The sequence below is a fragment of the Blautia acetigignens genome, assembly GCF_025566865.1.
In the GTDB taxonomy this organism is placed as follows: domain Bacteria; phylum Bacillota; class Clostridia; order Lachnospirales; family Lachnospiraceae; genus Blautia_A; species Blautia_A acetigignens.
The window spans coordinates 1157-58827 of record NZ_JAOQJM010000018.1; the positions used below are offsets into that span (position 1 = coordinate 1157).

Annotated in this window: 51 protein-coding genes, 1 tRNA gene and 2 pseudogenes; 41 read left to right on the forward strand and 13 right to left on the reverse strand. The window is 46.4% G+C overall.

What is annotated here, in order from left to right; all coding sequences use genetic code 11:
* The 6 genes and pseudogenes from OCV70_RS16145 to OCV70_RS16170 all read left to right on the forward strand — a co-directional run.
* Positions 1-492: IS200/IS605 family accessory protein TnpB-related protein (locus OCV70_RS16145; RefSeq protein WP_262579876.1), on the forward strand; the 492-nt coding region annotated here is incomplete at its 5' end.
* A 200-nt stretch (positions 493-692) separates the two neighbouring features.
* Positions 693-1064: a PD-(D/E)XK nuclease domain-containing protein gene (locus OCV70_RS16150; RefSeq protein ID WP_021925882.1), complete on the forward strand. Its 372-nt coding sequence runs from the start codon at positions 693-695 to the stop codon at positions 1062-1064.
* Between the two features lie 146 nt (positions 1065-1210).
* Positions 1211-1996, forward strand: a complete 786-nt coding sequence (locus OCV70_RS16155; protein ID WP_021925883.1) for an SDR family oxidoreductase — start codon at positions 1211-1213, stop codon at positions 1994-1996.
* A 118-nt stretch (positions 1997-2114) separates the two neighbouring features.
* A complete protein-coding gene (locus OCV70_RS16160) occupies positions 2115-2921 on the forward strand; it encodes a dCTP deaminase (RefSeq protein ID WP_021925884.1) in 807 nt (268 codons plus the stop codon).
* A 268-nt stretch (positions 2922-3189) separates the two neighbouring features.
* Positions 3190-3372: pseudogene (locus OCV70_RS16165) on the forward strand (transposase); the annotation flags it as partial.
* A gap of 210 nt (positions 3373-3582) precedes the next feature.
* Positions 3583-4020, forward strand: coding sequence for a hypothetical protein (locus tag OCV70_RS16170; RefSeq protein ID WP_117852053.1), 438 nt, complete (start codon positions 3583-3585; stop codon positions 4018-4020).
* A 182-nt stretch (positions 4021-4202) separates the two neighbouring features.
* Here OCV70_RS16170 and OCV70_RS16175 read toward each other — a convergent pair whose 3' ends face one another.
* Positions 4203-5288, reverse strand: coding sequence for a GDP-mannose 4,6-dehydratase (locus OCV70_RS16175; protein WP_021925998.1), 1086 nt, complete (start codon positions 5286-5288; stop codon positions 4203-4205).
* A 32-nt stretch (positions 5289-5320) separates the two neighbouring features.
* Between OCV70_RS16175 and OCV70_RS16180 the strand changes: the two genes are divergently transcribed.
* The 5 genes from OCV70_RS16180 (at position 5321) to selB (ending at position 12146) form a co-directional block, all read left to right on the forward strand.
* A complete protein-coding gene (locus OCV70_RS16180) occupies positions 5321-6088 on the forward strand; it encodes a hypothetical protein (protein ID WP_262579877.1) in 768 nt (255 codons plus the stop codon).
* 124 nt (positions 6089-6212) lie between these two features.
* Positions 6213-6947: a nucleotidyltransferase family protein gene (locus tag OCV70_RS16185; protein ID WP_262579878.1), complete on the forward strand. Its 735-nt coding sequence runs from the start codon at positions 6213-6215 to the stop codon at positions 6945-6947.
* 53 nt (positions 6948-7000) lie between these two features.
* Positions 7001-8386 carry an exopolysaccharide biosynthesis polyprenyl glycosylphosphotransferase gene (locus OCV70_RS16190; protein ID WP_117852044.1) on the forward strand — a complete coding sequence of 462 codons (1386 nt, stop codon included), beginning with the start codon at positions 7001-7003 and terminating at the stop codon, positions 8384-8386.
* Positions 8387-8477: 91 nt separating this feature from the next.
* Positions 8478-10316 carry a glutamine--fructose-6-phosphate transaminase (isomerizing) gene (gene glmS, locus OCV70_RS16195; protein ID WP_117852039.1) on the forward strand — a complete coding sequence of 613 codons (1839 nt, stop codon included), beginning with the start codon at positions 8478-8480 and terminating at the stop codon, positions 10314-10316.
* A gap of 171 nt (positions 10317-10487) precedes the next feature.
* Complete coding sequence (gene selB / locus OCV70_RS16200) at positions 10488-12146, forward strand: selenocysteine-specific translation elongation factor (RefSeq protein ID WP_262579879.1); 1659 nt, start codon at positions 10488-10490, stop codon at positions 12144-12146.
* 130 nt (positions 12147-12276) lie between these two features.
* On the opposite strand, the gene OCV70_RS16205 is transcribed toward selB, so the two are convergent.
* Positions 12277-12373 (reverse strand) — tRNA-Sec (locus OCV70_RS16205).
* A 239-nt stretch (positions 12374-12612) separates the two neighbouring features.
* Here OCV70_RS16205 and plsX point away from each other — a divergent pair.
* From plsX to queA, 13 genes are all read left to right on the forward strand, one after another.
* Positions 12613-13656 (forward strand): phosphate acyltransferase PlsX, encoded by a 1044-nt coding sequence (gene plsX / locus OCV70_RS16210; RefSeq protein WP_021925991.1) that lies wholly within the window; start codon positions 12613-12615, stop codon positions 13654-13656.
* Positions 13657-13869: 213 nt separating this feature from the next.
* Positions 13870-14553, forward strand: a complete 684-nt coding sequence (gene rnc / locus OCV70_RS16215; protein WP_021925990.1) for a ribonuclease III — start codon at positions 13870-13872, stop codon at positions 14551-14553.
* Positions 14554-14594: 41 nt separating this feature from the next.
* Positions 14595-18155, forward strand: coding sequence for a chromosome segregation protein SMC (gene smc / locus OCV70_RS16220; protein WP_262579880.1), 3561 nt, complete (start codon positions 14595-14597; stop codon positions 18153-18155).
* A gap of 14 nt (positions 18156-18169) precedes the next feature.
* Positions 18170-19111, forward strand: coding sequence for a signal recognition particle-docking protein FtsY (gene ftsY / locus OCV70_RS16225; protein WP_021925988.1), 942 nt, complete (start codon positions 18170-18172; stop codon positions 19109-19111).
* Between the two features lie 26 nt (positions 19112-19137).
* Positions 19138-20349, forward strand: a complete 1212-nt coding sequence (gene ilvA, locus OCV70_RS16230) for a threonine ammonia-lyase (RefSeq protein WP_117852029.1) — start codon at positions 19138-19140, stop codon at positions 20347-20349.
* Positions 20350-20369: 20 nt separating this feature from the next.
* The gene (gene trpS, locus OCV70_RS16235; protein WP_021925986.1) at positions 20370-21431 is read left to right on the forward strand and encodes a tryptophan--tRNA ligase; all 1062 of its coding nucleotides are present in this window, start codon (positions 20370-20372) and stop codon (positions 21429-21431) included.
* Between the two features lie 227 nt (positions 21432-21658).
* A complete protein-coding gene (gene ylxM, locus OCV70_RS16240) occupies positions 21659-21982 on the forward strand; it encodes a YlxM family DNA-binding protein (RefSeq protein WP_021925985.1) in 324 nt (107 codons plus the stop codon).
* A 3-nt stretch (positions 21983-21985) separates the two neighbouring features.
* The gene (gene ffh, locus OCV70_RS16245; RefSeq protein ID WP_117852018.1) at positions 21986-23335 is read left to right on the forward strand and encodes a signal recognition particle protein; all 1350 of its coding nucleotides are present in this window, start codon (positions 21986-21988) and stop codon (positions 23333-23335) included.
* A gap of 53 nt (positions 23336-23388) precedes the next feature.
* Positions 23389-23634 (forward strand): 30S ribosomal protein S16, encoded by a 246-nt coding sequence (rpsP, locus tag OCV70_RS16250; protein WP_117852013.1) that lies wholly within the window; start codon positions 23389-23391, stop codon positions 23632-23634.
* A gap of 82 nt (positions 23635-23716) precedes the next feature.
* On the forward strand, positions 23717-23947 hold the full coding sequence (locus OCV70_RS16255) for a KH domain-containing protein (protein WP_021926512.1): 231 nt from the start codon (positions 23717-23719) through the stop codon (positions 23945-23947).
* Positions 23948-24068: 121 nt separating this feature from the next.
* Positions 24069-24572, forward strand: coding sequence for a ribosome maturation factor RimM (gene rimM / locus OCV70_RS16260; protein ID WP_021926511.1), 504 nt, complete (start codon positions 24069-24071; stop codon positions 24570-24572).
* Positions 24573-25337, forward strand: coding sequence for a tRNA (guanosine(37)-N1)-methyltransferase TrmD (gene trmD / locus OCV70_RS16265; RefSeq protein ID WP_262579881.1), 765 nt, complete (start codon positions 24573-24575; stop codon positions 25335-25337). It abuts the gene before it with no gap.
* Complete coding sequence (gene queA / locus OCV70_RS16270) at positions 25324-26349, forward strand: tRNA preQ1(34) S-adenosylmethionine ribosyltransferase-isomerase QueA (RefSeq protein WP_262579882.1); 1026 nt, start codon at positions 25324-25326, stop codon at positions 26347-26349. The genes trmD and queA overlap by 14 nt, the downstream gene beginning before the upstream one ends.
* 117 nt (positions 26350-26466) lie before the next feature.
* Here queA and OCV70_RS16275 read toward each other — a convergent pair whose 3' ends face one another.
* Positions 26467-27705, reverse strand: a complete 1239-nt coding sequence (locus tag OCV70_RS16275; protein ID WP_262579883.1) for a CapA family protein — start codon at positions 27703-27705, stop codon at positions 26467-26469.
* Positions 27706-27849: 144 nt separating this feature from the next.
* Positions 27850-29223, reverse strand: a complete 1374-nt coding sequence (locus OCV70_RS16280; RefSeq protein WP_021926507.1) for a sodium-dependent transporter — start codon at positions 29221-29223, stop codon at positions 27850-27852.
* Between the two features lie 391 nt (positions 29224-29614).
* Between OCV70_RS16280 and OCV70_RS16285 the strand changes: the two genes are divergently transcribed.
* The 3 genes from OCV70_RS16285 (at position 29615) to OCV70_RS16295 (ending at position 31143) form a co-directional block, all read left to right on the forward strand.
* Complete coding sequence (locus tag OCV70_RS16285; RefSeq protein WP_186901125.1) at positions 29615-30448, forward strand: deoxyribonuclease IV; 834 nt, start codon at positions 29615-29617, stop codon at positions 30446-30448.
* A 110-nt stretch (positions 30449-30558) separates the two neighbouring features.
* Entirely contained in the window at positions 30559-30825 is a 267-nt protein-coding gene (locus tag OCV70_RS16290) for a type II toxin-antitoxin system Phd/YefM family antitoxin (RefSeq protein WP_021926505.1), read from the forward strand.
* A gap of 3 nt (positions 30826-30828) precedes the next feature.
* Positions 30829-31143 carry a type II toxin-antitoxin system RelE/ParE family toxin gene (locus tag OCV70_RS16295; protein WP_173767546.1) on the forward strand — a complete coding sequence of 105 codons (315 nt, stop codon included), beginning with the start codon at positions 30829-30831 and terminating at the stop codon, positions 31141-31143.
* Positions 31144-31277: 134 nt separating this feature from the next.
* Here the strand turns inward: OCV70_RS16295 and OCV70_RS16300 are convergent, their stop codons facing one another.
* The 3 genes from OCV70_RS16300 to OCV70_RS16310 all read right to left on the reverse strand — a co-directional run bounded on the left by OCV70_RS16300 (position 31278) and on the right by OCV70_RS16310 (position 35383).
* A complete protein-coding gene (locus tag OCV70_RS16300; RefSeq protein WP_186901126.1) occupies positions 31278-32267 on the reverse strand; it encodes a 2-hydroxyacid dehydrogenase in 990 nt (329 codons plus the stop codon).
* 563 nt (positions 32268-32830) lie between these two features.
* A complete protein-coding gene (gene aroA / locus OCV70_RS16305; RefSeq protein ID WP_262579884.1) occupies positions 32831-34105 on the reverse strand; it encodes a 3-phosphoshikimate 1-carboxyvinyltransferase in 1275 nt (424 codons plus the stop codon).
* A gap of 168 nt (positions 34106-34273) precedes the next feature.
* The gene (locus tag OCV70_RS16310) at positions 34274-35383 is read right to left on the reverse strand and encodes a prephenate dehydrogenase (protein WP_262579885.1); all 1110 of its coding nucleotides are present in this window, start codon (positions 35381-35383) and stop codon (positions 34274-34276) included.
* A gap of 356 nt (positions 35384-35739) precedes the next feature.
* Here OCV70_RS16310 and OCV70_RS16315 point away from each other — a divergent pair, with 356 nt between their 5' ends.
* Positions 35740-37830: an elongation factor G gene (locus OCV70_RS16315; protein ID WP_021926500.1), complete on the forward strand. Its 2091-nt coding sequence runs from the start codon at positions 35740-35742 to the stop codon at positions 37828-37830.
* A 377-nt stretch (positions 37831-38207) separates the two neighbouring features.
* Here OCV70_RS16315 and OCV70_RS16320 read toward each other — a convergent pair whose 3' ends face one another.
* Both OCV70_RS16320 and OCV70_RS16325 read right to left on the reverse strand, forming a co-directional pair.
* Positions 38208-39764, reverse strand: coding sequence for an ABC-F family ATP-binding cassette domain-containing protein (locus OCV70_RS16320; protein ID WP_186901130.1), 1557 nt, complete (start codon positions 39762-39764; stop codon positions 38208-38210).
* 83 nt (positions 39765-39847) lie between these two features.
* On the reverse strand, positions 39848-41596 hold the full coding sequence (locus OCV70_RS16325; RefSeq protein ID WP_262579886.1) for an Rqc2 family fibronectin-binding protein: 1749 nt from the start codon (positions 41594-41596) through the stop codon (positions 39848-39850).
* Between the two features lie 367 nt (positions 41597-41963).
* Between OCV70_RS16325 and OCV70_RS16330 the strand changes: the two genes are divergently transcribed.
* The 7 genes from OCV70_RS16330 (at position 41964) to OCV70_RS16360 (ending at position 47819) form a co-directional block, all read left to right on the forward strand.
* A complete protein-coding gene (locus OCV70_RS16330; protein WP_021924698.1) occupies positions 41964-42842 on the forward strand; it encodes a YicC/YloC family endoribonuclease in 879 nt (292 codons plus the stop codon).
* A gap of 111 nt (positions 42843-42953) precedes the next feature.
* Entirely contained in the window at positions 42954-43226 is a 273-nt protein-coding gene (locus OCV70_RS16335; protein WP_021924697.1) for an extracellular matrix/biofilm biosynthesis regulator RemA family protein, read from the forward strand.
* Positions 43219-43845 carry a guanylate kinase gene (gmk, locus tag OCV70_RS16340; protein ID WP_173767538.1) on the forward strand — a complete coding sequence of 209 codons (627 nt, stop codon included), beginning with the start codon at positions 43219-43221 and terminating at the stop codon, positions 43843-43845. Before OCV70_RS16335 ends, gmk begins: the two co-directional genes overlap by 8 nt.
* A 293-nt stretch (positions 43846-44138) precedes the next feature.
* Positions 44139-44486 carry a DNA-directed RNA polymerase subunit omega gene (gene rpoZ, locus OCV70_RS16345; protein ID WP_262579887.1) on the forward strand — a complete coding sequence of 116 codons (348 nt, stop codon included), beginning with the start codon at positions 44139-44141 and terminating at the stop codon, positions 44484-44486.
* Between the two features lies 1 nt (position 44487).
* A complete protein-coding gene (rimO, locus tag OCV70_RS16350) occupies positions 44488-45825 on the forward strand; it encodes a 30S ribosomal protein S12 methylthiotransferase RimO (protein ID WP_021924694.1) in 1338 nt (445 codons plus the stop codon).
* Positions 45809-46348 carry a CDP-diacylglycerol--glycerol-3-phosphate 3-phosphatidyltransferase gene (gene pgsA, locus OCV70_RS16355; protein WP_021924693.1) on the forward strand — a complete coding sequence of 180 codons (540 nt, stop codon included), beginning with the start codon at positions 45809-45811 and terminating at the stop codon, positions 46346-46348. The genes rimO and pgsA overlap by 17 nt, the downstream gene beginning before the upstream one ends.
* 202 nt (positions 46349-46550) lie before the next feature.
* Complete coding sequence (locus OCV70_RS16360) at positions 46551-47819, forward strand: competence/damage-inducible protein A (protein ID WP_021924692.1); 1269 nt, start codon at positions 46551-46553, stop codon at positions 47817-47819.
* Positions 47820-48001: 182 nt separating this feature from the next.
* On the opposite strand, the gene OCV70_RS16365 is transcribed toward OCV70_RS16360, so the two are convergent.
* From OCV70_RS16365 to OCV70_RS20255, 3 genes and pseudogenes are all read right to left on the reverse strand, one after another.
* On the reverse strand, positions 48002-48274 hold the full coding sequence (locus OCV70_RS16365) for a hypothetical protein (RefSeq protein ID WP_021924691.1): 273 nt from the start codon (positions 48272-48274) through the stop codon (positions 48002-48004).
* Positions 48275-48412: 138 nt separating this feature from the next.
* A complete protein-coding gene (locus OCV70_RS16370) occupies positions 48413-48775 on the reverse strand; it encodes a hypothetical protein (RefSeq protein WP_117851981.1) in 363 nt (120 codons plus the stop codon).
* 32 nt (positions 48776-48807) lie between these two features.
* A pseudogene (locus OCV70_RS20255) lies at positions 48808-48921 on the reverse strand (DUF6783 domain-containing protein); the annotation flags it as partial.
* Here OCV70_RS20255 and OCV70_RS20260 point away from each other — a divergent pair.
* Both OCV70_RS20260 and OCV70_RS16375 read left to right on the forward strand, forming a co-directional pair.
* Positions 48880-48990: a DUF6783 domain-containing protein gene (locus OCV70_RS20260; RefSeq protein ID WP_317259478.1), complete on the forward strand. Its 111-nt coding sequence runs from the start codon at positions 48880-48882 to the stop codon at positions 48988-48990. The pseudogene OCV70_RS20255 and the gene OCV70_RS20260 sit on opposite strands and share 42 nt — an antisense overlap.
* Positions 48974-49126, forward strand: coding sequence for a hypothetical protein (locus OCV70_RS16375; protein ID WP_173767532.1), 153 nt, complete (start codon positions 48974-48976; stop codon positions 49124-49126). Before OCV70_RS20260 ends, OCV70_RS16375 begins: the two co-directional genes overlap by 17 nt.
* Positions 49127-49261: 135 nt before the next feature.
* On the opposite strand, the gene OCV70_RS16380 is transcribed toward OCV70_RS16375, so the two are convergent.
* Complete coding sequence (locus tag OCV70_RS16380) at positions 49262-49552, reverse strand: hypothetical protein (protein WP_021924689.1); 291 nt, start codon at positions 49550-49552, stop codon at positions 49262-49264.
* Positions 49553-49840: 288 nt separating this feature from the next.
* On the opposite strand from OCV70_RS16380, the gene OCV70_RS16385 reads away from it, so the two are divergent.
* The 4 genes from OCV70_RS16385 (at position 49841) to alaS (ending at position 57513) form a co-directional block, all read left to right on the forward strand.
* Positions 49841-51202, forward strand: coding sequence for a cell wall hydrolase (locus OCV70_RS16385; protein WP_262579888.1), 1362 nt, complete (start codon positions 49841-49843; stop codon positions 51200-51202).
* Between the two features lie 13 nt (positions 51203-51215).
* On the forward strand, positions 51216-53021 hold the full coding sequence (locus OCV70_RS16390; RefSeq protein ID WP_262579889.1) for a MutS-related protein: 1806 nt from the start codon (positions 51216-51218) through the stop codon (positions 53019-53021).
* A 500-nt stretch (positions 53022-53521) separates the two neighbouring features.
* Positions 53522-54751: a tyrosine--tRNA ligase gene (gene tyrS, locus OCV70_RS16395; RefSeq protein ID WP_262579890.1), complete on the forward strand. Its 1230-nt coding sequence runs from the start codon at positions 53522-53524 to the stop codon at positions 54749-54751.
* A gap of 122 nt (positions 54752-54873) precedes the next feature.
* Complete coding sequence (gene alaS / locus OCV70_RS16400) at positions 54874-57513, forward strand: alanine--tRNA ligase (protein WP_021924685.1); 2640 nt, start codon at positions 54874-54876, stop codon at positions 57511-57513.
* Positions 57514-57671: the final 158 nt, after the last annotated feature.

Genomic DNA, 57671 nt, shown 5'->3' on the forward strand with positions numbered 1-57671 from the left:
GAGCTGGGAAAGAAGATCGCAGGTGCGATCGTAAGATATGCAGAGGAAAACCATGCAGATGTGATCGTATTCGAATATCTGGAAATGCAGGGGAAGATATCCGGAAAGAAAAAACAGAAACTGCATCTGTGGAGAAAACGGGATATCCAGAAACGCTGTGAACATCAGGCACATAGAAAAGGGATGCGGGTATCCAGAGTCTGCGCATGGAATACAAGCAGGCTTGCATACGATGGCTCCGGAAGAGTATCCCGTGACCCGGAAAACCACAGCCTCTGTATATTCCAGACAGGAAAAAGATATAACTGTGATCTGTCAGCATCGTATAATATCGGTGCAAGATATTTTATCAGAGAACTTTTAAAACCCCTTCCGGCAACGGAAAGGTCTTTACTGGAGGCAAAAGTCCCTTCAGTAAAGCGTAGGATCTCATGTGTATATGTGGACTTAGGAGAATTATTTTTAGAAATGGAACTTTTAAGAGCAGCATAAACACAGGCAGATATACAGCGGACTACCTGTGGTGTGGGAACCTGCCATATCTGGCATGGAAAAGCGCATGACTGCGCATATCCTAAGTTACAGGCGTATCCGCCGATATTTAGCCTTGTCGCTTAAAGCGACTGAGGAGCACGTGACTTTAGTCGTGTGAGATCCACGGAAAGACCGATGATATTCAGCGGGAACTGACAATGTTTCTTGGCGAGACGATCAGCGTTTTGGATACGAAAGCCAGAAACGAAGATAAGGAAAACTTCTACCATGGCATTTTAATCGGTATTCTGAAAAACTATTCCGGATGGGCAGTTAAATCAAACAAAGAGTCCGGTGATGGATTTGCGGATATTCTGCTTAAGCCCAAGAATCCTGATGTGGGAATCGTGATAGAATTAAAATATGCATATTCCATGAATGATCTTGATAAGGCCTGTGAAAGAGCAATGGAACAAATCAAGGATCGCAGATACGATACAGAACTGCGTGAGGACGGACGAAATAATATTCTTGCGTATGGAATTGCGTTCTGCAAAAAGCGTTGTAAAGTCATAGCTGAAAAACTATAAGCAAACACCCTCGCCCCCCCGCGCACTATGTAACTCTTACATGGTACGCTGGCGGGCTTTTTTCTGTTATATGATTGCGATGTGTTCAAGCCATAGGTATAATAGAAGAAAAGATACAAAAAAGAAGAAAATACGGAGGACAGAAAATGAAGACAGCCCTTGTAACAGGAGGCAGCTCCGGCATCGGACGCTGTACGGCGGCTGCATTAAGGAATGCCGGGTTTGCAGTCTATGAGTTCAGCCGCCGAGATGCGCCGCAGGACGGAATAAAACACATCAGCGTGGATGTGACAGATGAAGATGCTGTCCAGAAAGCGGTCGAGAAAATTATATCAGAAGCAGGTGGAATTGATGTCGTGGTCAACTGCGCAGGATTCGGAATCTCCGGTGCAGTGGAGTTTACGCCACTTGACCAGGCAAAGGCACAGTTTGATGTGAACTTCTTCGGAACAGTCAATGTGAACAAGGCGGTCTTGCCGTTCATGCGGGAAGCCAGAAAAGGGCATATTATCAATATTAGCTCTGTAGCGGCAGCTGCACACATTCCGTTCCAGGCATTCTACTCCGCCAGTAAGTCGGCGATTTCTTCCTATTCATGCGCCTTGGATAACGAAGTGAAGCCTTACGGCATTCAGGTGACGACGGTTGAACTGGGAGATATCCACACTGGTTTCACGCAGGCACGGCAGAAGGTGATCGTTGGCGATAAAGAGTACTGCGGTCGTATTTCCCGAAGCGTCAGCCAGATGGAAAAGGATGAGCAGAACGGTGCCAGCCCAGAAGTAATTGGTGCATACATTGCAAAAATCGCAGAGAAGAAGTGCAAGCCGATATGTGTGGCGGGAGCGCAGTACAAGTTCCTCAGTCTGCTGTGCAAACTGCTGCCCTGCGGTCTTCGTGGAAAAATCGTTGGAGCGATATACGCAAAATAATAACCTTAACTTCCTGAAAAAGTAACACTCAAAAAATAGCAGATTGTAAAAAAATCTGAATTGAATTTTGCACATTCTGTGCTATAATAATATCCATCTAGAAGAGAGGCGAAGAATTATGATATTAGTTGATAAAGACATTAAAAATCGTCAGTCTGAGATATTCTGTGATGGATGCTATGATGAATCCTGTGTAAATGCAGTGTCATACGATTTACATATATTAGGGATTGTTGCGCAGGATGAACTAGCTGATTCTTATGTTTTGCATCCGAATGAAGTGATTTTTGTCAAAATGGAAGAGAAAATCCACATGCCTAAGGATTTAATGGGAAGAATTGGAGAGAAGAATTCCAGAATAAGGCAGGGATTATGGGTGTCCGGACCACACTATTTCCCAGGACATGAAACTTATATTTATCTGCGTGTTCAGAATATTACTTCTGATACGATCAAAGTGAAGAAAGGTGATAAAATCGCCCAGATATTTTTTGAGCAATTAAGTGATGTACCTGAACATACATATGATCAGCAGCAGAACGCATCTTTTAATGATGAAGACCAGTATAGAGGTATGGCGGAATATAAGGATGAATATGAGAAACGTATGGAGAAGATAAAGGATGCGAATAATGATTTGGATGAAAAGATAAATCATATATATGCGAATATATTGACTCTTATGGGAATATTCGTATCCGTTTTTTCTCTGATTACGGTTAATTTTAGTAATCTGGGGAAATCATTTGCAAATACAAAGTATGTAGCAGTTATGAATTTGTCGCTAGGTATTGTTATTTGCTTATTCCTGGGATTAATTATGTTTTTTATTAACCATAAGACTTGCAGTAAAAAAATGATAGTTTTTTATGGAGTTATTATGGTAGTATTGATTGCTGTTTTATTGGGCGTATTATTGCTTTAGTACAAGGTAAAATCTGAATATTGAAAACGGTATAAAAACCGCCTATACTCAGTTCCAAACTAGCTGAGTATAGGCGGTTTTGCATATCTATGCAGCTTCATAATTGTCATATTATTCCAGTAATACGACAGGTTCTCAAGACATACTTTCACATCTTTTTCCCATCGTTGCCTTACATTCTAGAGCGTGTCTGAAAAATAAAAATTGCACAAAACGCATGTTTTATTTCCCTTTTTCATGATAAAATAAAGAAAAAGGGGGGTTCACTATGTTAAGACGATATGAGTTAACTGATGAAGAATGGCTTCGCATTGAGCCTTTATTGCCTCCTGAAAATACTGGAAAACAAGGGCGTCCAAGGAAAGACAATCGTATTATTATGAATGGAATTGTATGGCTTGCCCGTAGTGGGGCACCTTGGCGCGATCTTCCTGAACGTTATGGTTCATGGAACAATGGTATTTAGATAAATAAAGCATATTCCGGAGATTACTTGGCATTTAAAAAGAAATGCCTTGAAAAAGTGATATACTACCAGTTGATGATACTGTTTAGGAAACACGGTATATCAGATATTTGGGTTTTCTGAAATGACACAGAAATGCTGGATCGGTGTGTGGCTCGTACAAATGAAGCGTATTTGCGTATACAGGAATTGCAATTGAAGAAAGAGAAAAGAATTTCACTTGTAAAGTCTTTGATTGAAGAGAATAAAATTGATATAAGTAAAGATGACAAAACAGAGAATCAGATTAGGAATCTGTTATTATTGCAAAAAGCAAAGCAAAAATCTGAGCTTTATAAAATGGACGAAAAAGAAATAAACGTAACTAGAGTCTGGTGTGATTTGCTTATCTCATCTGTTTTTTCGGAGACGATTTCTTACGGATTGATGTTAAGGCTGGTCGAGAATGGGATAGTAACAGAATCTGAAATTTCTGAATTGCTGGAAGACAAATACAATATAAAGAAAGATTATGAATGGTATTCTGAAGATTTTATGGGATGTGAATTGGATGAATCTACAGATATTAGAATAGAGGATGTTTGGGAACTATGTGCAGAACGGGTGGAGAAAGTGGTTGGTGCCAAAATATAGTGATCGAAAGGTAGGAAGAGAAATAACTCAAAAACTTACCTTTTAACATTGCAAAGTTAAAATGAAATAAATCGAGTTAAAAAGAAAATGCTAAATGTGCTGTATCAATGTTATGGCTTGAACCATAATACATAATGTCGCCCCGGCAGGAAACCCTGCCGGGGCGTTCGTCATCTTCTGCATTAAATTTTATAAAATACCTTATACCACTCCGCAAACTTCCTCAATCCATCTCTTAAGCTGGTGCTTGGTTTGAAACCGAAGTCTCGCTCCAGAGCGGTGGTATCTGCGTAGGTGATGGGGACATCGCCGGGCTGCATGGGGACTAATTCTTTGTGGGACTCGAAGTCGTAGTCAGCGGGGAGGACTTCTGCGCGGATCAGTTCCTGCTGAAGGATGTCCACGAAGTCCAGAAGGTTTTCCGGGCTGTTGTTGCCGATGTTGTATACGGCGTATGGTGGGATGGGAAGGCCGTCCTCGCCGTTTTTCTTTTCTGGTGCGCCCTGCATAACTCTCTTGACGCCTTCTACGATATCGTCTACATAAGTGAAGTCGCGCTTGCAGTTTCCATAGTTGAAGATCTGGATGGTCTGGCCTTTCAGAAGCTTGTTGGTGAAGCCGAAGTATGCCATGTCCGGTCTTCCGGCAGGCCCGTAAACAGTAAAGAAACGAAGTCCTGTAGACGGAATGTTATAGAGCTTGGAGTAGGCGTGGGCCATCAGCTCGTTGGATTTTTTGGTTGCGGCATACAGAGATACCGGGTTGTCTACCTTATCATCTGTGGAATAAGGAACTTTTTTGTTGGTTCCGTATACGGAAGAGGAGGAGGCATATACCAGATGCTCCACACCGGTTTCGCCGTTGTCATAAGAATGACGGCAGGCTTCCAGGATATTGTAGAAACCGATCATGTTGGATTGGATATAGGCGTCCGGGTTTGTGATGGAATAGCGGACGCCAGCTTGAGCACCAAGGTTTACTACAACTGCAGGCTTGTGCTTTGCGAAAATCTGATCGATCATTGCTTTGTCAGCAAGGTCGCCTTTGTAAAACTGGTAAGTAGACTCCGGATGTTCTGCTGCGCATTTCTCAATTTCAGAAAGTCTCCACTCTTTGATGGAAACATCGTAATAGTGGTTCATGTTGTCCAGTCCCACAATGTTGATAGGGGACTGGGTTCTCAAAAGCTCCAGTACCAGGTTGCTGCCGATGAAGCCGGCGGATCCTGTTACAAAAACGGTCTTATTTTTTAAATCAATTTTCTGCATGGTTTCTCTCCTTTCTCAGTGTGCTTTGCAGAGTGAACCAGATTCAGTTGTCTGATCTGGATGTCATTTCCATTGCCAAGCGTGCGGAAAATGAATATGTGGGCGTCTCCTCCGGAAAACTGGATCAGTCCTGTGAGGTGTACTGCAGGAAAGATCACCTTCTTTATTTAGATACAGCAGATGACAGCTATGAGCGGATTTCCGCCAGCGGTGCTATGAAGCCCTACAAAATTGCCATTTTCTTTTCAGGTGTAGAGCGGACACTGGCTGGATCCGGATACAATTTGCGTGTGGATGAGTGTAAGTCTGCGGCTTATGATCTTATGGCTTTTTCGGGCATGGAGTATGGAAAGTATGCGGATGCTGTGCTGAGACAGGTGCCATCAGAGGTATTTGAGCAGTATAAGGACCGTCTGCCGGAGAATTTCAGAAAGCGTGCGGAGCATTTTTATGGGGAATCCGCCCGTGTGGAGGCCGGGGTAAAAGCGTGGAGAGAAGGCGATATTGAGACCTTTGGCCAGCTGATATCCCAGAGCGGTCATTCTTCCATCCATCTATATGAGAGCGGTTCCGATGAGCTGCGCACAATGTATGAGATTATGAATCGGACGAAGGGAATCTATGGCGGCAGATTCAGCGGTGCCGGATTTAAAGGCTGCTGTATGGCGCTGATCGACCCGGATTATGAGGAAGAAATCGTTCAACAGGTGACAAAGGAATATTTGTCCGCATTCCCGAAGCTGGAAGGAAAATATTCTGCTTATATCTGTGAAAGTGCAGATGGAGTTGTCATGAAATAGATATGAAAATTTTGAGTATGCCTGAAAAAGATTTTCTGTAAGATGTGTGTCACAATTTGTGGGACATTGCAGAAATGATTTTTTAAATATGCCCATAGTAAATAGGAAGAAAGCGAGAAGAAAAATGATTTGTATTGTATTAGCAGCAGGATATGCCACAAGGCTGTATCCTCTTACTGAAAATTTTCCGAAGCCATTGCTGCCGGTTGGAGAGAAGCCCCTTTTGAACTGGCTTCTGGAGGACATTGACCAGATTCCGGAGGTGACGGAGTTTGTGGTGATCAGCAATCACAAATTTATCAACCATTTTGAAAGCTGGGCAGCAGAGCAGAAATTTACCAGGCCGATCAGAGTGCTGGATGATGGCTCCACAGACAATGAGAACCGCCTTGGGGCTGTGAAGGATATTTTGTTTGCAGTAGAGACTTTGCAGATTCAGGATGATATTCTGGTGGTGGCAGGAGACAATCTGGTGAATTTCTCTTTCTCAGGTTTTCTGTCCTTCATGCGGGAAAAACAGGCGTCCTGCGTCATGTGCCATGAGGAAAACGACCTGAAGAAGCAGCAGAGGACTGCCATCATTGTGAAAGATGAAAATGACAAAATTCTTTCTTATGAAGAGAAGCCGCAGGTGCCAAAGGGAAATCTTGCAGTGCCTCCATTTTACTGCTATCTTGCAAAGGACGCGGCAAGACTTTCGGAAGCTCTTGATGCGGGCTGCAAGCCTGATGCGCCGGGAAGCTTTGCTGCCTGGCTTAGCAGGAACACCGATGTGTATGCGTGGAATATGCCGGGAAAACGCTATGATATTGGCGACAGAGCCAGCTATGAGGCTGTGAAAGAATTAAAAGTCAGATGATTTGGCTGGAGCATGTTTTTTCAGACAGGCTCTAATACTTACCGGAGGAAAAAATGGAAAATCGCGAACGATACAAGAGAATTATTATGTTTTTGTCATCGGTAGTGATTGTTGCTATCGAGACAGCGCTGTTTGCTTATATTTGGTATAATTTTTATTTGTCCAAAGAGGTGATCGGCAGGCTTTTTGTCAGAGGAAATCAGGTGGTGATCGGTTTGTATGTGCTGATGCTGTATTTCTTCTATAAAATCTATGGCGGCTTTAAGGTTGGATATCTGAGAGTATTTGAGGTGATTTATTCCCAGATCCTGTCTGTAGTATGCGTGAATTTTATTACGTATTTGCAGCTGTGCCTGATCGGACGCTGGAGACTGGGGGAGCATCTCACTCCAATGCTGGCTATGACGGGGATTGATCTTATAATCGTGGTGATCTGGGTCGTTGGCATGCGGTTTGTGTACACCCGGCTGTATCCGCCCAGACAAATGCTGATGGTTTACGGCGAGCATAATCCAGGTGACCTGCGAAGCAAACTGGAAACCAGAGAGGACAAATATGCAATTAAGGAAATGGTTCCCATTTCCCTGGGACTTGATGCGATTAAGGAGAAGATTTGCGGATATAAGGCTGTAGTAATAGGGGATATCCCGTCCCATGAGCGAAATGTGCTTTTGAAATATTGCTTTGAGAAGGATATCCGGTGTTATTCTATTCCCAAGCTTTCCGATATTATGCTTAGAAATGCAGATGATATCCACTTATTTGACACAACACTTCTTCTTTCCCGTAATTTGAGACTGACGGCAGAGCAGCTGTTTTGCAAGCGTCTTGTGGATATTGTATTTTCTTTGCTGATGCTGGTGATCGCATCTCCATTTATGCTGGTGATCGCGCTTGCGATTAAGCTTTATGATGGTGGCCCTGTGCTTTATAAGCAGCCTCGTCTTACCAGGGATAAACAGATTTTTATGATTCTGAAATTCCGCAGCATGAAGATGGATTCTGAGGTCAAAGGGGCACAGCTGGCGAAAAAAGAGGATGACAGAATTACCCCTGTGGGCAAAATCATTCGGCGCATTCATTTTGATGAACTGCCGCAGATCTTTAATATTCTCAAAGGGGATATGTCTCTGGTTGGCCCAAGACCGGAGCGGCCGGAGATCGCGGCTGTTTACTGTGAGAAAATTCCGGAGTTTGACTATCGTCTGAAGGTAAAAGCCGGACTTACCGGCTATGCCCAGGTTTATGGCAAATATAATACAACGCCATATGATAAATTGAAACTGGATCTTACTTATATCGAAACCTATTCTCTGAAACTGGATGTGAAGCTTCTTATGCTGACCTTTAAAATCCTTTTCCAGAAGGAAAATACAGAAGGGGTTGAAGCATGGCAGAAGACTGCGGGACAGGAGAAAGAAGAGGAAGACAGGAAGTAAGGAAAAAAATATTTTCTAATTTCTCCATTTTGTGTTATACTTACTCCGATTATAAGTTTTTAGAGGAGATTTTACTGGAGGGAAAAAATTTATGTGTGGAATTGTAGGTTATGTAGGAGATGAGCAGGCGGCACCGATTTTGCTGATGGGACTTTCCAAGCTGGAGTACAGAGGCTATGACTCAGCAGGTATTGCGGTGCGCAATGAAGTGACAGACAAGATCGCCATTGTGAAGGCCAAAGGACGCCTGAAAACTCTGGTGGAAAAGACGGACGGCGGTTCCGCTGTGCCGGGTACCTGCGGTATTGGACATACCCGCTGGGCAACTCACGGGGAGCCTTCTGAGACCAATGCCCATCCTCACTGCACAGATGACAGATCTGTGGTTCTTGTTCATAATGGAATTATTGAGAACTATCAGGAATTGAAGGCGAAGCTCCTTCGTTCCGGCTATACATTTTATTCACAGACCGATACAGAAGTGGCTGTGAAGCTGGTAGATTATTACTATAAGAAAACAGGAACGCCTCTGGAGGCAATTTCCAGAGCCATGCTGCGTATCCGCGGTTCCTATGCTTTTGGCGTGATGTTTAAGGATTATCCGGGCAAACTGTTTGCTGCCCGTAAGGATAGTCCGCTGATCATTGGCCAGAAGGATTCCGGATGCCTGATCGCATCGGATGTTCCGGCTATTCTGGATCAGACAAGAAGAGTTTATTATATTGGCAATCTTGAGATTGCAGAGCTTTCCCGTGATGAGATCCATTTCTATAATATCGACCGCGAGGAGATCCAGAAGGATGTTGTGGAGATCCAGTGGGATGCGGCAGCAGCAGAAAAAGGCGGATATGAGCACTTTATGCTCAAAGAGATCCATGAGCAGCCGAAGGCAGTTCAGGATACTATTGGTGCTTATGTGAAAGACGGACATGTGGATCTGTCTGAGACAGGCCTTACCGATGAGAAGCTGGCTTCTCTTAAGAGAATTTACATTGTTGCCTGCGGTTCCGCTTATCACGTTGGAATGGTTGGCAAATATGTGATCGAGTCCATGGCAGGAATTCCGGTTGAGGTGGATGTGGCTTCTGAGTTCCGTTACCGCAATCCAATCCTGGCAGAGGATTCCATGGTTGTGATCATTTCCCAGTCCGGTGAGACTGCAGACAGTCTGGCTGCTCTTCGCCTTGCCAAGGAGAGAAATGTGCCGGTACTTAGCGTTGTCAATGTGGTTGGCTCCAGCATTGCAAGAGAGAGCGATTATACGCTGTATACTTATGCAGGACCGGAGATTTCCGTTGCGACTACCAAGGCATATAGCACACAGCTGATCGCTATGTATCTGCTGTCTATCCAGAGTGCTTTTGTCCAGGGAAAACTGGAGGAGAGCTGTGTGTCTGAGCTTCTTGCTGAGATGGAGACACTGCCGGATAAGATCAGCAAGGTGCTGGATGACAAAGAGCGTATTCAGTGGTTTGCAAGTAAATATGCAAATGCCCATGATATTTTCTTTATTGGAAGAGGCATCGACTATGCGATCAGCATGGAGGGAAGCCTGAAAATGAAGGAGATCAGCTACATTCATTCTGAGGCGTATGCAGCTGGCGAGCTGAAGCATGGAACCATCAGCCTTGTGGAGGATGGTACTCTGGTAATCGGCGTCATGACCCAGAAGGATCTGTTTGAGAAAACTCTGAGCAACATGGTTGAGGTTAAGAGCCGTGGAGCTTATCTGATGGGACTGACCAGCTACGGCAACTACAGCATTGAGGATACTGCTGATTTCTCAGTCTATGTTCCGAAAACAGAGAAATACTTTACAACCAGCCTTGCGATTGTGCCGCTGCAGCTGATGGGATACTATGTCAGCGTTGCCAAAGGTCTGGATGTGGATAAGCCGAGAAACCTGGCGAAGTCGGTGACGGTAGAATAATATGATGTTAGGGGGCCAAGTTCAAACGCCTTATCATGCAAGCATGAACGGCTTTTTAATCTTTTGCCCCTGATATCATAATATAATATTTGAGCGAAATTTGGTTTCATGGTATCATTATTTGAGATAGTTGATACCATGGGACCATTTTTATTATGGAAGTTGAGCAGTATGAAAAGACATATTATAATCGGCACGGCGGGGCATATTGATCATGGGAAAACCTGGCTGGTGAAGGCCTTGACAGGGACAGATACGGATCGGCTTGCGGAGGAGAAAAAGCGGGGGATTACCATTGAGAATGGATTTGCCTTTTTGAAGCTTCCTGATGGGGAAGAGGCCGGGATCATTGATGTGCCGGGACATGAGAAATTTATAAAAAATATGCTGGCAGGAGCTGGCGGAATCCACATTGCCATGATGGTGATTGCGGCGGATGAAGGGGTGATGCCTCAGACACGGGAACATCTGGATATTCTTTCATTGCTGGGAATTCGAAGAGGCGTAGTGGTGATTACCAAGGGAGATCTGGAATGGAAGCCGGGACTGAGAGAAGAAATTCAGATGTTCGTGGTGGGAACTTTTCTGGAGAAAGCGGCAGTGGTAGTGACCAGTGCAGTGGACGGAAGAGGGATTGAGGACCTTCGGCGAATTCTGTGGCAGAAGTGTCTGGAAGAGACGCAAGGAGGAGATTATGCGCAGAGAAATGCTTCTGTGAACAGTTTTCGACTTCCAATTGACCGTGTGTTCTCCTTAAAGGGTTTTGGCACGATTGTGACGGGGACGTTATTGGATGGGGCACTGGATATGGATTCAAGCGCCATGTTGTATCCAAAGGCCCATCTGGTGAAAGTTCGAGGAATCCAGGTTCATGGGCAGAATGTAAGCCGTGCTTTTCCGGGACAGCGTGTGGCGGTGAATTTGGCAGGAATTGGGAAAGAGGAGATTTCCAGAGGAGAAATCCTGGCGGCCGCAGATAGCATGGAGAGCACGATGATGGCGGATGTCAAACTGAGATTGTTGAAAAGCGGACATCGGTCTTTAAAAAGCGGCGCGAGGGTACATTTGTACCACGGAGCGGCAGAATTGATCTGCAAGGTGATTTTGCTTGACAGAGAAGTGATGAAAACAGGGGAAGAAGCTGTGGTGCAGCTTCGCATGGAACAGCAGACTGCGATGAAAGCTGGTGATCATTTTGTGATTCGGTTTTATTCGCCGGTGGAAACTATCGGCGGAGGCGTGGTGGAAAATCCAAATGCGGTGAAACGGAAGAGAAGGCGAAAGCTGGAAGCAGAACGTCGTTTTCAAACAAGTTCTGACACCGATTTGAGTAAAGAGATGTCCGGGAATGGAGCAAAGCTTGTTCCGGCACAAATCAATAAAACAAACAGTATAGAAACTGCCGGGAAAAATTACGATCTAAATGATAACAATATTAACAAAAACAAAGAGAATGAATTGGAAAGTACGCCCATATTTATCAAAATTCAGAATCTATATTTAAATTCGGGTTTTATCCCGCCTTTGACAGATGAGGTGAAGTCCGATTTTTCCAGGGAGAAAGAATTTTCAGCTGTTTTTTTCAAAATGGTGCGAAGCGGCGTGCTGGTGCGATATGATGAGAAACATTATATGCATCGGGATATTCGAAAGAAAGCATTGGATATGGCGGCTACATTATATAAGGAAAAGGGCGTGATCAAAACCGGAGAATTTCGTGATCAGCTGGGGATATCCAGAAAATGTGCAATCACGCTGCTGGAAGGCTTTGACAGGGACAGAATTACCAGGATGACAAATGGGGAACGAATATTAATAACTCGTATATAATTTTCAGCTGTTGTCGTTAGTTTGGAATATATTTAATTTTATATTGTGAAAAGACAGCGCAGTTATAATAACAAAAATGTGTTGTGTGACATACAGAAGATCTTTGTGAATGCTTTTTTGCATTTTTATTTGGCGGGAACATATGGGAATCGAACCCATCCGGGACGGGATTAGCGCCCCACACTGGTTTTGAAGACCAGGAGGCACACCGGCACCTATCTGCTCCCGAAGTGAGTATAACCAAGTTAGCCCGCTCAGTCAAGTCACGAAGTGAAGAGTAATCCAAAGTTTGGCATTGACTTACCGGGGGCAGTACAGTAGAATAGTATTATTCGGGATAGTGTAAGATCCTGTGATTTTGCGTGTCCCGATTATAATGGATATTTTCACATTAATGAAGTACAGTGTTGAAGAGATGTTGCTGCCTGGAAAAGATGCAGTAACTGAAATCCAAGAGGAGAAGAATATGGCAGAGACAGTTAGAGTAGTAGTAGATGCCATGGGCGGGGATAACGCCCCGGCAGAGCCTGTGAAGGCAGCTGTAGAAGCTGTTACAGAGAGAGATGATATTGTAGTGATCCTCACTGGTAAGCAGGAAGTAATTGAGAGTGAGCTGAGTAAATTTCAGAATTACCCCAAAGAAAGAATTCAGGTGGTAAATGCCACAGAGGTGATCGAGACTGCAGAACCTCCGGTGGTTGCAATCCGTAAGAAGAAGGATTCTTCCATTGTGGTAGGCCTGAACCTTGTGAAGAAGCAGGAAGCAGATGCTTTTGTTTCCTCCGGAAGCTCAGGAGCGATTCTGGTAGGCGGCCAGGTGATCGTAGGCAGAAGCAAGGGCGTGCAGCGTCCGCCTTTGGCACCGCTGATTCCCACAGAGAAAGGCGTTTCTCTTCTGATCGACTGCGGCGCCAATGTAGATGCAAGACCAGACCATCTGGTGCAGTTTGCCAAGATGGGATCTATCTACATGGAAGACGTTGTGGGAATCAAGAATCCCCGGGTAGCCATTGTAAATAACGGCGCAGAGGAAGAGAAAGGCAACGCCCTTGTAAAGGAGACATTCCCTCTTCTGAAAGAGTGTCCGGGAATCAATTTCATCGGAAGCATTGAGGCAAGGGATATTCCAGCTGGTTATGCAGATGTAATTGTCTGCGAGGCCTTTGTGGGAAATGTGATCCTGAAGTTGTATGAGGGACTTGGAAGTACTTTCATGAAGATGATCAAGAGCGGTCTTATGAAGGATACCCGCAGCAAAGTAGGTGCACTTCTGGTGAAGCCGGCCATCAAGGAGACCATGAAGGCATTTGACGCAAGCGAGTACGGCGGAGCTCCGCTTCTGGGACTAAAGGGACTGGTTGTGAAGACACACGGCAGTGCCAAGGCTGTAGAAATCCGCCACGCCATTTTCCAGTGCGTACAGTTCAGACAGCAGAAGATCAACGAGAAGATCGCAGCGCACATGGTAGAAGAAACACAAAAAGCAGAGACACCAAAAGAAGAGGCATAAAAGCTTTATATGCTGCCAGTGCGCAGTGCATAAGGCAGAAAGTAAAGAGATACTGGCAGCCTGAATATGATACATGATTTTTTTCTGACATCAATTTTACAGCAAAGACCTGCTGTGAGATAGTAAGGAAGTGGCTGCTGGAAACTTTTTTGAGTTTTCCAGACAGCACTGCATCAGAACATATTCGGATTGCCAGAGGGAAGGAAGTTAATTATGGAAAAAAAGTTAAAAGCATTGGAAGCACGGATCGGTTATGAGTTTAAGAACAGGAATCTTCTGATTCTGGCGCTGACACACAGCTCCTATGCAAATGAGAAGAAGCTTGGCAAGGTAGGCTGCAACGAGCGTCTGGAGTTTCTTGGAGATGCAGTTCTTGAACTGATCAGCAGTGATTTCCTTTATAAGAAATACATCCAGATCCCGGAAGGAGAGCTGACCAAGAAGAGAGCCAGCCTGGTATGTGAGCCAAGTCTTGCTTACTGTGCAAGGGATTTTGGACTGCCCCAGTACCTGCTTCTTGGCAAAGGTGAGGATATGACTGGCGGAAGAAACCGTGACTCTATCGTTTCCGATGCAACAGAGGCTCTGCTTGGAGCTATTTATCTGGACGGTGGTTTTGCTAGCGCAAAGGAGTTCGTTCTGAAATTTATCCTGAACGATCTTGAGAACAAGCAGCTCTTTTATGATAGCAAGACCATCCTGCAGGAAATCGTACAGGAGAAGGGAACCCATCTTGTGGAGTACCGCCTTATGAAAGAGGAAGGACCGGATCACAACAAGAGCTTTACTGTGGATGTTCTGGTCAGCGGCCAGGTGATGGGGACAGGCGTTGGCCATACCAAGAAAGCTGCCGAGCAGGAAGCTGCTTATCAGGCAATCCGCAAAATGAAAGCATAAAAGCGGATTTCCTATAACAATAATGACAAGGATTCGAATACATGTATTTAAAAAACATTGAAGTGCAGGGGTTTAAGTCCTTTGCACAGAAAATCAATTTCGAATTTCATAACGGAATTACCGGAATCGTAGGACCTAACGGAAGCGGAAAAAGCAACGTAGGCGATGCGGTCCGCTGGGTTCTTGGCGAGCAGAGTGCCAAGCAGCTGCGAGGCGGGAACATGCAGGACGTTATTTTTTCCGGAACAGAGACCAGAAAGCCCTTAAGCTTTGCCTCTGTGGCCATCACCCTTGACAACAGCGATCACAAGCTTCCGGTTGATTTTAACGAAGTCACAGTTACCAGGCGGCTTTACCGTTCCGGGGAAAGCGAGTACCTGATCAACGGAAGTGCCTGTCGTCTGAAGGACATCAATGAGATGTTTTATGACACCGGTATTGGAAAAGAAGGCTATTCCATTATCGGTCAGGGGCAGATCGACAAGATCCTAAGCGGCAAGCCGGAGGAGCGCCGGGAGCTGTTTGATGAGGCTGCCGGAATCGTAAAGTTTAAGCGCCGCAAGAATACCACCATCAAGAAGCTGCAGGACGAGCAGGCCAACCTGGTGCGTGTAACCGATATTTTAAGCGAGCTGACCAGACAGTTAGGTCCATTGGAGCGCCAGTCTGAGACTGCCAGAATTTATCTTGCCAAACGAGATACCCTCCGGGAACTGGATGTAAACTGTTTCCTTGTGGAAAACGAGAAAACCAGCCAGGAACTGAAGGAACTGGACGGAAAGAACACCCGGGCGGCAGAAGAACTGGAAGAGAACCAGAAAGCCTACGACCAGACCAAGGTGGAGTACGACCGTCTGGAAGAAGAACTGGAGAAGCTTACCAGCCAGATGGACCAGCTTCGTGAGGATACCCAGAATAAGGCAATCCGCAGGCAGCAGCTGGATGGCGAGATTAAGGTTTTAAGAGAGCAGATCCTTGCAGGCGTGCAAAATGAAGAGCACTACAAGAATCGTCTGCAGACCATTGAAGCAGATTTAAAGGAGCGCCAGACTTCTTTAGAGAGCCAGGAGCAGGAGAAATCCCAGCTCCATGCAGCCCTTCTTCAGGCAAAGAAGCGCCAGGGAGATGAGGAGGAGCGCCTTTCCAATATTCAGGCGCAGATTGAAGAGTGCACCCAGGCAGTGGAGAACGGCAAGAATGAGATCATTGAACTTCTCAATTCCCGTGCCACCACAAGAGGAAAAGCCCAGCGTTTCGATACCATGATGGAGCAGATCGATATCCGAAGAGCCGGAATCAGCCAGAGACAGCTTCATTTGAAAACTGAAGAGGCAGAGCAGCACACCGAGATGGAGAAGGCCCGGGAGAAATTCCAGGGAATCACCTCTCTTATTGAAGAAATGAATGCAGAGTGCCAGCGCCTGGATGATGAAGTACATAAGCTGACCAGTGAATTAAAGCAGCAGAACAGCCAGATGGAGATCGGCCAGAGTGCCTATCACCGGGAAGCATCCAGACTGGAATCTTTAAAGAATATTACAGAGCGGTATGATGGATACGGAAACAGTATCCGCCGCGTCATGGAGCAGAAGGACCGTGCACCTGGAATCAAAGGTGTTGTGGCGGATCTGATTCAGGTAAATAAGGAATACGAGATTGCGATTGAGACAGCTCTTGGAGGAAGCATCCAGAACATTGTCACAGACAACGAGCAGACTGCCAAGCAGATGATCGAGTTTCTGAAAAAGAACCGTTTCGGACGCGCTACGTTCCTTCCTTTAAATAGTATTAATACCAAGAGCAGTTTTACCCAGAGAGAAGCGCTGAGAGAGCCGGGAGTGATTGGCCTTGCCAGTGAACTGGTGTCAACAGGGCCGGAATACACTGGTCTTGCAACCTATCTTCTGGGAAGAGTTCTGGTGGTGGATCATATTGACCACGCCATTGCCATTGCAAGAAAATACAGGCACAGCCTGCGCATGGTAACGGTAGAGGGAGAATCCTTCAATCCAGGCGGTTCCATGTCTGGTGGTTCTTTTAAGAACAACAGCAACCTTCTGGGACGCCGCCGTGAGATTGAGGAACTGGAATCCAGCGTCAAAGCATTGAAAAAAGACATGGATGACATGCAGAAATCCATCAATGACAACAGAAGCAAGCGCAATGTAATCCGTGATACCATCGCAGATCTGCAGGAAAAGCTGCGCCAGCAGTACGTTGCCCAGAACACTGCGAAAATGAATATGAACCAGGTGGAAGCCAAGACAAAGGAAATCCAGGCTGGCTATGGCGAGATCCAGAGAGAACAGATGGAGATCCGCCGCCAGATCGAGGAGGCCAAGGCAGACCACAATAAAATTGCAGAAGAATTGAAGGCTTCCGAGCAGGATGAAAAAGAGCTGGAAGCTTTTATCCAGACCAGGCAGAAAGAATTGGAAGAGTGGAAAACAGAGGAGCAGGAGGTTTCAAAGAAACTGGAATCCCTTCGTCTGGAAGCCAGCACCGCACAGCAGAAAGAAAGCTTTGCATCTGAGACTCTGGATCGTCTGAATCATGAGATGGAGGCTCTTCGTCAGGAGGAAGGGGATATTCATGAGACTCTTACCCTTGGCAGCGAGGAGAACCAGAAGAAGCGCCAGTCTGTGGAAGACCTGGAAGCTGTGATCAAAACTTTAGGGGAAGAGGAGACGAAGGCGAGAGCCCAGTTGGAGAGCTGGCAGGCTGTAAAGGATGAGAAGAACACCAGTCACAAAGCCTTTTTCGAAAAGCGTGATGAACTTTCCGGCAAGATTTCCCTTCTGGATAAGGAGTGCTACCGTCTGAAAAGCCAGATGGAGAAGCTGGAAGAGCACAGGGAAGCCCAGATTTCCTATATGTGGAACGAATATGAAATCACGCCAAACAATGCCCTTCAGTACAAAAAGGAAGAGCTTACAGACCTGAACGCCATGAAGCGGGACATTGCCCAGGTAAAGGACGAGATCCGGAAGCTTGGAAATGTAAATGTAAATGCCATTGAAGAATATAAGGAAATTTCCGAGCGTCACGCGTTCCTTTCCGGACAGTATGAGGATCTGAAAACAGCAGAAGCCCAGCTGGAAAACATTATCCAGGAGCTGGATGAGGGAATGCGCAGGCAGTTTACCGAGAAATTCCAGGATATCCAGAAGGAATTTGACAAGGCATTTAAGGAGCTGTTTGGCGGAGGAAAGGGTACTCTGGAGCTTGAGGAGGATGTGGACATTCTGGAAGCTGGAATCCGTATTATTTCCCAGCCTCCGGGCAAAAAGCTCCAGAATATGATGCAGCTTTCCGGTGGAGAGAAGGCGCTGACTGCCATTGCCCTTCTTTTTGCCATCCAGAACCTGAAGCCATCTCCCTTCTGTCTTCTGGACGAGATCGAGGCAGCTCTTGATGATTCCAACGTAGGTCGTTTTGCGGGTTATCTTCAGAAGTTGACGAAGAACACCCAATTTATTATAATAACACATAGGCGTGGTACTATGAATGCCGCAGACCGGCTTTATGGTATTACCATGCAGGAGAAAGGCGTATCTGCACTGGTTTCCGTAGATTTAGTAGAGAACCAGCTTACGCAGTAAAAGGAGGAGAGCAAATGGCAGAGGAAAAGAAAGGCTTTTTTAAAAGACTTGTCAGCGGCTTGACAAAAACAAGGGACAACATTGTGGCAGGATTTGATTCTCTTTTCACAGGCTATTCTACCATAGACGATGATTTTTATGAGGAACTGGAAGAGATCCTGATCATGGGAGACATTGGAATCAATGCCACCACAGCGATTCTGGAGCGGTTGAAGGAACAGGTGAAAATCCGCAATATCAAGGATCCAAGAGAGTGCAAGGAGCTTCTCATTGATACCATCAAGGACCAAATGACGGTGGACAGCACCGAGTATGAATTTGAGAACCGCAAATCCGTGATCCTTGTGATTGGAGTAAACGGCGTTGGTAAAACAACTTCCGTTGGAAAACTTGCAGGCATGCTGAAGGATCAGGGCAAGAAAGTCATTCTTGGCGCAGCGGATACCTTCCGTGCGGCAGCAGGGGAGCAGCTGACTCAGTGGGCAAACCGTGCAGGCGTGGAAATCATCGGCGGCCAGGACGGCGCAGATCCGGCATCTGTTGTTTATGATGCAGTGGCAGCAGCCAAGGCACGAAATGCGGATATTCTGATCTGTGATACTGCAGGAAGACTTCATAATAAGAAGAACCTGATGGAAGAGCTTCGCAAGATTTACCGTATTCTGGAAAAAGAGTACCCGGAGGCTTATCTGGAAACTCTGGTTGTTCTGGATGGAACTACCGGACAGAATGCGCTTGTGCAGGCAAGACAGTTTGCGGAAGTGGCAAATGTAACCGGAATCATTCTTACCAAGCTGGACGGTACAGCCAAGGGCGGTATTGCAGTTGCAATCCAGTCTGAGCTGGATATTCCGGTGAAGTATATCGGAGTGGGCGAGAGCATTGACGATCTGCAGAAGTTTGATGCGAATTCTTTTGTGGACGCGCTGTTTGATATCCACCCGGAGGAAAATTAAGAAATCATTGAGAGGAAAATAAAAAAATGCTTACATTAGAGAGTTTTGAAGAAGCGGCAGAAATTGTTAAGCAGGTAACCCAGGAGACCAAGCTGGTGAAAAGCAGCTATTTCTCTGAACTGACCGGAAACAAGGTATTTTTTAAACCGGAGAACATGCAGAGAACAGGCGCATACAAGGTGCGCGGAGCTTATTACAAGATCAGTACTCTTTCCGATGAGGAGAGAAGCAAAGGGCTGATTACAGCTTCCGCAGGAAACCATGCACAGGGTGTTGCCTATGCCGCACATAAATATGGTGTGAAAGCAGTGATCGTAATGCCGACCACCACACCGCTTATTAAAGTAGAGCGCACCAAAGGATACGGCGCAGAGGTAATCCTTCACGGTGATGTTTACGATGAAGCCTGTGCTTATGCACTGGACCTGGCAGAGGAAAAAGGCTATACCTTCATCCATCCTTTTGATGATCCGGCTGTTGCAACCGGTCAGGGAACCATCGCAATGGAGATCATTCAGGAGCTTCCTCTTGTAGACTATATCCTGGTACCAATCGGTGGAGGCGGACTTGCAACAGGTGTTTCCACACTTGCCAAGCTGCTCAATCCTCACATTAAAGTTATCGGTGTTGAGCCAGCCGGAGCAGCCTGCATGAAAGCTTCCCTGGAAAAGGGCGAGGTTGTAACCCTTCCTCACGTAAATACCATTGCAGACGGTACTGCAGTTCAGACTCCGGGATCCCATATTTTCCCATATATCCAGGAGAACCTGGATGGAATCATTACCATCGAGGATGATGAGCTGATCGTTGCCTTCCTTGATATGGTTGAGAATCACAAGATGATCGTGGAGAACTCCGGTCTTCTGACAGTTGCAGCTCTTCGTCATCTTGATTTCAAGAACAAGAAAGTCGTTTCCATCTTAAGCGGCGGAAATATGGATGTGATCACCATGTCTTCCGTTGTACAGCATGGTCTGATCCAGCGTGACAGAATCTTTACCGTATCTGTTCTGATCCCGGATAAGCCAGGTGAGCTGGTACGTGTGGCTTCCATTATCGCAGAGAATCAGGGAAATGTTATCAAGCTGGATCACAACCAGTTTGTAAGCACCAACCGTAATGCGGCTGTGGAGCTGAAGATCACTCTGGAGGCATTTGGTACAGACCATAAGAATCAGATCGTGAAGGCACTTGAGACTGCAGGCTGCAGACCGAAGGTGATCCGCGCAAGCTTATAAAAATAAGGAGTATACCCACTATGAAAAAAGTAATTTTGACAGGTGACCGTCCAACAGGACGTCTTCATGTCGGACATTATGTAGGCTCATTATCTGAGCGTGTAAAACTGCAGAATTCCGGCAATTATGATGAGATTTATATTATGATCGCAGATGCCCAGGCTCTTACAGACAATGCAGAGCATCCGGAGAAAGTACGCCAGAACATTATCCAGGTTGCACTGGATTACCTGGCTTGCGGCATTGACCCGGACAAATCCACTATTTTTATCCAGTCCATGGTTCCGGAACTTACAGAGCTTACCTTCTATTATATGAATCTGGTTACAGTGGCCCGTGTTCAGCGTAACCCAACTGTAAAATCTGAGATCCAGCAGCGTAATTTTGAAGCCAGCATTCCGGTAGGATTTTTCTGCTATCCGATCAGCCAGGCAGCAGATATTACCGCTTTCCGCGCAACGGCAGTTCCGGTTGGGGAGGATCAGCTTCCAATGCTGGAGCAGTGCAAGGAAATCGTGCACAAATTCAACACCGTATACGGTGAGACTCTTACAGAGCCTGAGATCGTGCTTCCTTCCAACAAGGCATGCCTGCGTCTGCCAGGTATTGACGGCAAAGCCAAAATGAGCAAATCCCTTGGAAACTGCATCTACCTTTCTGACGAGGCAGATGAGGTGAAGAAAAAAGTTATGTCCATGTTCACAGACCCGAACCATCTTCGTGTTCAGGATCCTGGAAATGTAGACGGCAACCCGGTATTCATTTATCTGGATGCGTTCTGCAAGCCAGAGTATTTCCCGGAATTCCTTCCGGATTATCAGAACCTGGATGAGCTGAAGGATCATTACAAGAGAGGCGGACTTGGAGATGTGAAGGTTAAGAAGTTCCTGAACAATGTTCTCCAGGCAGAACTTGGACCGATCCGCGAGCGCCGTAAAATGTGGGAGCAGCGAATCCCGGATGTTTACGACATCTTAAGAGAGGGCAGCAAGGTAGCAGAGGCGAAAGCCGCTGAGACTCTGAAGGATGTAAAGGCGTCCATGAGAATCAATTACTTTGATGACGACAATCTGATTCACTGATCATTCGATTACTATTTGGCTGGGAATTGTGCCGGGATGCTATTCCTGAAGAAATCTGGAATGCATTTTGGTTCACAACTGTAAGGTATGAAACAGTTACAATTCCCGGCTTTTTACATGCTGCAGAAAAATTATTTTTTGCATGGAAAGTAAAATAATTCAACTTGTAAAGAAAAAACACTTGACACACACCGCGAAATAAGGTATGATACCCAAGGTGATAACGAATGGAAAAGTTTGTAGAACGTACTTTGCTCTATGATTTTTACGGAGAGCTTCTTACGAAGAGACAGCAGCAGATCTACGAGAGTGTAGTTCTGGAGGATTATTCCTTAAGTGAGGTTGCAGAAGAACTGAATATCAGCCGTCAGGGCGTACATGATATGGTCAGACGCTGCGACAGGGCGCTGGAGGGATATGAAGAGAAGCTGCATCTGGTTGAGAAGTTTGTGAATATCCGGGGACAGGTACAGAGGATACATGAGCTTGCATCCGGGTATCATGCTGATGATATCGTGGCAATATCCAATGTGATTTTAGAGGAGTTATAATTCATGGCATTTGAAAGCTTGACAGATAAACTTCAGAATGTATTCAAGAAGCTTAGAAGCAAGGGCCGCCTGACCGAAGAGGATGTTAAGATCGCTCTTAAGGAGGTTAAGATGGCACTCCTTGAGGCGGACGTTAACTTCAGAGTGGTGAAGCAGTTCACCAAATCTGTACAGGAACGTGCGGTTGGACAGGACGTTATGAACGGACTGAATCCAGGCCAGATGGTCATCAAGATTGTAAATGAAGAGCTGGTTAATCTTATGGGAAGCGAGACTACAGAACTTCCGATCAAGCCTGGCAATGACCTTACCGTGCTTATGATGGCAGGTCTCCAGGGTGCTGGTAAGACCACCACCGCAGCCAAGCTTGCAGGTAAGATCAAGTCCAAGGGTAAGAGACCTCTTCTGGTAGCCTGTGATGTATATAGACCCGCAGCGATCACACAGCTGCAGGTGAATGGTGAGAAGCAGGGCGTAGAAGTCTTTACCATGGGTGATAAGCAGAGCCCAGTGGACATTGCCAAGGCAGCCATTGCACATGCCAAGGCCAATCAGCAGAATGTAGTGATCATTGATACAGCGGGCCGTCTTCATATTGATGAGGATATGATGCAGGAACTTGCTGATATTAAGTCTAATATTGAGGTGGATGCTACAATCCTTGTAGTTGATGCCATGACCGGACAGGACGCAGTCAATGTAGCCCAGACTTTCACAGAGAAGGTTGGAATCGACGGCGTGATCCTGACCAAGATGGATGGTGACACCCGAGGCGGTGCAGCCCTTTCCATCAAAGCCGTAACCGGCAAGCCGATCCTGTATGTAGGTATGGGAGAGAAGCTTTCCGATCTGGAGCAGTTTTATCCGGAACGAATGGCATCCCGTATCCTTGGTATGGGAGATGTAATGAGCCTGATCGAGAAGGCGGAGGCAGCTGTTGATCAGGAAGCAGCCCAGGAAATGTCCAAGAAGCTGAAGAAGATGGACTTTGATTTCAATGACTATCTTACCAGCCTTGAGCAGATGAATAAGATGGGCGGCATTTCCAGTATCCTGAACATGCTCCCTGGTATGGGAAGCAAGATGAAGGATGTGGAGAGTATGATCGATGAGAAAGCAATGGACAGAACCAAGTCCATTATCCTTTCCATGACTCCGCAGGAGCGCTCCAATCCGGGAATCCTCAATGTTTCCCGCAAGAACCGCATTGCAAGAGGCGCTGGTGTGGATGTTGCAGAAGTCAATCGCCTTGTGAAGCAGTTCGAGCAGAGCAAGAAGATGATGAAGCAGATGCCGGGCATGATGAACGGCAAAATGGGTGGTAAAAGAGGCGGCTTTAAGCTTCCCTTTTAGATAAACAAACTAAATTAAACTAATAAAGAGAAATCAACTGGAGGAAAATTAAAATGGCAGTAAAGATCAGATTAAGAAGAATGGGACAGAAGAAAGCACCTTACTATAGAATCGTTGTTGCAGATTCCCGCAGCAAACGTGACGGAAGATGTATCGAGGAGATCGGAACATACGATCCGAACCAGGAGCCAAGCGTATGCAAGGTTGACGAAGAAGCAGCTAAGAAATGGCTTGCAAACGGTGCTCAGCCTACAGAAGTTGTTGCTAAGATCCTCAAACAGGCCGGAATCGAGAAATAAGAAGTATCTCTCAGGGGGTATTTCTGTAACGTCCAGATTAGAGCCTTTTGATATGCTCTAGGACAGATCAGGGAGGTGTGTAATGAAGGAATTAGTAGAAGTAATTGCAAAATCTCTTGTTGAAAATCCGGACGAAGTAGTCGTTACCGAAACAGAAAAGGATGACGCAGTTGTCATTGAGCTGAAGGTAGGACCATCTGATATGGGTAAGGTGATCGGACGTCAGGGCAGAATCGCCAAGGCAATCCGTACCGTAGTAAAAGCGGCTTCTTCCAAAAGCAGCAAAAAAGTGATTGTAGATATTCTGCAATGATAAGCAAGATATAATGGTGCAGGAGCTGTGGAAACATGGCTCCTGTTTTTACATTGGAAGTCTGTTACAGCAATTAAGAAGAACTGGCTTTCCATTATTCAGTTATGCAGAGGAGTTTTGAATGGAAGATTTATTAAAGGTTGGAGTAATTACAACCACTCATGGCGTAAGAGGGGAAGTGAAGGTATTTCCTACCACTGATCCGGAGCGCTTCCTGGATCTTGAATATGTGCTTCTGGATGCCGGCAGAGAGATGAAGAAGCTGGAAATCCGGAATGTGAAGTTTTTTAAGAATCTTGTGATCCTGAAATTTAACGGGATCGATAACATAAATGATATTGAAATGTACAAAGGCAGAGACCTGTGGGTTCCCCGTGAGGAAGCGCAGGAATTGGATGAGGACGAATATTATATTGGCGATCTGATCGGCATGGAAGTGGTTCTGGAGGACAATACACATTTCGGAACCCTGAAGGATGTTATGGAGACTGGCGCCAATGATGTTTACGTAGTAGAGCTTCCGGACCATCAGGAAGTACTTCTTCCGGCGATCAAGGAGTGTATCCTTGACGTGGATCTGGAGAAAAATGTGATGACTGTACATTTGATGAAAGGACTTTTGTAAATGAATTTCCATGTTTTGACCCTTTTTCCGGAAATGATCCAGAATGGAATGAATACCAGCATTACAGGCCGTGCCATTAGCGCAGGGATTCTCTCTGTAGAAGCGGTGAACATTCGGGATTATGCTTTTAACAAGCATCAGAAGGTGGATGATTATACTTACGGCGGCGGAGCAGGAATGCTGATGCAGGCCGAGCCGGTTTACCTGGCCTATGAGGCTATTGCCCAAAAGGCAGGGAAACGCCCCAGAGTGGTTTATCTCACGCCCCAGGGACAGGTGTTTAACCAGCAGATGGCACGGGATATGGCGAAAGAGGAGGACCTTGTTTTCCTCTGCGGTCATTATGAGGGAATCGATGAGAGAGTTCTGGAGGAAATTGTGACGGATTATGTGTCCATTGGAGACTATGTGCTTACAGGCGGGGAGCTTCCGGCCATGGTTATGATGGATTCCATTTCCCGTATGGTTCCGGGGGTGCTCAGCAACCAGGAATCTGGCGAGACAGAGTCTTTCGCAGGAAATCTTCTGGAATATCCCCAGTACAGCCGGCCGGAAGAGTGGCATGGGAAAAAGGTTCCGGAGGTTCTCATGTCCGGTCATCATGCAAATATAGAGAAGTGGCGCAGAGAGCAGTCCATTATCCGTACTGCGAAAAGACGCCCGGATCTGCTGAAAAAGGCAGACCTTACCAACAAAGAATGGAATTTTGTGCGGCAGCTGAAAAAGCAGTGGAAAAAGGAGGAATCCAAAGATGAGAACATCTGATTTTTACTATGAGCTCCCCCAGGAGCTGATTGCCCAGGATCCGCTGGAGGATAGAAGTTCTTCCAGACTTATGCATCTTTCTATGGCAGATGGAAGCATTGAACATCGCCATTTCAGGGATATACTGGACTATTTGAATAAGGGAGATACTTTGGTGATTAACGATACCAAGGTAATTCCGGCAAGACTTTACGGACACAAGGAAGAGACTGGTGCCGTGATCGAGATCCTTCTTCTGAAAAGAAGGGAGAATGATATCTGGGAGTGCCTGGTGAAGCCTGGCAAAAAGGCTCGTCCAGGTGCGAAGATCACATTTGGTGACGGCATTTTGAAGGGCGAGATCATTGATGTGGTTGACGAGGGCAACCGCCTGATCCAGTTTCATTATGAAGGGATTTTTGAGGAGATTCTGGATCAGCTTGGCGAGATGCCGCTGCCTCCTTATATTACTCATAAATTAAAGGATAAGAACCGTTACCAGACCGTTTATGCTAAGCATGAGGGCTCTGCGGCAGCGCCTACAGCAGGACTGCATTTCACCAAAGAACTGCTGGAACAGGTGAAGGCAAAAGGGGTAAACATTGCCCATGTTACCCTTCACGTAGGACTTGGAACCTTCCGCCCGGTGAAGGTGGATGATGTGGAGCAGCATCACATGCATTCTGAGTTTTATATAGTGGAAGAGGACCAGGCGAAGCTGATCAACGACACCAAGAAAAACGGCGGCCGGGTGATCGCAGTTGGAACTACCAGCTGCCGTACACTGGAATCTGCCACAGGAGAGGATGGAATCCTGAAGGCTGGAAGTGGCTGGACCGAGATTTTCATCTATCCAGGCTACAAATTCAAGATGATCGGTGGCCTGATCACCAATTTCCACCTGCCGGAATCCACCTTGGTCATGCTGGTGTCCGCTCTGGCTGGGAAAGAGAATATTATGCATGCCTATGAAGTGGCAGTGCAGGAGAGGTATCGGTTCTTCTCCTTTGGAGATGCGATGTTGATACTTTAAAAAATAATTTTTTAACGGAATAAGACCCCAGAGCTGCAACTCTGGGGTCTTTTGCTGTTACATATGGCTTTTGGTCTTTGTTGTTTAGCTATATTATAGCATACGTAGTTTATATTTTCAATATGTATTTTCTGTATCAATCCAGGAGCTTCTTTCCTGGATTTTTTCCATGATTCGGGTTTTCTCGTCGCCTTCTGCGGGAGTGGGCTGATAGTTGTTGTAGTCAGAGGCAGAGGAGATGGAGCAGGGGATGATGTTGGTTACGTTATCATCCTGCACGCCATCATTTGTGATAGTGAAGGTCTGCTGGAAAATCATGGTGTCCATGTCGCTTGGGGAGGAATTGCCGCCGAAGCAGAAGTTTCCAAGGCTGTACACAATATTTTTGCCCTTGTACTCCTCAACGCCTTGAAGCACATGAGGATGATGACCGCATACCAGGTCGGCTCCAAGGTCGATGGCAAGTCTGCCCAGGGTGGTCTGGTTGGAATCCGGAACGGTTTCTTTTTCATTTCCCCAGTGGAAAATGACGATAACCAGTTCGGCGCCCTCATCTTTTACCTTATTAATATTGTCCTCCAGCTGCTGTTTACGCTCCAGGTGGTCGTTTAGCTCATAAATTCCTATAAGACCGACTTTCACCCCTTTTACGTCCATAACAGCAGTTTCATCATAGCCAAAGTGAACGATTCCTTCGGCGTCCAGTGCGTCCATAGTGTCCTGGAAGCTCTGCTCGCCGTAATCATGGCTGTGGTTGTTGGCTGTATTTACCGCTTCCACAGAGCTACAGGAGTAAATTCCGGCAAAGGAAGCAGGGGCTTTGAATGCAAAGGTTTTGTCCTCGCGGTCATAGCTTTCGGTGAAAGTTCCCTCATTATTGGCAATAGTCAGATCATCTGCCTCGAAAATGCTTTTTACATTCTGGAAAAAATATTCCTTTCCATAGCTTTCGAAATATGCGTTCAGGCTGGTATCGTAATCGAAATTTTCATCTGTGCCAAGGGTGCAGTCACCAACCACGCTGACGGTGAGGGTAACAGGGGTGTCGTGGGAGGCTTTGGCCGTTCCAGCTGCGGAATCTGAATTCTCGCTTTCTCCGTTCGCGGAAGCTTCACTATCAGCAGTACTCGAAGCGGCAGCTTGGGTATCGGAAGTAGTGTCAGCGTTTGCAGCGGATTCGTTTTTGACATTGGAAGAATCAGCGGTCTTAGCCTGTCTGGACATGCAGCCGCGTACGATCAGAACGATTACGACCAGCAGCAAAACGCCGCCAATGGCTGCATAAATTCTCCGCAGCAGCTGCTGACGCCGACGATAATATCTGGATTTTCTGTATAAATTCTTTTTCTTTTGCATACGTTTATCCTTATCTGGTATTTGGTGTGAACCGGAAACTGTGTAAAAAGGTCGCTGGATAGTCAGAAGGGCAAAAATCCAAAGGTTTCTGTAAAATAGTCCGGTGAATTTTTGCCCTGTTGGGTATGGTATTTTGCGGGTATTTTATCTGAAAAACTTATCGTAATAACCCATTACGAAAATCAACAGAACGATAAGCGGCAGTACATAGGTGAGATATGGACGTGCCCATTTTGGAAATTTAACACCGTTTCCAAGATCCGCCTCTTTGATGAAGTTGTCCCATCCCCATCCATAGCGGGTAACGCAGAACAGCAGGTAAACAAGGCTTCCAAGGGGAAGCAGGTTGTTGGAGATAATGAAGTCCTCCAGGTCCTGAATGGTGCTTCCTGCGCCAAGCGGCTGAAAACCGCTCCATACATTGAATCCAAGCACGCATGGCATGGACAGAATGAAAATGGCGATACCGTTTACAGCAACGGCTTTTTTACGGCTCCATCCCCACAGATCCATGGCAAAGCTTAAGATATTTTCAAATACGGCAATGATGGTGGAAAGAGCCGCAAATGTCATGAAAATAAAGAACAATGCGCCCCAGAAGCGTCCTCCCATCATCTGGTTGAACATGTTGGGCAGTGTTACGAACACAAGTCCAACACCCTGTGTAGGACTTACGTTGTAAGCGAAGCATGCCGGGAAAATAATAAGGCCGGCCATCAGCGCTACGAAGGTATCCAGAATTCCGATCTGGATGGATTCGCCCATAAGGCTGCGTTCTTTGTCGATGTAGCTTCCGAAGATCGCCATAGCACCGATTCCAAGGCTCAGGGTGAAGAATGCCTGTCCCATAGCAGCGTAGATACCGGAGAGCAGTCCGTTTTCTTTCAGACGGCCAAAGTCCGGAAGCAGGTAGAACTTAATGCCTTCGATTGCCCCTGGAAGGGTACAGCTCTTGATACAGAGGACTACCATAATGGTAAGAAGACAAACCATCATAACTTTGGTAATACGCTCAACGCCTTTCTGCAGTCCCATGCAGCAGGTGCCAAATCCAAAAGCGGTTACGACTACCATCCAGAAGGTCATTTCCCCTGGATTGGAAAGCAGGGTGTTAAAGACATTTCCGACACCGTCTGTGTCAAGACCTGTGAAGGTTCCGCTTGCTATTTTGAAAAAGTATGCAAGCATCCAGCCGCCTACTGTGGTGTAGAACATCATCAGCATGTAGTTGCCGAGCATGGCACCGTAGCTGTAAAGGTGCCATTTGGTGCCTTTGGGCTCAAGGAGATGGAAGCTTCTGGCAGCGGATTTGCGGCTTGCGCGGCCGACTGCAAATTCCATAACCATGATGGGCAGTCCCAGGATTACCAGGAACAGAAGATAGATCAGTACGAAGGCAGCACCGCCGTACTGGCCTGTGATGTAAGGGAAGCGCCATACATTACCGATGCCGATGGCGCAGCCGGCTGAGATCAGGATAAATCCCAGTCGGGATGAGAATTTTTCACGTTCTTTCATATCGATTTCCTTCCTCTTTTTGTATGAATGAACTCTGTAAAAATGTGGGACGAACGTGTTTTTACAGATGAACACATCTTTCAATAGTATAAGAAGAAAAAGGGATTTCGTCAATAAATTTCTTGAAAAAGAAGGGAGAAATGGTACAATAAGGTGACTGTTCACTGGTAATGTTCCGCGAGGTGTTTTTTGTGAACAAAGTTCACAGAAAACCCGAGAACTGCGGCGCGAAATCATGCTTTGCATGATTTCTGTGCATCGCGAAGCGTGTTACTGGGCACGGAGTGAACAGTAACCAATAAGGTGACTGTTCACTGGTAATGTTCCGCGGGGGTTTTGGCGCAAAGTGTACAGGAACAATGGAGGATATTTGCAGAAAGGGAAAAAGCATATGTTATATATAGGAAATCATACATCTTCTTCTAAAGGATACGCTGCCATGGGGCGGCAGATGGTGAAAAACGGCGGGAATACATTCGCGTTTTTTACAAGAAATCCAAGAGGGGGAAATGCCAAGGCTATTGATCCGGCGGATGTGGCAAAGTTTCTGGAGCTTGCCAGGGAGCATGAATTTGGGAAAATAGTGGCTCATGCCCCTTATACTTTGAATGCCTGTGCGGTGAAGGAGAATCTGAGAGAGTTTGCAAAGGAGACTTTTGCGGATGATCTGAAGCGCATGGAATTTACCCCTGGAAATTACTATAATTTCCACCCGGGAAGCCATGTGGGACAGGGAATCGAGGTTGGAATCCAGAAGATTGCGGAGGTACTGAATGCAGTTCTTACAAAGGAGCAGACCACAACCGTTCTTCTTGAAACCATGTCCGGGAAAGGATCTGAGGTGGGAAGCCGTTTTGAGGAGCTTCGGGCCATTATGGATCTGGTGGAGAAGAAAGACAAGCTGGGTGTCTGTTTGGATACCTGTCATGTATGGGATGGCGGCTATGATATTGTGAATGATCTGGATGGTGTGCTGAATGAGTTCGACCGTATCATCGGCCTCGAACATCTGAAAGCAATTCATCTGAACGATAGTATGAACGGCCTTGGCAGCCACAAAGACCGCCACGCCAAAATCGGCGAAGGCCAGATCGGTCTCGACGCCCTGGTCCGTGTCATCCGCCACCCCGCCCTGGAAGGCAGACCATTTATTCTGGAAACACCCAATGATGACGAGGGCTGGACAAGGGAGATTGCGCTATTACGGGCGAAATATGCGGAATAATGTAGAAAACTTGTAATTGCAAATTTTTTGAAAACATTGACTTCGTTGTATGAGATAAGTATAATATAGATAGAATATTACTATCTCAATGATTCCAAGGAGGTGTCAATATGAATATTCGTCCGTCTGCAGCGATTCGCCAAAATTACAACGAGATTGCTGATATGTGCCGCAAAACAGAAGAACCCATATTCCTGACCAAGAATGGTGAAGGTGACTTGGTGGTTATGGATATTGAAACTTACAACCGTTGGGAAAAGATGCTAAAACTAAGGGAGGAACTGCTTGCTGTTGAGGAAGACAGAATAGCAGGAAGAAGCGGATGTACTCTTGATGAACTGGATGCATACCTTGATGATGTGATTGACGAGGTATAGTGTATGGCAGATAAGAAATATAAGGTGATTGTTTCTGATAGAGCAAAGCAAATGTTGGGAGTGCACTTCCGTTTTATGACACAGGTCAATAAAGAAGCTGCTGCTGCCAAAAAGAAAGAACTGATCACAGCGATGCGCTCCTTAGAGCGTATGTCTCAGCGCTTTCCGTTCTTTGAAGAATCTTATATACCACCGAATAAATATCATAAGATGTTCGTGGAAAAGTGGTATCTAGTTCTTTATCAAATCAAAGATCATGCGGTGTATGTGGATTATATTCTTGATTGCCGTAAGGATTATAGCTGGCTTATTCGATAAAATGTATGGCTGATGTAAAAATCGTTGCTTCAACTGGTGGTGCTTTTTACTATAAAGAAACAAAAAAGGTATTTCAAACGCTTTCTGCCTTGAAATACCTTTCATTTATTTTATTGAAATAACAGAGGCGCTGCTTATGAAAGTACTTCGTTCTTAAGCTCTTCTCCGTTCATGTAAGCCCGTGCATTTTCCATGGTGGTCTCGGCGATGTTGGTGAGGGCTTCTTCGGTGAAGAATCCCTGGTGGGAGGTCATGGTGACGTTCGGGAAGGAGAGGAGACGCTGGATCAGGGAAGTCTGCATAATGCTCTCGGACAGATCCTCGAATACATAATCAGATTCCTCCTCGTAAACGTCCAGTCCAACTGCGAAGAACTTGTGATCGCGGATGCCGGAAATCAGATCCTCTGTCTTGATCAGGCCGCCGCGGGAAGTATTCACAAGAATCACGCCATCCTTCATCTGCGCAATTGTTTTCTCATTGATGATATGCTTGGTCTCATCGGTAAGCGGGCAGTGGAGACTGATCAGATCACTGGTAGCAAGCAGCTCGTCCAGCGAAACATACTCCAGGAAATCAAGGCTCTTATTCGGGAAAAGATCATAAGCGATGACGCGCATTCCAAATCCCTTGCAGATTCTTGCCATAGCCTGTCCGATCTTTCCGGTACCGATGATTCCAGCTGTTTTCTTATAAAGGTTCACGCCCATAAGACCATTTAAGGTAAAGTTGTTCTCACGGCATTTGATGTACGCCTTGTGCGTGTGACGGTTGGCAGTAAGGGCAAGTGCCATTGCGTGCTCTGCAACTGCTTCCGGAGAATAACCCGGTACACGCAGAACCTTGATACCGTATTTCTGTGCTGTTTTCAGATCGACGTTGTTGTAACCTGCGCAGCGCATAAGGATCAGTTTCACGCCCTGCTGGTGTAACTCTTCTATAACTTTCGTACTCAGATCCGCATTTACAAATGCACAGATGGCTTCATAGCCCTTTGCAAGAGAAGCGGTCTCTTCGTGGATATTCGCTTCGATAAATTTAATTTCAATACCTGGGAATTCAGGCAGAAGTTTGTCAAAAAACTGCTCGTCATAATTTTTGGTTCCGTAAAATAAAATTTTCATTATTTCTGGCTCCTTTCTTTGTACCAGCCGCTCTTTTGTCTGGGCTGATCTCGGTTCGTTTTGTTTGTCTTTTAGTGTTCCTCAACTTACAGTGAGATTATACGTTATTTTTTCCAGGAAAAAAAGGGGAAAACAGGAAGTTTTTCAACTTCGTCGAATGTGTTAAAAAAATATCAATATAAAAATCGGAATAAAACGAATTTTAAAATTGTGCACAAATAAATACATGATAAAATGTGAAAAATACATAATGAAATTAGGAAAACAGAAGAATTATATAGTGAAAAAGACGATTACATCAAACTAACATTGATTATTATTTAACAGAATGAGGCGGAAAAACAACCATCTCAAAGAGAAAATATTTGAAAAAAGAAAGGTCATTAACCGAACAAACAGCCAGATTTTACCCATTTTGAGAAAGGAGATTTGAAGAAAAAAGATATTGCATAAAAGAAAGCCGAAACTCCATACAGATGCTTTTCTGGAAAATTTCGGCTTTTATTATTTTTGCTTAATTCACTTGCCTCAGATCGCTATGGTAACCTAAGAGGAGGGAAGGGTTATTCGCCTAAACGATACAGATCTTCATAAAATTCCGGATAGGAAATCTTCACACAGTCGCCACCTTTAATGGAAAGCGGACCGTCGCAGAGGAGTCCGGCGATGGCAAATGACATGGCGACACGGTGATCCAGATAAGAATCAATCACGGCGCCGTGCAGCGGCTTGCCGCCATGAATGATCATGCCGTCATCTGTCGGGGTGATGTCAGCACCCATGCGGGAGAGATTCTCTGCCATAACCAGAATACGGTCGGATTCTTTTACCTTAAGCTCCTTGGCATCCTTGATGATGGTGGTTCCCTCTGCGAAAGCCGCCATAACCGCGATCATCGGGATCTCGTCGATCAAAGTAGGGATAATTTCGCCTCCTACAGTGGTACCGTGAAGCGAACTGGTGCGTACCAGAAGGTCCGCAGTTGGCTCGCCGTCCATATTCACATTCAGCATGGTAATGTCAGCGCCCATGTCTTTGCAGACGCGAAGAAGCCCGTCTCTGGTAGGGTTGATCCCCACGTTTTTCAGAAGGATCTCGCTTCCTGGAACCAGAAGGCCTGCTGCAATAAAGTAAGCGGCAGAAGAAATATCGCCTGGTACAGTGATTTCCCTTGCATGAAGAGAAGGTTCCGGAACAATGGAAGCGGTGGTTCCCTCAGAGGTTACCTGTGCGCCGAAATAATTCAGCATGATCTCCGTGTGGTTTCTGGAAAGGACGGGTTCTGTGACGCTGGTAACGCCGTCACTGTACATGCCTGCCAGAAGCACACAGGATTTCACCTGGGCAGAAGCAACCGGAGAATCGTAGTGAATGGCTTTCAGCGGGTGTCCGGCAATCCGAAGGGGAACGCAGTTGTTTCCTTTTATGCTGGTGATGTCGGCTCCCATGGAAAGAAGGGGAGTCATAATCCGTTTCATAGGGCGGCTCTGGATGGAGTTGTCTCCGGTCAGTTCGGATACAAAATTCTGTCCTGCAAGGATACCGGAAATCAGGCGGGTTGTGGTGCCGCTGTTTCCTACATCTAAGATGTCAGTTGGGGAAGAAAGTCCGCGAAGTCCTTTTCCGTGGACCAGGATTTCGCCGTTGTTGTTCTCGATGTCGATGCCCATTTTGCGGAAACAGGAGATGGTGGAAAGGCAGTCGGCTCCTTCCAGAAAATGGATGATGCGGGTGGTCCCTTTGGCAAGGGAACCGAACATGACAGCACGGTGGGAGATGGATTTGTCGCCTGGGACGGTAATCTCGCCGTGGAGATTGGTTAATTTTTTTATTTCCATAATAATCGTTCCTTAAATGAAAAGTCTAATACAGCAAAATGGAGTATCTGCCATAGAAGAATTAGACGAGTCAATATGGCGGTTACTTCATATTTACTGTACTGATACAGTGTTTGTTTGAAAAATTGATTGTAATGTATCCTTTATAAACAACCGCTGGGGCACAGATTATCGTTCATAAACGATATAATTGCGCTTCTTCAAAAGTGCAATTGCCCGCTCCATGGCGTCTTCCTCATAAAATTCGATTTTCAGAACGCCCTGTTCAAATTCACGGTTGTGGATGATGCCGATATTCTTGATACTGATCTTGTCCATAGCAAGAATGGTTGCGATGGTAGCAATTCCACCGGCCTCATCTGCAATATCCAGATAAAGCACATAAGCCTTGCGGATGGGCCCATTATCTACCACATCGATGGAGTCACGGTAATCCCTGGAGCTTGCAAACATCTGGTAAATGGCGTCTGCTTCCCTGCCGTCAGAAGCGCAGTTGTCAATGGAACAGCGGATCTGGATCAGCATGCGGATGTAGTCATCCAGAACATTGGAAATGTTCTCGTGATTTTCCATGCAGATCTGCTGCCACATTACAGGAGAAGAGGAAGCGATCCTTGTAATGTCCCGGAAGCCGCCGGCTGCGATGGTTTTCATATATTCCGCGTCATTGTCCAGTGTTTTCACAAGATTGACAAGCGCAGATGCGATAATGTGGGGCAGATGGCTCACACCTGCAGTGATGAAATCGTGCTCCTCTGCAGTGAGCACCATAGGAATGGCCCCAAGGGAGCGGATCAGCTCTGTGAAATCTCCAATATATTCCAGCCCAACTTCGCCGCCTGGAGTAAGAATATAGTAAGCGTTCTCCAGAATGCGCTCATTGGAATGGTCGAATCCGATTTTCTCAGAACCAGCCATTGGATGACCGCCGATGAAGCAGTCTGTCATTCCAAGTTCCTCAACCTTCTGGTGGATGATTCCCTTTACGCTTCCCACATCTGTAATGATGCATCCGTCCTGACGGATCTCCTTTAAGTATGCCAGGCATTCCAGATTGATTTCTACTGGTGCGCAAAGAAATACATAGTCACAGGTTCCAAACCTTGGATCCTTCATTTCCTCGCAGACACCATCTATAATGCCGCTGCTAAGTGCAGAGACAAGTGCTTCCTTGCTGCGGTTATAGGCCAGAATGTGGTAGTCCGGATGGTACTTCCGGATGGCTTTGGCGATGGAACCGCCGATCAGACCAAGACCGATAAAACCGATTGTCTTCATTATAATATCGTTTCCTTTCCTTCGTTAAAGTGAGAAACGTTACAGTTCACTTTGTTCACAGTAACGCGCTTCGCGATGCACAGAAATCATGCAGGCATGATTTCGCGCTGCTAGTCTCGGATTTTTCGTGAACTTTGTTCACAAAAAATACCTCGCGGAATATTACCCGCGTTTTAAATAAGAAATTACCTTCTGTCATTGTACGAGATTCCTCGCAAATTGTCAATTCCCACGAAAATGACAAAATAATCTAAACTTTTTTGAAAAAAGACCGTCAAAATCCCAGAAAATACTTGAAATTCTTCTGAATATTTAGTAATATATGAACATATCAGACAAACAGGGAGGTATTACATATGGACGTTTTTAGAACTGACCGAATCAGAAATGTAGTCCTATTAGGTCACGGTGGGGCTGGCAAGACAACTCTGGCAGAAGCAATGGCATATCTGGCAGGCTTGACCAACCGTTTAGGCAAAGTGGAAGATGGCAACACTGTCAGTGATTATGATAAAGAAGAGATCAAACGACACTTTTCCATTACTACATCTGTGATTCCGGTCCCGTGGCAGAAGAACAAGGTAAACATTCTGGACACTCCCGGATATTTTGATTTCGTAGGAGAGGTCGAGGAAGCTGTCAGCGCTGCAGACGCAGCAATCATCGTAGTATCTGGTAAAGCCGGCGTACAGGTTGGTACCCAGAAGGCATGGAATCTGTGCGAGAAGTACAAACTTCCGCGTATGATTTTCGTTACCGATATGGACGTGGACGATGTCAGCTATCGTAAGGTAGTAGATCAGCTTACTGAGCTTTACGGCAAGAAGATTGCTCCGCTTCATTTCCCAATTCGTGAGGACGGCAAGTTTGTGGGATATGTAAACGTTGTGAAGCAGGCCGGAAGAAAATATATTGACAAGGGACAGAAGGAAGAATGTGCGATTCCTTCTTACCTGGATGAGTACCTTGAGAAATATCATGATATCCTGATGGAATCTGTGGCAGAGACCAGCGAGGAATTCATGGATCGTTACTTTGAGGGAGATGAATTCTCTGTAACAGAGGTTTCCGCAGCACTTGCAGCCAATATTCAGGAAGCAAGCATTGTTCCGGTATGCATGGGATCCCCGATCAATCTTCGCGGCGTATCCAACTTGCTGGATGATATCTGCGGATATTTCCCAAGCCCGGACAAACGTTCCTGCAACGGTATTTCCCAGAAAACCAATGAAATTTTTGAAGCAAATTACGACTTCGCCAAAGCGAAATCTGCATATGTATGGAAATCCATCGTGGATCCATTCCTTGGCAAATATTCCCTGATCAAGGTTTGCTCCGGTGTTATCAAATCCGATGATACCCTTCTCAATGTGGAGAAAGGTACAGAGGAGCGCCTGAACAAATTATATGTTCTTCAGGGTTCCAAGCCGATCGAGGTTCCGGAACTCCATGCAGGTGATATCGGCGCCATTGCCAAGCTGGTAAGCGTTCAGACTGGCGACAGCCTTGCTGGCAAAGCCAATCCGGTGCTTTATCCGAAGGCAATCCTTTCCACACCTTATACCTATAAGAGATTTAAGGCTGTAAATAAAGGTGATGAGGATAAGATTTCCCAGGCTCTGTCCAAGATCATGAGCGAGGATAAGACTGTCCGCGTTGAGAATGACGGTGCGAACCGCCAGAGCCTTATTTATGGCATGGGCGACCAGCATCTTGACGTTGTTGTCAGCATGCTGAAGGATCGCTATAAAGTAGACGTAGAGCTTTCCAAACCGAAGGTTCCGTTCCGTGAGACTATTCGCAAGAATTCTGATGTAGAAGGAAAGCATAAGAAACAGTCCGGCGGACACGGACAGTATGGTCATGTTAAGATGCGCTTTGAGCCGTCCGGTGATATGGAGACTCCATATGTATTTGAGCAGGTTGTAGTTGGCGGTGCAGTTCCGAAGAACTACTTCCCGGCAGTTGAGAAGGGACTTCAGGAATGCGTTCAGAAGGGACCTCTGGCTGCATATCCGGTAGTAGGTGTGAAGGCTACTCTTTATGACGGATCCTATCATCCGGTAGATTCCTCTGAGATGGCATTTAAGATGGCAACTATTCTGGCATTTAAGAAAGGCTTTATGGACGCATCTCCTGTACTCCTTGAGCCAATCGTTTCCATGAAGGTTACTGTTCCGGACAAATATACCGGTGACGTTATGGGCGATCTGAATAAACGCCGTGGCCGTGTCCTTGGCATGAATCCGGATCACAATGGAAATACTATCATTGAAGCCGATGTGCCGCTTCTTGAGATTTACGGATATTCCACAGATCTTCGCTCCATGACAGGCGGAAGCGGAGACTTCTCCTATGAGTTTGCACGCTATGAGCAGGCACCTGGAGATATCCAGCAGAAGGAAATCGAGGCAAGAGCAAGCAAGGTTGCTGCTGATGCTGAATAAAAATGGAGGTTAGGGGCAAAATTTTTGCCCCTAATTCAAAACCTTATTGTGCAAGTACAAACGGCTTTTTGAGTTTTTAACCCTGGTATTTAAAAAACGCCGGAGAGTTTGGGTGAACCCTAGAAATCAAACTCTCTGGCGTTTTTTTATTATGAAAGTCCCAGACGGCAGCCAAGAATGAGCCATGCTTGCATGAGCGAATTTTTGGATATCGGATATTCTAGAGCCTTTTTCAAACAGGCTCTAGACCGTATGAGTAAGTAGGGCGATAGTCTGGATTACGAATGCGGTTGGCAGCTGTGGGAGCGCCCATAGGCGCCAAGCAGCTGACTTTCATATATGGTGATGTCGCTGTTAGGTGACATGTCCGTTTTAAATTAAAGTACTTTCGTGGTCCACTTACTGCAGTCCCACACCTGGGAAACCACATCCTGGTAAAACTCCGGTTCGTGGCAGATAAGAAGAACGCTTCCTCTGTATTCTTTCAGCGCTTCCTTCAACGCATCCTTTGCGTCCACATCCAGATGGTTGGTAGGCTCGTCCAGAAGGAGTACGTTGGTTTCTTTATTCACCAGCTTGCAAAGGCGAACCTTGGCCTGCTCCCCACCGCTAAGTACACGGACCTGACTTTCAATATGCTTGGTGGTAAGACCACATTTGGCCAGTGCAGAACGAACCTCATACTGGGTGTAGGATGGAAATTCGGCCCAGATCTCATCAATACAGGTGGTTTTATTGTCGCCCTTTACTTCTTGCTCAAAATAACCGATCTGAAGATTATCTCCTAATTCTCTGGTTCCCTTCAGTGCAGGGATTAGTCCGAGGATACTTTTCAGAAGAGTGGTTTTTCCGATTCCATTAGCACCTACCAGGGCAATTTTCTGACCTCTTTCCATGGAAAGCGTAAGAGGGCGGGAAAGGGGCTCATCGTATCCGATTACCAGATCCTTGGTCTCAAAAATATATTTGCCAGGGGTACGTCCCTGTTTAAAATGAAATTCCGGCTTCGGCTTCTCAGCTGCAAGCTCGATCACATCCATTTTGTCCAGCTTTTTCTGTCTGGACATTGCCATATTTCGGGTGGCAACACGAGCCTTGTTTCTGGCAACAAAATCCTTCAGCTCACTGATTTCCTGCTGCTGACGGCGGTAAGCTGCCTCCAGCTGGGATTTTTTTACCTCGTAAACCTCCTGGAAGTGGTCATAGTCGCCTACGTAGCGGTTCAGCTCCTGGTTTTCCATATGGTAAACAATGTTGATAACATCGTTCAAAAACGGAATATCATGGGAGATGAGAATAAAAGCATTCTCATATTCCTGAAGATAACGCTTCAGCCAGGCAATGTGCTCTTCGTCCAGATAGTTGGTGGGCTCGTCCAGAAGAAGGATGTCCGGTTTCTCCAGAAGAAGCTTGGCAAGAAGAACCTTGGTACGCTGACCACCGCTTAAATCTGTAACATCACGGTCAAGCCCCAGATCCAGAAGCCCAAGTGCGCGGGCAACCTCCTCAACCTTAGAGTCGATTATGTAAAAATCGTGCATGGTCATAGTATCCTGAATGGTTCCAAGCTCCTCCATAAGAGCTTCCATTTCCTCAGGGGAAGCTTCTCCAAGAGAATCGCAGATGGTATTCATTCGCTCTTCCAGCTCAAAAAGCCAGGAAAAAGCGGATTTCAGTACATCGCGGATGGTCATGCCCTGGGAAAGGACAGAGTGCTGATCCAGATAGCCTACCCGGACATTCTTTGCCCATTGGATTTTGCCCTCATCCGGCATTAATTTGTCAGTTACAATGTTGAAGAAGGTGGATTTGCCTTCTCCGTTGGCGCCTACCAGGCCGATGTGCTCTCCTTTGAGAAGGCGGAAGGACACATCCTGAAAAATAGCTCTGTCACCAAAGCCGTGGGTAAGGTGTTCAACGTTTAAAATACTCATAGGTTGCTCCTGTTCTTAGAATAATGTATGTTGTGCAGCAAACATTCCGGTTTGCCGCAAAATAAAATCTGCATTTGCCGCGGTTAGGATAATTGCTCGATTCCTGTAATATCCGGGGAAGCCATCAAAGAATAGTTGGTGTAATAAACCACAAATCCAGGCTTGGCTCCGGCTGGCTTTTTCACATTTTTTTTCTGAAGATAGTCAATTTCCACCTTGGGGGCAGTGCGTCCCTTGGAATAGTAGGCGGCAAGATTGCCTGCTTCCTCGAAGGTGCGATCCGGCAGGGTGCCGTCTTTGGTTTTTACTACGACGTGGGAACCGGGCATTTTTTTGGCGTGGAACCACCAGTCGTTTCCTGTGGCGAACTTGAAGGTAAGCTCGTCGTTCTGGTAGTTGTTTTTGCCTACATAAATATCGTAGCCATCGCTGGAAACATAGTGGAAGGGCTTGGACTTCACCTGCATTTTGGCGCCTTTTTTGTTTCCGTAATGGTGTTTCACGTAGCCGTACTCCATCAGCTCTTCCTTGATCTGGGAAAGGTCGCTTTCCTCAGTGGCAATATCAAGGGCATTGGAAATGGATTCCAGATGCTCGATCTCGCTGGCTGTGTCTGCAATCTGAACCTCCAGGGCTTCCTGGGTACGCTTCAGCTTGCCGTAGCGGTCGAAGTATTTCTTGGAATTCTCCTGGGGAGTGAGGGTAGGGTCAAGGGGAATGGTGATTTCCTCTCCATTATAATAGTTTACAGCTTTAAAGGATTTGCATCCTTCTTCCAGGCCGTAGCCGTAGGTGTTGATCAGCTCGCCGTAGATCTTGTACTTGTCCTTTTTCTCTGTGTCCTTCATCTGCTTCTGCTGAATACTTAACTTCTTGCGGTTGCGGTCAAGGGCGGTCTGGACGATCTTGCGAAGGTCCGCGGATTTCTGGCGGATGCGGGTGATCACGTCACGGGAAGCGTAGTAGGTTTCCAGCATCTCGGAAACGGATTCATACGTCTGGCTGGAGAAGCCTTCTCCATACTGAGCAAAAGGAAAAACGCCGTATTCTACAGGTTCATCTCCTTTGTATACAATAACAGGGGTAAATTCTTCCCTGCGGATCTGCTCCATCATACCGGAAAATTCCTGATATAATTTTTCACGGGCATTTTCCTCAAGGGCTGTGGCCTCATCATTTCCGTCAATGGAAGCGCGGTAGCAAAGCTCCTGTGCCATCACCGGGCTAAGACCGGTAAGAGTCTGGTAAAGAGCCTTGGAAATGGCGGTAGATTTTCCGCAGACTTTTTCCATAAAGTCTTCTTTGGAAATGGTGAGCGGGTCCAGCTTGTCCTGAGTGTGTGGAATAAAGTAGGGGCGTCCGGGAAGAACTTCGCGGACGGAGCTTACGTTGCAGGATACGTGCTTGATGCTGTCCAGGATCATATTCTGGTCATCGCAGAAAATAATGTTGCTGTGCTTGCCCATCAGCTCCATGATCAGAACCTTGTGGCACACGTCGCCCAGCTCGTTGAGATGCTCCAGCTCAAATTCCACTACACGTTCCAGTTCCGGCTGGCGGATGGCTGTGATCCTTGCACTGCCGATGTGCTTGCGAAGAAGCATGCAGAAGTTGGGGGCAGTGAGGGGACTGATCCGGTTCTTGCCTGTGAAATAGATCAGGGGAAGGGAAGCACTGGCTGAGAGCAGCAGACGCTTCTGGCCGTTTGCCCCTTTCCCGGTGATGAGAAGCTCATCGCTCTCTGGCTGGGCAATCTTGTTGATGCGTCCGCCGGAGAGATTTTTATTTAATTCAGAAACCATTGCTGCAATGGTAATTCCGTCAAAGGCCATAGGAATAACTCCTTTCTATACTATGATGTTCGGGTCAAAAAGTCTTTTGCCCCGAACTTGATATCCACGAATTGCTCCGCTGCGAAGCAGCTCCCGCAATTCTCGAACATTCGGAATCCGCTGATTTACTACGTAAATCGCTACTTCCTTATGTTCGGCGGGTCCCAAGTTCAAAAGCCTTATCATGCAAGCATGAACGGCTTTTTGACCTTTTGCCCCTGATATCAGAATATATTATAACAGCAAAAAAATGATTTGACTAGGGTTTTGGAATGAACTATAATAAATCTGTATGCGTAGAAGTGATGTAAGCTGTTTGGGGCTGACATCATTCGGAACAAAAATCAAAATACAGAAAGAGATTACTATGATAAAAAGCATGACCGGCTTTGGAAGAGCCGAGGTGATTACAAAAGATCGGAAAATCACCGTTGAATTAAAATCCGTCAATCACAGATATCTGGATCTGAGCATTAAGATGCCAAGGAAGCTTGGTTTTCTGGAGGGTGCTATCCGGAATCTTATGAAGACATATATGCAGCGAGGCAAGGTAGATGTATTTATTACCTATGAAGATTATACCTTAAGCTGTGGCGCATTGAAATATAATAAAGAGCTTGCATCTGAGTACATGGCCTATATCCGCCAGATGGCAGAGGAGTTTGGCATTGAGAATGACGTGAAGGCAGGGGCTCTTTCCCGTTATCCGGATGTTCTGACTATGGAGGAGCAGTCTGTAGACGAGGAAGAGCTTTGGGCAGTACTGGAAGGCCCCCTTCGCGAAGCCTGTGAGAAATTTGCCCAGGCCCGTGAAAGAGAAGGCGAGCATCTTAAGAATGACCTGATCACCAAGCTGGAGGCACTGGATGAGAAGGTGAACCAGGTGGAGGAGCGTTCTCCGCTGGTTGTGGATTCTTACAGAGAGAAGCTGGAAGCGAAGGTGCATGAGCTTCTTGAGGATTCCCAGATAGAGGATTCCCGCATTGCAGCAGAAGTGATCCTGTTCTCTGACAAAATCTGTAATGATGAGGAGACTGTGCGTCTTCACAGCCATATTCAGGGCATGAAGAGAATGCTGGAGGAGAAAGAGGGGATTGGCCGCAAGCTTGATTTCATGGCTCAGGAGATGAACCGTGAGGCAAATACGATCCTGTCGAAATCCAGTGACCTGGTGATTTCCAACATTGCCATTGATCTGAAAACCGAGATTGAGAAAATCCGTGAGCAGATCCAGAATATAGAGTAATGCCAGGGAATCAAGGCCAGCCGCATAGCGGCGGAGCAATCCGCAGGGTTACGGATTATGCAAAATACTTTTTGCGTAATCTTTCCTTTATATTGACAGAAGGGGGAAAACATGGCAAAATTAATCAATATCGGATTCGGCAATGTGGTGAATTCCCAGAAAATTGTAGCTGTGGTGAACCCGGATGCCGCACCGGTGAAACGAATGGTTCAGAGTGTGAAGGGAACCAATTCCCTTGTAGATGCCACCCAGGGCAGGAAGACCAAGTCCGTGATCGTGACATCTGACGACATTCTGATTTTATCTGCAATCCAGCCGGACACCATTGCCCGCAGATTTGCAGAGGTACACGATTTTGAAAGTAAGGGAGAGGGCCATGAGTAGAGGAGTTCTGGTAGTTGTTTCCGGTTTTTCCGGAGCAGGGAAAGGCACCATTATGAAAAGCCTGATGGCGAAATATGACAATTATGCGTTGTCTGTGTCTGCCACCACAAGAAACCCCAGGCCAGGGGAAGAGGACGGAAGAGAGTATTTTTTCCGCACCAGAGAAGAGTTTGAAGAGATGATCCGTCAGGATCAGCTGATTGAATATGCCCAGTATGTTGAGAATTATTACGGCACACCTAAGGCCTATGTGGAAGAGCAGCTTTCACAGGGACGCGATGTGATCCTTGAGATTGAGATCCAGGGCGCGCGCAAGATCAAGAAGAAATTCCCGGAGGCAGTGCTGGTATTTGTGACTGCACCTTCCATGGAAGTGTTAAGAGAGCGTCTTGTGGGAAGAGGCACGGAGACTGCAGAAGTGATCCACCAGCGTCTTGCCAGAGCAGCACAGGAAGCGGAGGGCGTGGACGAGTATGATTACGTTCTGGTAAATGACCAGCTTGATGAGGCAGTGGACAGACTTCACGGCATCATCCAGAGCGAGCATTTTTCCATGAAGAGAAATCTGGATTTCATCCATGAGATCCAGGCGCAGGCAGCTAAATTTACAGAAAATTGAGATAGATTTGCAAACTGGTGCGTTTGACGTATATGTCCGACTGAGAGAGCAGGATGTAACTGTTCCTGTTAATTTATCTGATTTTTACAGTGGTGCTGCCAGCAGATATCAATTTGTTAATTTAGGTTAGGAACATGTTTTAAATAGAAACCGGTTCCCGGCCTTTATGATAAAATGTTACTATCAAGTAACGAGAAATTACGGCCGAAGCATGTCAGGAAAGGCTTTCTGGTATTTACAGAAACTGGTTCCTGCACGCTGCAAAGGCCCTCAAATTTGAAAGGAGTATATATATGATCCATCCATCTTATTCTGAATTAATTGAAGCAATCAATACAAACAACGAGGACGACGATGAGAGCATGGTGCTCAACAGCCGTTATTCACTGATCCTTGCAACCAGCAAGCGTGCACGCCAGCTGATCGGCGGAGCAAAGCCTCTTGCAGATAATGTAAAAGGCAAGAAACCGCTTTCCATCGCAATCGACGAGTTATATCACGGAAAGGTTAAGATCCTTCCGGGACAGCACGAGGAAGAGGATTTAAGAGAGATCGCAGGTCTTGCACCGGAGCAGCCGACAGAGGAAGCAGCTGCAGAAGAAGCAACAGCAGAGACTGTTTCCCAGGAGAGTGCAGAATAATATGAAATTATTGTTCATTTCCCTTGGATGTGATAAGAACCTGGTAGATTCTGAGGAAATGCTTGGAATGCTGGCAGCAGACGGACATCAGATTGTGGACGATGAAGATGAGGCAGAGGTGATTATTGTAAATACCTGCTGCTTCATTGGAGATGCCAAGGAAGAGAGTGTCAATACCATTCTTGAGATGGCAGAGAAGAAAAAGGCAGGAACCTGCAAGGTCCTGATCGTCACCGGATGCATGGCACAGCGCTACAAGAAAGAGATTTCAGAGGAAATACCGGAGGTGGATGCAATCCTTGGAACTACTTCCTACGGCGATATTATCAAAGCTGTTAAGGAAGCTGAGGCAGGCAGGCACTTCGAAGAATACAAGAGCATTGATTTTCTTCCCAATATTTCCGGCAAGCGTATGCTGACCACTGGCGGCCATTTTGCATATCTGAAGATTGCAGAGGGCTGTGACAAGCACTGTACGTACTGTATTATCCCCAAGCTCAGGGGAAGCTACCGAAGCGTTCCTATGGAACAGCTGGTGAAGGAAGCACAGTCACTTGCCGAACAGGGCGTAAAGGAGCTGATCCTGGTTGCACAGGAGACTACTCTTTACGGCAAGGATCTTTACGGAAAGAAATCCCTGCATGTGCTTTTGAAAGAGCTTTGCAAGATTAAAGGAATCCGCTGGATCCGTATTTTATACTGTTATCCGGAGGAGATTTATGATGAACTGATTCAGACCATGAAGGAAGAGAAGAAGATCTGCCATTATCTGGATCTTCCTATTCAGCATGCCAGCGACCGCGTGCTGAAACGTATGGGACGCCGCACCACCAAGCAGGAGCTTGTGGACATTATTGGCAAGCTGCGCCGTGAGATTCCGGATATTTTCCTTCGTACCAGTCTGATCAGCGGTTTCCCTGGAGAGACCCAGGAAGACCACGAAGAACTGATGGAGTTTGTGGACGAAATCGAGTTCGACCGCCTTGGTGTTTTCCCATATTCCGCAGAGGAGGATACCCCGGCAGCGACTATGGAGGATCAGATTCCCGAAGAAGTCAAGGAAGCCAGACGAGATGAGATCATGGAACTTCAGCAGGAGATTTCTCTGGAGAAGGGTGAGAATCGCGTAGGTCAGGTACTGACTGTTATGATCGAGGGCAAGGTATCCGGTGAAAGTGCGTATATTGGACGTACTTACGGAGATGCGCCTAAGGTTGACGGCTATATTTTTGTACAGACAGGCGAACTTCTTATGACCGGAGATTTTGCAAGAGTACGGGTTACAGGTGCTCTGGAGTATGATTTGATAGGAGAGCTGGAGAATGAATACACCGAATAAGCTGACTGTTGCCAGAATGATTATGGTACCGTTTTTTGTATTATTTATTCTGACTGGATGGGGCGGGGAAGCCAACCGTTATATCTGTCTTGTTATTTTTGCTGCGGCAAGCATTACAGACTGGTTTGACGGCAAACTGGCACGTAAGTATAATCTGGTCACCAACTTTGGTAAATTTATGGATCCCCTTGCGGACAAGCTGCTTGTTTGTTCGGCTTTGATCTGCATGATCGAGCTGGACCGCCTGCCTGCATGGATGGTGATTGTTGTGATCGCAAGAGAATTTATTATCAGCGGATTCAGACTGATCGCAGCTGAGAACGGAGTGGTAATTGCCGCAAACTACTGGGGCAAATTTAAGACTGCTTCCCAGATGGTGATGATCATTCTGCTGATTCTGAATTTTGGCGGAATTTTTGAGATTCTGACCAATATTTTTATCTGGCTGTCACTGGCACTGACTGTGATTTCCCTGATCACCTATATTGTGCAGAATAAAAATGTGATTTCCATGCAGGAGTAATCCTGTGCAGGAAAGCTTAGAGCGTGTTTCAAACAGGCTCTAGAGCCTTTCTCAAACAGGCTGTAAGCCTAATATATTGTTGTTTTAATCTATATGACAGAATTTTGAAACCCAAGATTCATAAGATGATATGAAAAAGCCGCAGTTTACCCAGTAAATCAGCGGCTTTTGAAATAATCACAATCAGAAAAGAGGGATACAGATGATTGCAGAACTTGTAGCAGTAGGAACCGAAATATTGCTTGGCAACATTGTAAATACCAACAGTGCCTATCTGTCCGAGCAGATGGCGCAGCTTGGGCTGTCTGTTTATTATGAGACAGTGGTGGGAGACAATCATGACAGAATGAAAGCCGTGATTGCATCCGCTCTGGATCGCTCAGATGTGGTAATTCTTTCCGGCGGCCTTGGACCTACTGAGGATGACCTGACCAAAGAGGTCTGCGCAGAGGTGATGGGTTTGCCCCTTGAGGAGGATCCGCATTCCCGCAAGCGTATTGAGCGCTACATGAAAGAATATGAGAAAAATCACCCGGACAGACGGATCACAACCAACAATTACAAGCAGGCACAGGTACCAAAGGGTGCTCTTGTAATTGATAACCACAACGGTACAGCACCGGGACTGATCCTTGAAAAAGATGGCAAAACCGCTATCCTTCTTCCTGGACCGCCCAATGAGCTGATCCCTATGTTTGAGGAGTCTGTTTTCCCTTATCTTCGCAAGAAACAGCCGGAGATCATCTGCTCCCAGGTTGTGAAGATCTGCGGAATCGGCGAGAGTCAGGTCGCTGCGGATATTCAGGATATGATCGAGGCACAGACCAATCCTACCCTTGCTCCATATGCCAAAACCGGAGAGGTTCATCTTCGGATCACAGCCAAGGGTGAGGATGAGAAGGAATGTAAAAAGCTGATCAAGCCGGTGGTAAGAGAACTGAAAAGACGTTTTGGCAAAAATATTTTTGCCCTTGAAGCTGAGAAGACCCTGGAGGAATCTGTTGTGGATATGCTGCGGGATCAGGGACTGACCCTGGCTCTTGCGGAGTCCTGCACAGGCGGTGCCATTGCGGCGCGTATTGTCAATGTTCCAGGAGCGTCTCAGGTATTTACTCACGGTTTTGTTACTTACAGCAACCGTGCCAAGAGAAAATGTCTGGGCGTGAAGAAGTCCACTTTGAAGACAGAAGGTGCAGTTTCCGCGAAGTGTGCCAAGGAGATGGCAAAAGGCGGCTGCGCAAACTCAGATGCAGATATCTGCCTTTCCATTACAGGGCTTGCAGGCCCTGACGGCGGAACCAAGGAGACTCCGGTTGGCACTGTGTTTATGGGCTGCTGCTACAATGGACAGACCATTACCAGAGAATACCATTTCACCGGAAACCGGACCAAGATCCGCCAGCAGGCAGTGGCAAGTGCGCTGGTGCTTCTTCGGGAATGTATCATGGAAGGCATCGAGAAAAATGACTAAAGGGATATGCCGACGATAAACGGAAGCTTCGTAGAGGAACAACACAGTCAGAAGAGACCGCAAAGGATAGAGCCTGGCTGACGATAGGCGGCAGTTTCACAGAGGAATAATGGGCTGTGGAAACATGGCTTATGAAAAAGGAGGACCAGGGGTTCACAAAGAATCCAGGGCCCTCTTTTTCCTTATCGCATCATTTTCATCAGATTTACCACCTGATCCAATTTTGCCCGCTCCTGGGGGCTTTTTCCCATTTTCAGCACTTCGATGATGGTATTGATCTCGTTGGGGTTGAAGCGAAGTCCTGCGCTTTTTCCTTTGGCAGCAGCGTTCATAATGAAGGGAAGCAGGTCGGAGGGGGATTTTCCTGCGCCCTGCTGTGCCATCTGCTGAAGCATGTCAAGCTTGCTTCTGTCCATTCCCGCAAGCTTTGGATTGTCCTGCCAGTTTTCTTCCAAAAAAATCACACCTTTCTGTCTGAGATAAAAATCCTGGACGGCAGTTGATTAGGCCTGCTTAATCCAATTTCTCCTGACGGCAGCCATGAAACATATTTGGGCAGGCGAATTCATGGATATGACCTATAATGACAGCAATTACTGCCGCTCCTCTTCACAGCTGTCCTCTGGCACAGTACTGTTCATCACCTTGATCATTTCTACCATAGCCATCATATTTGTAATCTGATCCAGAGTTCTTCTGGTATTTCCGAAGCAGTATCTGCGCAGGTCGTTGAGAATGTCTACAGGCTGTGAGGCGGAAACCGCCTGCATGCGCATAGGCTGCGCCTGGCTTCCGAAAAGATTTACAGCATTGGAAAATTCCTTTGCCTTGGCGTACAGGGAAAAAAGCTGCTGCTCCCTGGGCGGAAGATAAGGAATCAGTGCTTTTAAAAGCTGACCCTGGTCTGTTCCGACCATCTGATCCAATGCAGTCTGGGCAATAAATTCTGACTCCATAAAAATCCCTTTTCTAATCTATGTTTTTATTATTAAAATATGTCGGGAAACTGCCTTTTGACATATGTTATATTAGAGCGTGTTTGAAAAATCATTCCCGCAATCTGCACGCCCCACTTTGCGGTATATTTCACCCGAATTCGGTTGTCGTAGCCCGCGTGTTTGAAAATCATTCGTGGCATACCAGGAGGGATGATCATGAGAAGAGAAAATGAAAAGCTGATCATAGATGGAAACGCGATTTACGAACTGGATCTGGAATGCGTCCGCAGAAAGAACCAGCAGAAAGACAAAGAGAATGAAGAAAACCAGAGAAAGAAAAATGGCCGGATGTCAGGTCGGCACCAGTAAAAACCTGGAAGGAAAAATGAAATAAAAGAGAAAACGATTGCTGAAATTGCTTCGGCGGAGAACAGGAAAAAATCCGAAGCGCTTATGAAAAAGGGACAGAGGCCCCGCGCCTCTGTCCCGATTTGCAATGTCACATCAGCATCCGCATCCGTTTCCTAAGCCGCCGCAAAGGAGCAGAAGGATAATGATGATCCAGCAGCAGTCACCATTTCCGTTGCCGCATCCGTTGTTGCATCCGAAACCGTTTCCGCCGCATGCGCAAAGAAGAATAATGATCCACAGAATGTTGCATCCGCAGGAGCCATTTCCCCAGTTGGAAAGTCCGCATCCGCAGCCATTGTCATTGCCGCATCCACATCCGTTGTTGCATCCGCATCCGGATCTTTCCTCACCACAGCCACAGTTTGTTGCAGCTAAATCACTCATGCCTGAAACCTCCAGAAAATGTTTACAGTTCATCATATGGAAGGGACAGCTCCTGTGTGACAAAGCAGTTGACAGAAAAACAAAAATTAGCTATAATAATTATGAATTTAATATTTTTGTAATCTTTGCAACAAAATTGACATATTCATTTGTCAGAAAGTAACAATCACAGTGAATGTGAAGGTATTGAACAGTTACCAATCACACATTGGGGGTAGAGTGTGCGGCTCCGGGGGGAAATTGGAGGCACGCTCATGGGGAGTGATTGAAATGGAGAGGACATCTGTTATGAAAAGAGAGAGTAAAAAAGGAAACTGGTTTTCTGTACTGGCGCTTTTTGTTCTGCTGGTTCTTCTTGCCATGCCAATGACATCAAAGGATGTACAGGCTGCTACAGCTGGATTTAAGACCATAAACGGCAAGACCTATTACATAACATCAAGCGGTGCCAAGCACAAGGGCTGGCTGACCCTGAAAGGAAGGAAATATTATTTTGATGCCAAGACGGGCGTTCAGCTAAAGGGCTGGCAGAAAGATACGAAAGGAAGAAACGTCCGCTATTTTACCAGAGGCTCCGGTGCAATGGTCACTGGATTTTTGAAAAGTTCCACCGTTACCAGGTATTTTAATCCTTCCAACGGAAGAATGGTTCGCGGCTGGCTGACCCTGAACAAAAAGAAGTATTATTTCACCAGTGGTTCTGGCGCAATGATAAAAGGTCGCTGGCTTACAGATTCCAAAGGCCAGAAACGTTATTTTAACAGCAATGGTACCATGAAAACAGGCTGGTATAAAGATTCCAAAACCAAATACAGCTATTATTTTAATACAAGCAACGGAATTGCCTACACCGGACTGAAGAAAATAAGCGGAAGCTACTATTATTTTTCCAAGAAAAGCGGCGTGCGCTATGAGAAGGGCTTTGGACATGTAGGTTCCAGACATTATTACTTTAACCCAAGCAACGGTAAGGCTCAGACCGGCTGGCTGACCCTGAACGGAAAGAAATATTATTTCAATACTTCTTCCGCTGTTATGTACATGAATACCACTGCTGCCATCAGCGGCAAGACCTACGTCTTTGACAGTAATGGAGTGGCAACAGAGAAACAGAGCAGTACGACCACAGGCAGCACTTTCACATGGTATGACCAGAAGCACAAACGCAATTATACCATTCTGAGTCAGTTTAATACACATACCGGAATTGCAAATGGAGCAAAATCCAATCTTGACATTCTGGCAGCTGTGTGTGAGACAGAAGCAGGAGATCAGGGACTTGCAGGCATGAAGGCAGTTGCCCTTACCGTTCTGAACAGAACCCTGGATGCAGGTTTCCCGTCTGACGTTCGCTATGTGGTTTATCAGAAAGGACAGTACTCCGTAGTCACAAACGGTTCCCTTCAGAAACGTCTCAACGGACAGTTTGAGGACCGCGCAAGTGCCTACAAGGCAGCACAAGAGGCTCTTGACAGCTTCAATGCTTACGTGCTCAAAGGAACCGCCCGCAAGGTAAGCGGCATGAAGGCCAAGGATTTCAACTACAAGTATTTCATGATGAATTCTGCTTTCGCGAAACAGCCCTTAAATTTCGATAAGGTTGTATATGAAGTTTACAAGGATCACACATTCTTTGTAGACTGGGTATAAGAGAGGAGAAAGGATGAATCCCTATTTATCCGCGATCCTGACAATAGCAGGCTTAGTCCTGCTATTTGTTTTATGGATCTTTTATGAGAATCGGAAGATCAAAAACAACACCCTGGAGCGGATCCGCAGAAACTGGGGAAAGCCCTCCAAAAGACAGTATGAAGCAGGAGACCTGGAGCAGATTTCCCATTATTTTCGCAGAAAAGAAAAAGAGGATTTTGTTATAGACGACATTACCTGGAATGATCTGGATATGGACCGCCTGTATAAAATGGTGAACCAGACTGTTTCCTCACCGGGAGAGGATGTGCTTTATGATATGATGCGGCGTCCTGTATTTTCCAGGGAAGAACTGGAGGAACGGGAAAAGCTGGTGGAGTTTTTTTCCTCTCATACAAAGGAACGGGAGGAAATGCAGCTGCATCTTTCCAAGGTGGGAAAAACAAGGCTGGGTTCCCTGTCCGATACGGTGCTGGCCTTAAACAGTTCTCCTAAGGTGAAAACAGGGATCCATGTATTCATGCTGACATTGATCCTGCTGGATCTGGCTGTGCTTCTCCCTTTGAATCCGCTGGTGGGATTTTTCATATTTCTGGTGCTTATGGTGGCGAACATTACCATTTATTATACGGGAAATGACAGAAGCCTGATTGAAGCCTATCTGGACTGTTTTACCCATCTGCTTCGCATGCTTTCCGTGGCGGAAGAGATGAAGAATGTAAAATGGCCAGAGGTAAAAGAGCAGATGGAAGCCATCGCGGAGGCGAAAGCAGCCTTTGCAGGACTTAGCCGCAAGTCCTTTTTCCTGACCAGCAAAAATACGGACGGAGGGGATCCCTCCCAGATCGTGATGGAGTATGTCCGGCTTCTGACGCATGTGGATATTCTGGTGTACAACAGTCTGCTGAAAGAAGTACAGGGAAAAACGGAAGCGATTATGAAGCTGATTGACAATATTGGGGAACTGGACGCCTGTATTTCCATTGCCTCTTTCCGGGAAATGCTTTCTCTGTGGTGCCGGCCGGAGTTTGTGGATGGACATCAGAAAAAGGAAAGTTCCAGGCTCCAAGAGAAAGCACATGATACCTGGAAAGCTACCGGGATTTCGGAGAATAGGGCGGGTGAACATACCTGGACTGCTTCCCGGATCCAGATGCAGGTGGAGGACCTTTACCATCCTTTACTTACAGAGGCAGTTGCCAACAGCTTCCAGGTATCCGGCGGAACCCTTGTGACTGGCTCCAACGCATCCGGCAAGTCCACCTTCCTGAAAAATGTGGCAATGAACAGCATTCTGGCCCAGACTCTTGGAACCTGCACCTGCTCTTCTTACCGGGCACCTTTTTTGAAGGTGATGACATCCATGGCTCTTCGGGATGATATGGAAAGCGGAGAGAGCTATTTCATTGTGGAGATCAAATCCCTGAAAAGAATCTTGGATGAGAGCAAAAAGCCAGAGCCGCTTCTTTGCATCGTTGACGAGGTACTTCGGGGAACCAATACCATCGAGCGCATTGCGGCGTCCTCCCAGATTCTGGCATCTCTTCATCAGAACTGGGTGCTTCCTTTTGCGGCAACTCATGATATTGAGCTGTCGTACATTTTAGAGGACTTGTATGACAACTATCATTTCGAGGAAGAAGTAAAGGAAAAAGAAGTGGTATTTTCCTATATCCTGAAAAAAGGACGGGCGACCTCGAGAAATGCCATCCGGCTTCTGGATATGCTGGAGTATGATCCGAAAATCGTGGAGGGTGCTGCGAAGGCTGCCAGAGATTTCGAAGAAAAAGGCGTGTGGGAGTCCTTGAAGCCTGTTTGAAAAAGTATCTTTATAATTACTGTAATACGTTAAGTTGTGAAAGCATCCCGGTAAATTCCTTGACAAAAACAGACAGCCTTTGTATACTTGCAAGTATTAAAAGACAAAGGCTTTGAAGGGAACAAGTAGCCCTGGGAAGAGCTTACAGAGAGCTGCCGGATGGTGAGAGGCGCATGCAGAACCCCAGAGAAGAATACAGGCGAATACATCCCGGAGCTTTGCACCGAACGGTTTTCCTGTGATAAAGGAATGCAGGAGCGTACCAAGTAGGCTGCAACGGAGTGGCATACGTTATCATGCCGGGGTGATCGTTCTGAAGAGGCGGGAAGCATCGGTACAGACAGCACGTTTGAATGGATGCGGACATTATGTTCAGTACAGTCACTTATCGAGGCAGGAAGTGCGAGCTTTCTGTGAATTTAGGTGGTAACGCGGGACCCGGTTCTCGTCCTAAAGGGACAAAAGGAACCGGGTATTTTTTTATTCAGGAGGAAAATAACATGACAGTTTGGGAAGAACTGAAAGCCAGAGGGCTGATCGCCCAGGTAACAGACGAAGATGAGATCAAGGAAATGGTAAACAACGGTAAGGCCACCTTCTATATTGGATTTGACCCTACCGCAGACAGCCTTCATGTAGGACATTTCATGGCACTTTGCCTGATGAAGCGTCTTCAGATGGCAGGAAACAGACCAATCGCCCTTCTTGGAGGCGGAACCGGTATGATCGGTGACCCATCCGGAAGAACCGATATGCGTCAGATGCTGACCAAGGAAACCATCCAGCACAATATCGACTGCTTCAAGAAACAGATGGAGCGTTTTATTGATTTTTCCGATGGCAAGGCACTCATGGTAAACAATGCAGAGTGGCTGATGAATTTGAACTATGTAGAGCTTCTTCGCGAGGTTGGCGCCCACTTTTCCGTCAACCGTATGCTGACTGCTGAGTGCTACAAGCAGCGTATGGAAAGAGGCTTAAGCTTCCTGGAATTCAATTACATGATCATGCAGAGCTACGATTTCTACATGCTGTACCAGAAATACGGCTGCAACATGCAGTTTGGAGGCGATGACCAGTGGAGCAACATGCTCGGCGGTACAGAGCTGATCCGCCGTAAGCTTGGCAAAGATGCATACGCTATGACCATCACCCTTCTTCTGAACTCTGAGGGCAAGAAGATGGGCAAAACACAGTCCGGCGCTGTATGGCTTGATCCGAATAAGACCTCTCCATTTGATTTCTATCAGTACTGGAGAAATGTAGATGACGCAGACGTGATCAAATGCATGAAGCTTCTTACTTTCCTTCCGTTAGAAGAAATCCAGGAGATGGAGAAATGGGAAGGCAGCCAGCTGAATAAGGCAAAAGAGATCCTTGCATTCCAGCTGACCGAGCTTGTTCACGGAACTGAGGAAGCAAAGAAAGCAGAAGCAGGGGCAAAGGCCCTTTTCGCAGGCAGAGCAGACACAGAGCATATGCCAACTACTGAGCTTGCAGCAGAGGATTTTGATGAGGAAGGAAACATCGACCTGATCAGCCTTCTTGTAAAATCCGCACTGGTAACCACCCGTTCCGAGGGAAGAAGAGCCATCGAGCAGGGCGGCGTTTCTGTAGACGGCGAGAAAGTAATGGACATCAAGCATGTACTTTCCAAGGATGCCCTTACAGGTGACGGCGTTGTCCTCAAGAGAGGAAAGAAGAAATTCAATAAAGTATTTACAAAATAATTTTGACCGTAATAAAGATCTATGATATCATATAGACTATGCAAGCATTTCCGGTGCAGCAGCTGCGGCTTCTGCACCCAAAGAGGAAATGCACTTCTTTATTGCGTAGGAGGAGATTTGAAATGAAGAAATACGGAGTAAACGAACTTCGAAAAATGTTTCTGGATTTCATGGAGAGCAAGGGACATCTTGTACTGAAAAGCTTTCCATTGGTTCCACAGGGCGATAAAAGCATCCTGCTGATCAACGCAGGAATGACACCACTGAAACCATATTTCACAGGAGCAGAGAAACCACCGCGTACAAGAGTAAGTACCTGTCAGAAATGTATCCGTACAGGCGATATCGAGAATGTAGGTAAGACAGCACGTCACGGTACCTTCTTCGAGATGCTTGGAAACTTCTCTTTTGGAGATTACTTTAAGACAGAAGCCATTCACTGGTCCTGGGAGTTTTTAACAGAGGTAGTTGGACTGGATCCGAACCGTCTTTACCCGTCTGTATACCTTGAGGATGACGAGGCTTTCGATATCTGGAACAAAGAAATCGGAATTCCGGCAGAGCGTATTTTCAAATTCGGCAAAGAGGACAACTTCTGGGAGCATGGCGCAGGTCCATGCGGTCCATGTTCAGAGATCTACTATGACCGCGGAGAGAAATACGGCTGCGGCAAGCCAGGATGTACAGTAGGATGCGACTGCGACCGTTACATGGAAGTATGGAACAACGTATTTACCCAGTTTGAGAATGACGGAAACGGCAACTACACAACCCTGAAGCAGAAGAACATTGATACCGGTATGGGACTTGAGCGTCTGGCAGTTGTTGTCCAGGACGTAGATTCTATTTTCGATGTAGACACCATCTGTTCCCTTCGTAACCTGGTAAGCAAGATTTCAGGCAAGGAATACGGCGTACACCATGAGGACGACGTTTCCATCCGTCTGATCACAGACCATATCCGTTCCGCTACATTCATGATTTCCGATGGAATCATGCCGACCAATGAGGGAAGAGGATACGTACTTCGCCGTCTGATCCGCCGTGCAGCAAGACACGGAAGACTTCTTGGAATCGAGGGCAACTTCCTTGCAACCTTAAGTGCAGAAGTGATCAGCGGTTCCAAAGACGGATATCCAGAGCTGGAAGAGAAGAAAGAGTTCATCTTCAACGTTCTTACCAACGAGGAGAATCAGTTTGGCAAGACCATCGACCAGGGACTTCGCATCCTGGCAGATATGGAAGAAGCTATGAATGCAGCAGGAGAGAAGACTCTTTCCGGCGAGAACGCATTCAAATTATATGACACCTACGGATTCCCTCTTGACCTGACCAAGGAGATCCTTGAGGAAAAAGGCTATGAGATCGACGAGGAAGGCTTCAAGGCTGCTATGGATGAGCAGAGAGAGAAAGCACGTTCCTCCCGTGAGGTAACCAACTATATGGGTGCTGACGCAACTGTATATGACCAGATCGACACCTCTGTAACCACAGAGTTTGTTGGATATGACCACCTTTCCTTTGAGTCCCCGGTTACTGTTCTCACAACAGAGGATGAGATCGTGGATTCCCTGATGGAAGGCCAGAAAGGCACCATTTTCGTAGAGAAAACACCTTTCTACGCTACCATGGGCGGACAGGTTGGAGATACCGGTGTGATCGAGACTGCAAACGGCAGATTCGTTGTGGAAGATACCATCAAGCTTCGCGGCGGCAAATTCGGCCATGTAGGACATATGGAATCCGGCATGATCTCCAAGGGTGAGACTGTTTCCCTGAAAGTAAACGTTGCCGCAAGAAAAGACATCGAGAAGAACCACAGTGCAACACACCTTCTTCAGAAAGCCCTGAAAGAGGTTCTTGGTTCCCATGTAGAGCAGAAAGGTTCCCTGGTAACTGCGGACAGACTTCGTTTTGACTTCGCTCACTTTACAGCTATGACACCTGAGGAGATTGAGAAAACAGAGAAAATCGTAAATGAGCAGATCCAGGCTGGCCTTGAGGTCCACACAGACATCATGGGCGTTGAGGAAGCAAAGAAATCCGGCGCTATGGCACTGTTCGGCGAGAAGTATTCCCAGAAGGTACGTGTGGTATCCATGGGCGATTTCTCCAAAGAACTTTGCGGCGGTACCCACGTTGCAAACACAAGCTCCATTATGCTGTTCAAGATCGTATCTGAGTCCGGTATCGCTGCAGGCGTGCGCCGTATTGAGGCACTGACTGGCAGCGGCGTTCTGGAATACTATAAGAAACAGGAAGCACTTCTTCACGAGGCTGCTAAGGCTCTGAAGACCACTCCTTCTGAGATGGTTGAGAAGATTGCACACCTTCAGGGTGAGATGAAAGCTCTTGCAAGCGAGAACGAGTCTCTGAAGAGCAAGCTGGCTCAGGGATCTCTTGGGGATGTTATGAACCAGGTTGTGGAAGTAAAAGGCGTGAAGCTTCTTGCTGCCAAGGTAGAGGGCGTTGACATGAACGGACTTCGTGATCTTGGTGACCAGCTTAAAGAGAAGCTTGGTGAGGGCGTTGTAGTTCTTGCAGCAGTGAACGAGGGCAAGGTAAGCCTTCTTGCAATGGCTACGGATTCCGCACAGAAAGCAGGAGCACATGCGGGCAACCTGATCAAGGCAGTGGCAGCTATCGTTGGCGGTGGCGGCGGCGGCCGTCCGAACATGGCTCAGGCCGGCGGAAAGAATCCGGAAAAAGCAGATGAAGCCATTGCAGCAGTTGCCGGAATCCTGGAAGGACAGCTTCACTAGAAGATCTGTTCATAACTGCACCCTGGCCTGCGGGAAATTCGTCAAAATTTTTTGTAAAATTAAACCAAAAGTTGTTGACGAACCCCGACTGTATGATATATAATAATGTTCGTGCAAGAAAAATACCCAGACAGTTGTATTTTAGCACAATCTACAAC

What these genes read in the sequence shown, in the direction of transcription:
- OCV70_RS16150 (WP_021925882.1), top strand. Translation starts at nt 693, where the DNA reads ATGTTTCTTGGCGAGACGATCAGCGTTTTGGATACGAAAGCCAGAAAC.
- OCV70_RS16155 (WP_021925883.1), top strand. Translation starts at nt 1,211, where the DNA reads ATGAAGACAGCCCTTGTAACAGGAGGCAGCTCCGGCATCGGACGCTGT.
- OCV70_RS16160 (WP_021925884.1), top strand. Translation starts at nt 2,115, where the DNA reads ATGATATTAGTTGATAAAGACATTAAAAATCGTCAGTCTGAGATATTC.
- OCV70_RS16175 (WP_021925998.1), bottom strand. Translation starts at nt 5,288, where the DNA reads ATGCAGAAAATTGATTTAAAAAATAAGACCGTTTTTGTAACAGGATCC.
- OCV70_RS16185 (WP_262579878.1), top strand. Translation starts at nt 6,213, where the DNA reads ATGATTTGTATTGTATTAGCAGCAGGATATGCCACAAGGCTGTATCCT.
- OCV70_RS16190 (WP_117852044.1), top strand. Translation starts at nt 7,001, where the DNA reads ATGGAAAATCGCGAACGATACAAGAGAATTATTATGTTTTTGTCATCG.
- glmS (WP_117852039.1), top strand. Translation starts at nt 8,478, where the DNA reads ATGTGTGGAATTGTAGGTTATGTAGGAGATGAGCAGGCGGCACCGATT.
- selB (WP_262579879.1), top strand. Translation starts at nt 10,488, where the DNA reads ATGAAAAGACATATTATAATCGGCACGGCGGGGCATATTGATCATGGG.
- plsX (WP_021925991.1), top strand. Translation starts at nt 12,613, where the DNA reads ATGGCAGAGACAGTTAGAGTAGTAGTAGATGCCATGGGCGGGGATAAC.
- rnc (WP_021925990.1), top strand. Translation starts at nt 13,870, where the DNA reads ATGGAAAAAAAGTTAAAAGCATTGGAAGCACGGATCGGTTATGAGTTT.
- smc (WP_262579880.1), top strand. Translation starts at nt 14,595, where the DNA reads ATGTATTTAAAAAACATTGAAGTGCAGGGGTTTAAGTCCTTTGCACAG.
- ftsY (WP_021925988.1), top strand. Translation starts at nt 18,170, where the DNA reads ATGGCAGAGGAAAAGAAAGGCTTTTTTAAAAGACTTGTCAGCGGCTTG.
- ilvA (WP_117852029.1), top strand. Translation starts at nt 19,138, where the DNA reads ATGCTTACATTAGAGAGTTTTGAAGAAGCGGCAGAAATTGTTAAGCAG.
- trpS (WP_021925986.1), top strand. Translation starts at nt 20,370, where the DNA reads ATGAAAAAAGTAATTTTGACAGGTGACCGTCCAACAGGACGTCTTCAT.
- ylxM (WP_021925985.1), top strand. Translation starts at nt 21,659, where the DNA reads ATGGAAAAGTTTGTAGAACGTACTTTGCTCTATGATTTTTACGGAGAG.
- ffh (WP_117852018.1), top strand. Translation starts at nt 21,986, where the DNA reads ATGGCATTTGAAAGCTTGACAGATAAACTTCAGAATGTATTCAAGAAG.
- rpsP (WP_117852013.1), top strand. Translation starts at nt 23,389, where the DNA reads ATGGCAGTAAAGATCAGATTAAGAAGAATGGGACAGAAGAAAGCACCT.
- OCV70_RS16255 (WP_021926512.1), top strand. Translation starts at nt 23,717, where the DNA reads ATGAAGGAATTAGTAGAAGTAATTGCAAAATCTCTTGTTGAAAATCCG.
- rimM (WP_021926511.1), top strand. Translation starts at nt 24,069, where the DNA reads ATGGAAGATTTATTAAAGGTTGGAGTAATTACAACCACTCATGGCGTA.
- trmD (WP_262579881.1), top strand. Translation starts at nt 24,573, where the DNA reads ATGAATTTCCATGTTTTGACCCTTTTTCCGGAAATGATCCAGAATGGA.
- queA (WP_262579882.1), top strand. Translation starts at nt 25,324, where the DNA reads ATGAGAACATCTGATTTTTACTATGAGCTCCCCCAGGAGCTGATTGCC.
- OCV70_RS16275 (WP_262579883.1), bottom strand. Translation starts at nt 27,705, where the DNA reads ATGCAAAAGAAAAAGAATTTATACAGAAAATCCAGATATTATCGTCGG.
- OCV70_RS16280 (WP_021926507.1), bottom strand. Translation starts at nt 29,223, where the DNA reads ATGAAAGAACGTGAAAAATTCTCATCCCGACTGGGATTTATCCTGATC.
- OCV70_RS16285 (WP_186901125.1), top strand. Translation starts at nt 29,615, where the DNA reads ATGTTATATATAGGAAATCATACATCTTCTTCTAAAGGATACGCTGCC.
- OCV70_RS16290 (WP_021926505.1), top strand. Translation starts at nt 30,559, where the DNA reads ATGAATATTCGTCCGTCTGCAGCGATTCGCCAAAATTACAACGAGATT.
- OCV70_RS16295 (WP_173767546.1), top strand. Translation starts at nt 30,829, where the DNA reads ATGGCAGATAAGAAATATAAGGTGATTGTTTCTGATAGAGCAAAGCAA.
- OCV70_RS16300 (WP_186901126.1), bottom strand. Translation starts at nt 32,267, where the DNA reads ATGAAAATTTTATTTTACGGAACCAAAAATTATGACGAGCAGTTTTTT.
- aroA (WP_262579884.1), bottom strand. Translation starts at nt 34,105, where the DNA reads ATGGAAATAAAAAAATTAACCAATCTCCACGGCGAGATTACCGTCCCA.
- OCV70_RS16310 (WP_262579885.1), bottom strand. Translation starts at nt 35,383, where the DNA reads ATGAAGACAATCGGTTTTATCGGTCTTGGTCTGATCGGCGGTTCCATC.
- OCV70_RS16315 (WP_021926500.1), top strand. Translation starts at nt 35,740, where the DNA reads ATGGACGTTTTTAGAACTGACCGAATCAGAAATGTAGTCCTATTAGGT.
- OCV70_RS16320 (WP_186901130.1), bottom strand. Translation starts at nt 39,764, where the DNA reads ATGAGTATTTTAAACGTTGAACACCTTACCCACGGCTTTGGTGACAGA.
- OCV70_RS16325 (WP_262579886.1), bottom strand. Translation starts at nt 41,596, where the DNA reads ATGGCCTTTGACGGAATTACCATTGCAGCAATGGTTTCTGAATTAAAT.
- OCV70_RS16330 (WP_021924698.1), top strand. Translation starts at nt 41,964, where the DNA reads ATGATAAAAAGCATGACCGGCTTTGGAAGAGCCGAGGTGATTACAAAA.
- OCV70_RS16335 (WP_021924697.1), top strand. Translation starts at nt 42,954, where the DNA reads ATGGCAAAATTAATCAATATCGGATTCGGCAATGTGGTGAATTCCCAG.
- gmk (WP_173767538.1), top strand. Translation starts at nt 43,219, where the DNA reads ATGAGTAGAGGAGTTCTGGTAGTTGTTTCCGGTTTTTCCGGAGCAGGG.
- rpoZ (WP_262579887.1), top strand. Translation starts at nt 44,139, where the DNA reads ATGATCCATCCATCTTATTCTGAATTAATTGAAGCAATCAATACAAAC.
- rimO (WP_021924694.1), top strand. Translation starts at nt 44,488, where the DNA reads ATGAAATTATTGTTCATTTCCCTTGGATGTGATAAGAACCTGGTAGAT.
- pgsA (WP_021924693.1), top strand. Translation starts at nt 45,809, where the DNA reads ATGAATACACCGAATAAGCTGACTGTTGCCAGAATGATTATGGTACCG.
- OCV70_RS16360 (WP_021924692.1), top strand. Translation starts at nt 46,551, where the DNA reads ATGATTGCAGAACTTGTAGCAGTAGGAACCGAAATATTGCTTGGCAAC.
- OCV70_RS16370 (WP_117851981.1), bottom strand. Translation starts at nt 48,775, where the DNA reads ATGGAGTCAGAATTTATTGCCCAGACTGCATTGGATCAGATGGTCGGA.
- OCV70_RS16375 (WP_173767532.1), top strand. Translation starts at nt 48,974, where the DNA reads ATGAGAAGAGAAAATGAAAAGCTGATCATAGATGGAAACGCGATTTAC.
- OCV70_RS16380 (WP_021924689.1), bottom strand. Translation starts at nt 49,552, where the DNA reads ATGAGTGATTTAGCTGCAACAAACTGTGGCTGTGGTGAGGAAAGATCC.
- OCV70_RS16385 (WP_262579888.1), top strand. Translation starts at nt 49,841, where the DNA reads ATGAAAAGAGAGAGTAAAAAAGGAAACTGGTTTTCTGTACTGGCGCTT.
- OCV70_RS16390 (WP_262579889.1), top strand. Translation starts at nt 51,216, where the DNA reads ATGAATCCCTATTTATCCGCGATCCTGACAATAGCAGGCTTAGTCCTG.
- tyrS (WP_262579890.1), top strand. Translation starts at nt 53,522, where the DNA reads ATGACAGTTTGGGAAGAACTGAAAGCCAGAGGGCTGATCGCCCAGGTA.
- alaS (WP_021924685.1), top strand. Translation starts at nt 54,874, where the DNA reads ATGAAGAAATACGGAGTAAACGAACTTCGAAAAATGTTTCTGGATTTC.